This window comes from Sphingomonas swuensis (assembly GCF_039538045.1).
Taxonomy (GTDB): Bacteria; Pseudomonadota; Alphaproteobacteria; order Sphingomonadales; family Sphingomonadaceae; genus Sphingomicrobium; species Sphingomicrobium swuense.
The window spans coordinates 715,834-771,004 of record NZ_BAABBQ010000001.1 but is presented as its reverse complement, the minus strand read 5'-3'; the positions used below and the strand labels follow the sequence as shown (position 1 = coordinate 771,004).

Annotated in this window: 57 protein-coding genes and 1 other RNA gene (2 of these 58 running past the window's edge); 31 read left to right on the top strand and 27 right to left on the bottom strand. The window is 66.6% G+C overall.

Annotation, left to right across the window (positions count from 1 at the left end; translation table 11 throughout):
- A protein-coding gene (nadC, locus tag ABD727_RS03840; RefSeq protein WP_344706062.1) for a carboxylating nicotinate-nucleotide diphosphorylase crosses the window boundary here: on the bottom strand, positions 1-378 show its start. 462 nt of this gene lie to the left of the window's left edge; only the first 378 of its 840 coding nucleotides appear in the window; it begins with the start codon at positions 376-378; its stop codon lies off the left edge, out of view.
- 31 nt (positions 379-409) lie between these two features.
- Complete coding sequence (locus ABD727_RS03835) at positions 410-1,255, bottom strand: metallophosphoesterase family protein (RefSeq protein WP_344706061.1); 846 nt, start codon at positions 1,253-1,255, stop codon at positions 410-412.
- A gap of 112 nt (positions 1,256-1,367) precedes the next feature.
- Here ABD727_RS03835 and ABD727_RS03830 point away from each other — a divergent pair, with 112 nt between their 5' ends.
- On the top strand, positions 1,368-2,435 hold the full coding sequence (locus ABD727_RS03830) for a phosphotransferase (RefSeq protein WP_344706060.1): 1,068 nt from the start codon (positions 1,368-1,370) through the stop codon (positions 2,433-2,435).
- Between the two features lie 40 nt (positions 2,436-2,475).
- Here ABD727_RS03830 and ABD727_RS03825 read toward each other — a convergent pair whose 3' ends face one another.
- The 7 genes from ABD727_RS03825 to ssrA all read right to left on the bottom strand — a co-directional run bounded on the left by ABD727_RS03825 (position 2,476) and on the right by ssrA (position 8,455).
- Positions 2,476-4,644: a M3 family metallopeptidase gene (locus ABD727_RS03825; protein ID WP_344706059.1), complete on the bottom strand. Its 2,169-nt coding sequence runs from the start codon at positions 4,642-4,644 to the stop codon at positions 2,476-2,478.
- Positions 4,645-4,785: 141 nt separating this feature from the next.
- Complete coding sequence (locus ABD727_RS03820; protein ID WP_344706058.1) at positions 4,786-5,319, bottom strand: NUDIX hydrolase; 534 nt, start codon at positions 5,317-5,319, stop codon at positions 4,786-4,788.
- A complete protein-coding gene (locus ABD727_RS03815) occupies positions 5,316-5,996 on the bottom strand; it encodes a TPM domain-containing protein (protein WP_344706057.1) in 681 nt (226 codons plus the stop codon). Before ABD727_RS03815 ends, ABD727_RS03820 begins: the two co-directional genes overlap by 4 nt.
- Positions 5,990-6,832 (bottom strand): TPM domain-containing protein, encoded by an 843-nt coding sequence (locus ABD727_RS03810; protein WP_344706056.1) that lies wholly within the window; start codon positions 6,830-6,832, stop codon positions 5,990-5,992. Before ABD727_RS03810 ends, ABD727_RS03815 begins: the two co-directional genes overlap by 7 nt.
- The gene (locus ABD727_RS03805; RefSeq protein ID WP_344706054.1) at positions 6,829-7,359 is read right to left on the bottom strand and encodes a hypothetical protein; all 531 of its coding nucleotides are present in this window, start codon (positions 7,357-7,359) and stop codon (positions 6,829-6,831) included. The genes ABD727_RS03810 and ABD727_RS03805 overlap by 4 nt, the downstream gene beginning before the upstream one ends.
- Positions 7,360-7,386: 27 nt before the next feature.
- Positions 7,387-7,974 carry a LemA family protein gene (locus ABD727_RS03800; protein ID WP_344706053.1) on the bottom strand — a complete coding sequence of 196 codons (588 nt, stop codon included), beginning with the start codon at positions 7,972-7,974 and terminating at the stop codon, positions 7,387-7,389.
- Positions 7,975-8,106: 132 nt separating this feature from the next.
- Positions 8,107-8,455, bottom strand: a transfer-messenger RNA (tmRNA) gene (gene ssrA / locus ABD727_RS03795).
- 92 nt (positions 8,456-8,547) lie between these two features.
- Between ssrA and ABD727_RS03790 the strand changes: the two genes are divergently transcribed.
- The 3 genes from ABD727_RS03790 (at position 8,548) to ABD727_RS03780 (ending at position 10,310) form a co-directional block, all read left to right on the top strand.
- On the top strand, positions 8,548-8,838 hold the full coding sequence (locus ABD727_RS03790; protein WP_344706052.1) for a hypothetical protein: 291 nt from the start codon (positions 8,548-8,550) through the stop codon (positions 8,836-8,838).
- A gap of 95 nt (positions 8,839-8,933) precedes the next feature.
- The gene (locus ABD727_RS03785) at positions 8,934-9,575 is read left to right on the top strand and encodes an NUDIX hydrolase (protein ID WP_344706051.1); all 642 of its coding nucleotides are present in this window, start codon (positions 8,934-8,936) and stop codon (positions 9,573-9,575) included.
- Positions 9,576-9,674: 99 nt separating this feature from the next.
- The gene (locus ABD727_RS03780) at positions 9,675-10,310 is read left to right on the top strand and encodes an extensin-like domain-containing protein (protein ID WP_344706050.1); all 636 of its coding nucleotides are present in this window, start codon (positions 9,675-9,677) and stop codon (positions 10,308-10,310) included.
- 57 nt (positions 10,311-10,367) lie between these two features.
- Here ABD727_RS03780 and ABD727_RS03775 read toward each other — a convergent pair whose 3' ends face one another.
- Together ABD727_RS03775 and ABD727_RS03770 are read right to left on the bottom strand one after the other, a co-directional pair.
- The gene (locus tag ABD727_RS03775; RefSeq protein WP_344706049.1) at positions 10,368-10,811 is read right to left on the bottom strand and encodes a DUF3597 domain-containing protein; all 444 of its coding nucleotides are present in this window, start codon (positions 10,809-10,811) and stop codon (positions 10,368-10,370) included.
- 4 nt (positions 10,812-10,815) lie between these two features.
- Entirely contained in the window at positions 10,816-11,271 is a 456-nt protein-coding gene (locus ABD727_RS03770; RefSeq protein ID WP_344706048.1) for a ferritin-like domain-containing protein, read from the bottom strand.
- Positions 11,272-11,453: 182 nt separating this feature from the next.
- On the opposite strand from ABD727_RS03770, the gene ABD727_RS03765 reads away from it, so the two are divergent.
- Positions 11,454-12,752 carry a dicarboxylate/amino acid:cation symporter gene (locus tag ABD727_RS03765; protein WP_344706047.1) on the top strand — a complete coding sequence of 433 codons (1,299 nt, stop codon included), beginning with the start codon at positions 11,454-11,456 and terminating at the stop codon, positions 12,750-12,752.
- On the opposite strand, the gene ABD727_RS03760 is transcribed toward ABD727_RS03765, so the two are convergent.
- Together ABD727_RS03760 and ABD727_RS03755 are read right to left on the bottom strand one after the other, a co-directional pair.
- Positions 12,749-13,504: a LytR/AlgR family response regulator transcription factor gene (locus ABD727_RS03760; protein ID WP_344706046.1), complete on the bottom strand. Its 756-nt coding sequence runs from the start codon at positions 13,502-13,504 to the stop codon at positions 12,749-12,751. The genes ABD727_RS03765 and ABD727_RS03760 overlap by 4 nt on opposite strands.
- On the bottom strand, positions 13,497-14,741 hold the full coding sequence (locus tag ABD727_RS03755; RefSeq protein WP_344706045.1) for a sensor histidine kinase: 1,245 nt from the start codon (positions 14,739-14,741) through the stop codon (positions 13,497-13,499). Before ABD727_RS03755 ends, ABD727_RS03760 begins: the two co-directional genes overlap by 8 nt.
- A gap of 131 nt (positions 14,742-14,872) precedes the next feature.
- Between ABD727_RS03755 and ABD727_RS03750 the strand changes: the two genes are divergently transcribed.
- Together ABD727_RS03750 and ABD727_RS03745 are read left to right on the top strand one after the other, a co-directional pair.
- A complete protein-coding gene (locus ABD727_RS03750) occupies positions 14,873-15,085 on the top strand; it encodes a hypothetical protein (protein WP_344706044.1) in 213 nt (70 codons plus the stop codon).
- 199 nt (positions 15,086-15,284) lie between these two features.
- On the top strand, positions 15,285-15,836 hold the full coding sequence (locus ABD727_RS03745) for a P-loop NTPase family protein (protein ID WP_344706043.1): 552 nt from the start codon (positions 15,285-15,287) through the stop codon (positions 15,834-15,836).
- Here ABD727_RS03745 and ABD727_RS03740 read toward each other — a convergent pair.
- From ABD727_RS03740 to ABD727_RS03730, 3 genes are read right to left on the bottom strand one after another with little or no spacing between them, the layout of a single operon-like run.
- Positions 15,833-16,321, bottom strand: a complete 489-nt coding sequence (locus ABD727_RS03740; protein WP_344706042.1) for a 5' nucleotidase, NT5C type — start codon at positions 16,319-16,321, stop codon at positions 15,833-15,835. The genes ABD727_RS03745 and ABD727_RS03740 overlap by 4 nt on opposite strands.
- Positions 16,318-16,668: a hypothetical protein gene (locus tag ABD727_RS03735; protein ID WP_344706041.1), complete on the bottom strand. Its 351-nt coding sequence runs from the start codon at positions 16,666-16,668 to the stop codon at positions 16,318-16,320. The genes ABD727_RS03740 and ABD727_RS03735 overlap by 4 nt, the downstream gene beginning before the upstream one ends.
- 29 nt (positions 16,669-16,697) lie before the next feature.
- Positions 16,698-18,089, bottom strand: coding sequence for a Mur ligase family protein (locus tag ABD727_RS03730; protein ID WP_344706040.1), 1,392 nt, complete (start codon positions 18,087-18,089; stop codon positions 16,698-16,700).
- 47 nt (positions 18,090-18,136) lie between these two features.
- Between ABD727_RS03730 and ABD727_RS03725 the strand changes: the two genes are divergently transcribed.
- From ABD727_RS03725 to ABD727_RS03715, 3 genes are all read left to right on the top strand, one after another.
- Positions 18,137-18,958, top strand: a complete 822-nt coding sequence (locus tag ABD727_RS03725; RefSeq protein WP_344706039.1) for an LD-carboxypeptidase — start codon at positions 18,137-18,139, stop codon at positions 18,956-18,958.
- A 62-nt stretch (positions 18,959-19,020) separates the two neighbouring features.
- The gene (locus ABD727_RS03720) at positions 19,021-19,296 is read left to right on the top strand and encodes an SWIB/MDM2 domain-containing protein (protein ID WP_344706038.1); all 276 of its coding nucleotides are present in this window, start codon (positions 19,021-19,023) and stop codon (positions 19,294-19,296) included.
- Positions 19,297-20,344: 1,048 nt separating this feature from the next.
- On the top strand, positions 20,345-22,663 hold the full coding sequence (locus ABD727_RS03715) for an ATP-dependent helicase (RefSeq protein ID WP_344706037.1): 2,319 nt from the start codon (positions 20,345-20,347) through the stop codon (positions 22,661-22,663).
- Positions 22,664-22,666: 3 nt separating this feature from the next.
- Here ABD727_RS03715 and ABD727_RS03710 read toward each other — a convergent pair whose 3' ends face one another.
- Positions 22,667-24,328, bottom strand: coding sequence for a DEAD/DEAH box helicase (locus tag ABD727_RS03710; protein WP_344706036.1), 1,662 nt, complete (start codon positions 24,326-24,328; stop codon positions 22,667-22,669).
- A 100-nt stretch (positions 24,329-24,428) separates the two neighbouring features.
- Between ABD727_RS03710 and ABD727_RS03705 the strand changes: the two genes are divergently transcribed.
- On the top strand, positions 24,429-24,671 hold the full coding sequence (locus tag ABD727_RS03705) for a glutaredoxin domain-containing protein (protein WP_344706035.1): 243 nt from the start codon (positions 24,429-24,431) through the stop codon (positions 24,669-24,671).
- Positions 24,672-24,709: 38 nt separating this feature from the next.
- On the opposite strand, the gene ABD727_RS03700 is transcribed toward ABD727_RS03705, so the two are convergent.
- Entirely contained in the window at positions 24,710-25,225 is a 516-nt protein-coding gene (locus ABD727_RS03700; RefSeq protein WP_344706034.1) for a hemerythrin domain-containing protein, read from the bottom strand.
- 67 nt (positions 25,226-25,292) lie between these two features.
- A complete protein-coding gene (locus tag ABD727_RS03695; RefSeq protein WP_344706033.1) occupies positions 25,293-26,654 on the bottom strand; it encodes a serine hydrolase domain-containing protein in 1,362 nt (453 codons plus the stop codon).
- A gap of 98 nt (positions 26,655-26,752) precedes the next feature.
- Here ABD727_RS03695 and ABD727_RS03690 point away from each other — a divergent pair, with 98 nt between their 5' ends.
- From ABD727_RS03690 to ABD727_RS03675, 4 genes are read left to right on the top strand one after another with little or no spacing between them, the layout of a single operon-like run.
- A complete protein-coding gene (locus tag ABD727_RS03690) occupies positions 26,753-27,034 on the top strand; it encodes a hypothetical protein (RefSeq protein WP_344706032.1) in 282 nt (93 codons plus the stop codon).
- The gene (pyrF, locus tag ABD727_RS03685) at positions 27,031-27,735 is read left to right on the top strand and encodes an orotidine-5'-phosphate decarboxylase (RefSeq protein ID WP_344706031.1); all 705 of its coding nucleotides are present in this window, start codon (positions 27,031-27,033) and stop codon (positions 27,733-27,735) included. The genes ABD727_RS03690 and pyrF overlap by 4 nt, the downstream gene beginning before the upstream one ends.
- Positions 27,736-27,754: 19 nt before the next feature.
- Complete coding sequence (gene accD, locus ABD727_RS03680) at positions 27,755-28,612, top strand: acetyl-CoA carboxylase, carboxyltransferase subunit beta (protein ID WP_344706030.1); 858 nt, start codon at positions 27,755-27,757, stop codon at positions 28,610-28,612.
- Positions 28,612-29,907, top strand: a complete 1,296-nt coding sequence (locus ABD727_RS03675) for a bifunctional folylpolyglutamate synthase/dihydrofolate synthase (protein ID WP_344706029.1) — start codon at positions 28,612-28,614, stop codon at positions 29,905-29,907. The genes accD and ABD727_RS03675 overlap by 1 nt, the downstream gene beginning before the upstream one ends.
- Here ABD727_RS03675 and ABD727_RS03670 read toward each other — a convergent pair.
- Positions 29,904-31,640: an AmpG family muropeptide MFS transporter gene (locus tag ABD727_RS03670; protein ID WP_425566755.1), complete on the bottom strand. Its 1,737-nt coding sequence runs from the start codon at positions 31,638-31,640 to the stop codon at positions 29,904-29,906. The genes ABD727_RS03675 and ABD727_RS03670 overlap by 4 nt on opposite strands.
- Before the next feature lie 126 nt (positions 31,641-31,766).
- Here ABD727_RS03670 and ABD727_RS03665 point away from each other — a divergent pair, with 126 nt between their 5' ends.
- Complete coding sequence (locus tag ABD727_RS03665) at positions 31,767-32,912, top strand: aromatic ring-hydroxylating oxygenase subunit alpha (RefSeq protein WP_344706027.1); 1,146 nt, start codon at positions 31,767-31,769, stop codon at positions 32,910-32,912.
- Positions 32,913-32,916: 4 nt separating this feature from the next.
- Here the strand turns inward: ABD727_RS03665 and ABD727_RS03660 are convergent, their stop codons facing one another.
- Positions 32,917-33,378 carry a response regulator gene (locus ABD727_RS03660; RefSeq protein ID WP_344706026.1) on the bottom strand — a complete coding sequence of 154 codons (462 nt, stop codon included), beginning with the start codon at positions 33,376-33,378 and terminating at the stop codon, positions 32,917-32,919.
- Between the two features lie 15 nt (positions 33,379-33,393).
- Here ABD727_RS03660 and ABD727_RS03655 point away from each other — a divergent pair, with 15 nt between their 5' ends.
- From ABD727_RS03655 to ABD727_RS03580, 15 genes are all read left to right on the top strand, one after another.
- Positions 33,394-34,305: a pseudouridine synthase gene (locus ABD727_RS03655; protein ID WP_425566799.1), complete on the top strand. Its 912-nt coding sequence runs from the start codon at positions 33,394-33,396 to the stop codon at positions 34,303-34,305.
- Between the two features lie 189 nt (positions 34,306-34,494).
- Complete coding sequence (locus ABD727_RS03650; protein WP_344706025.1) at positions 34,495-35,124, top strand: 50S ribosomal protein L25/general stress protein Ctc; 630 nt, start codon at positions 34,495-34,497, stop codon at positions 35,122-35,124.
- Positions 35,125-35,168: 44 nt separating this feature from the next.
- Positions 35,169-35,741 carry an aminoacyl-tRNA hydrolase gene (gene pth / locus ABD727_RS03645; protein ID WP_344706024.1) on the top strand — a complete coding sequence of 191 codons (573 nt, stop codon included), beginning with the start codon at positions 35,169-35,171 and terminating at the stop codon, positions 35,739-35,741.
- Complete coding sequence (locus ABD727_RS03640; protein WP_344706023.1) at positions 35,741-36,322, top strand: TIGR02466 family protein; 582 nt, start codon at positions 35,741-35,743, stop codon at positions 36,320-36,322. The genes pth and ABD727_RS03640 overlap by 1 nt, the downstream gene beginning before the upstream one ends.
- Positions 36,323-36,367: 45 nt before the next feature.
- Entirely contained in the window at positions 36,368-37,468 is a 1,101-nt protein-coding gene (ychF, locus tag ABD727_RS03635) for a redox-regulated ATPase YchF (RefSeq protein WP_344706022.1), read from the top strand.
- 445 nt (positions 37,469-37,913) lie between these two features.
- On the top strand, positions 37,914-38,213 hold the full coding sequence (locus ABD727_RS03630; RefSeq protein WP_344706021.1) for an STAS domain-containing protein: 300 nt from the start codon (positions 37,914-37,916) through the stop codon (positions 38,211-38,213).
- Positions 38,210-38,578 (top strand): response regulator, encoded by a 369-nt coding sequence (locus ABD727_RS03625; protein WP_344706020.1) that lies wholly within the window; start codon positions 38,210-38,212, stop codon positions 38,576-38,578. Before ABD727_RS03630 ends, ABD727_RS03625 begins: the two co-directional genes overlap by 4 nt.
- Positions 38,575-40,551: a chemotaxis protein CheA gene (locus ABD727_RS03620; RefSeq protein WP_344706019.1), complete on the top strand. Its 1,977-nt coding sequence runs from the start codon at positions 38,575-38,577 to the stop codon at positions 40,549-40,551. The genes ABD727_RS03625 and ABD727_RS03620 overlap by 4 nt, the downstream gene beginning before the upstream one ends.
- Before the next feature lie 2 nt (positions 40,552-40,553).
- On the top strand, positions 40,554-41,063 hold the full coding sequence (locus ABD727_RS03615; RefSeq protein ID WP_344708017.1) for a chemotaxis protein CheW: 510 nt from the start codon (positions 40,554-40,556) through the stop codon (positions 41,061-41,063).
- 102 nt (positions 41,064-41,165) lie between these two features.
- Complete coding sequence (locus ABD727_RS03610) at positions 41,166-43,088, top strand: methyl-accepting chemotaxis protein (protein WP_344706018.1); 1,923 nt, start codon at positions 41,166-41,168, stop codon at positions 43,086-43,088.
- A 47-nt stretch (positions 43,089-43,135) separates the two neighbouring features.
- Complete coding sequence (locus ABD727_RS03600; RefSeq protein ID WP_425566754.1) at positions 43,136-45,499, top strand: methyl-accepting chemotaxis protein; 2,364 nt, start codon at positions 43,136-43,138, stop codon at positions 45,497-45,499.
- The gene (locus ABD727_RS03595) at positions 45,496-45,978 is read left to right on the top strand and encodes a chemotaxis protein CheW (protein WP_344706017.1); all 483 of its coding nucleotides are present in this window, start codon (positions 45,496-45,498) and stop codon (positions 45,976-45,978) included. Before ABD727_RS03600 ends, ABD727_RS03595 begins: the two co-directional genes overlap by 4 nt.
- A gap of 10 nt (positions 45,979-45,988) precedes the next feature.
- On the top strand, positions 45,989-46,846 hold the full coding sequence (locus ABD727_RS03590; RefSeq protein WP_344706016.1) for a CheR family methyltransferase: 858 nt from the start codon (positions 45,989-45,991) through the stop codon (positions 46,844-46,846).
- 3 nt (positions 46,847-46,849) lie between these two features.
- Positions 46,850-47,938 (top strand): protein-glutamate methylesterase/protein-glutamine glutaminase, encoded by a 1,089-nt coding sequence (locus ABD727_RS03585; RefSeq protein ID WP_344706015.1) that lies wholly within the window; start codon positions 46,850-46,852, stop codon positions 47,936-47,938.
- A 47-nt stretch (positions 47,939-47,985) separates the two neighbouring features.
- Positions 47,986-49,692 carry a hypothetical protein gene (locus ABD727_RS03580; protein WP_344706014.1) on the top strand — a complete coding sequence of 569 codons (1,707 nt, stop codon included), beginning with the start codon at positions 47,986-47,988 and terminating at the stop codon, positions 49,690-49,692.
- Positions 49,693-49,701: 9 nt separating this feature from the next.
- Here the strand turns inward: ABD727_RS03580 and ABD727_RS03575 are convergent, their stop codons facing one another.
- From ABD727_RS03575 to ABD727_RS03550, 6 genes are all read right to left on the bottom strand, one after another.
- Positions 49,702-50,196, bottom strand: a complete 495-nt coding sequence (locus ABD727_RS03575; RefSeq protein WP_344706013.1) for a Csu type fimbrial protein — start codon at positions 50,194-50,196, stop codon at positions 49,702-49,704.
- Positions 50,193-52,454 (bottom strand): fimbria/pilus outer membrane usher protein, encoded by a 2,262-nt coding sequence (locus ABD727_RS03570; protein WP_344706012.1) that lies wholly within the window; start codon positions 52,452-52,454, stop codon positions 50,193-50,195. The genes ABD727_RS03575 and ABD727_RS03570 overlap by 4 nt, the downstream gene beginning before the upstream one ends.
- A gap of 119 nt (positions 52,455-52,573) precedes the next feature.
- Entirely contained in the window at positions 52,574-53,278 is a 705-nt protein-coding gene (locus ABD727_RS03565; protein ID WP_344706011.1) for a fimbrial biogenesis chaperone, read from the bottom strand.
- Positions 53,279-53,776 carry a Csu type fimbrial protein gene (locus ABD727_RS03560; RefSeq protein ID WP_344706010.1) on the bottom strand — a complete coding sequence of 166 codons (498 nt, stop codon included), beginning with the start codon at positions 53,774-53,776 and terminating at the stop codon, positions 53,279-53,281. It abuts the gene before it with no gap.
- A 98-nt stretch (positions 53,777-53,874) separates the two neighbouring features.
- Positions 53,875-54,408, bottom strand: a complete 534-nt coding sequence (locus ABD727_RS03555) for an adenine phosphoribosyltransferase (protein ID WP_344706009.1) — start codon at positions 54,406-54,408, stop codon at positions 53,875-53,877.
- 200 nt (positions 54,409-54,608) lie between these two features.
- A protein-coding gene (locus ABD727_RS03550) for a cytochrome c1 (protein WP_344706008.1) crosses the window boundary here: on the bottom strand, positions 54,609-55,171 show its 3' portion. 373 nt of this gene lie beyond the right edge of the window; 563 of the gene's 936 nt are visible here — the last part of the coding sequence; the start codon falls outside the window, past its right edge — the gene reads right to left on this strand; its stop codon occupies positions 54,609-54,611.

The window sequence follows — 55,171 nt, the reverse complement described above, 5'->3', positions numbered from 1 at the left end:
CCCGGTTCCCTTGATCGCGTCGACGTAACGATCGGTGAGAGTCGCGATACCAGATAGATGCTGAAGCGTATTGAGCGCCGAGCGCTCCGCCGTCAGCATTGCCCGCGCCTTCCCTTCAAGCCGCATCAGGACTGTTCCCGTAGCCGCTTTCGCTCCATCTTCAATTTCAAGGCTGATGGTGACCTCGGGATCGATCCGACGAAAGAACGCCTTTGCCAAGTCGATGCCCGCGACGACGATCTCCTCGCGGCAGTTCATCGTTGCCGTGAAGCGCGCATCGGCGGGTATTGTCGCGGCGGAAGTAACGTCCCCGCCGACGCCCAAGTCTTCGGCCAGCGTGCGGGTGACGAAGTCGTCGAGGTCGAAACCGTTGATCATCGCACCCCCATGGATTGCGTCGGCCTTCGGCTCAAGCCTCCGCAGGGTCGGCGAGCACGTCCGCCCGCGTCCAGCTTCCCTCGTGCTCGACATAGCGGCTGGGTTCAGCGGTCTCGAACGCCTCGCCTGCCCAGCGCTTAAGTCCCAGCGTCACCTCGTGCGGGGTGACCTCGAGGATATTGAAGCTCTGCACTTCTTCCCGGGTTCGGACCGAGGTTGCCGTACCTGCCTGCACCACCAGCGCCCCGCCTGCCCGGGTGACCAGGTCACGGGCATAATGCGTTGATGCGCGGTGGTTGTGTCCGGCAAGGAGGACGTCGACGCCAAGGTCGTTGACCGCGTCGAGCGCCAGTTCCTGTCGACCAATCGCCTTCCCGAGCAATCCGGCATCGTCGACCGGCAGCGCGAACAACGGGTGATGGGTAACGAGCAGCTTGAGGTCGCCCTTGGGCGCTTCGTCGAAATGCCGACGGACGAAGTCGACCTGCTCGCGGTTGATGCGCCCGTCCTTGATGGTCAGGGAGCGGGCCGTGTTGAGCCCCAGCACCGACACGCCCTCCAGCTGGTGCCAGGGGCACAGCGTCTCGTCGACGAAGCGCTTGTAGCGGGCAAGTGGCGAAAGGAAGCGTCGAAGCACGTCGTAGAGCGGCACGTCATGGTTGCCGGGGACCGCCAGCACCTCATGTCCGCTGTCGCGCAGCCGCGCGAGGAACCGGCCCGCCTGCTGGAACTGCTCGGTCTTGGCGCGCTGGGTGAAGTCGCCGCTGATGATGACGAGATCGGGCCGGGCGGAGTCGACCTCTTCAGCGACGGCATTGACGATCTGCTCGTCGTGAGCGCCGAAATGAAGGTCGGAAAGATGAACAATACGGGGCATGCGGCCCCAACCAGCGTCATGCTGAACTTGTTTCCCCATCCATTGCTTTGGCTGGGAGGTTGGGACCGGCTACGGCATGGATGCAACAACCTGCCGAGGATGACGAGAGCGCATGGACCGCACGACTGCCAACACAGGCACCCGCGACGTTTCCGAACGACTGCGCTTCGACGAAGAGGCACTCGCCCGGTGGATGGATAGCCATGTCGCCGGCTTTGCAGGGCCGCTCCGCGTGAGCCAGTTCAAGGGCGGGCAGTCGAACCCAACCTACCGGCTCGATACTCCAACTGCGTCCTACGTGCTGCGCCGCAAGCCTCCTGGGAAGACGCTTCCAGGTGCCCATGCCGTCGACCGCGAATATCGTGTGATCGCGGCACTTGGGCAGCAAGGCTTTCCCGTGCCGCATGTGCATGCCCTTTGCGAGGACGAGGGCGTCATCGGCACCGCCTTCTACGTCATGGACATGATCGAAGGACGAGTCGTCTGGGAAGCGAGCTTCCCGGGCCTCACTCCACCTGCCCGCGCTGCCCACTTCGACGCGATGAACGCCACCATCGCCAGGCTCCACTCCTTCGATCCGGCAACGATTGGCCTTGGCGACTATGGCAAGGCGGGCGGCTTCGTCGAGCGCCAGGTCGCGCGATGGTCGAAGCAGTATCTCTCCGACTCCGATGCCGGCCGGGTCGCCGACATGGACCGTTTGGTCGATTGGCTCGGCAAGCACCTGCCCCCCGACAAGGGCGAAAGCCGCATCGTCCATGGCGATTTTCGATGCGATAACATGATCTTCGACGCCGAAGCGCCCAGCGTGCGGGCAGTGCTCGACTGGGAGTTGTCGACGCTCGGCGATCCCGAGAGTGACTTCGTCTACCATTGCATGATGTACCGGATGCCGGCCGGACTCTTCACCGGTCTGGCCGGGCTCGATCTCTCCGCGCTCGGCATTCCCGCCGAAGAGGAATATGTCGCGGCATACTGCCGCCGTAACGGCCGCGATGGCATTCCGTCGTTCGACTATCTGATGGTCTTCAACCTGTTCCGGCTGGCGGCGATCATCCACGGCATCAAGGGGCGCCTCGCCCGCGGCAATGCCTCAAGCGCGCATGCCGAGGAAAGTGCGAAGGTGCTCGAGCCACTCGCGGCAATGGCCTGGCGCGAGGCCCAGCAAGCCCGCCTCTGAGCGCTCCTCCCCGCCGCCTGGCAGCGGGGAGGAAGCTTCATCAGTTCACCGGGAAACCGCGCCGCTTGAGCAGCGCCGTCACGTCGGGGTCGCGGCCGCGGAACTGGCGATAGGCCTCGGCCCGGTCGGTCTCGTTCCCGGTCTGCAGAAGGATGGTGCGGAAGCGATCAGCGATCGTCTTGTTGAACGGATCGCCCGTCTCCTCGAACGCCGCCCAGGTGTCCGCGTCCATCGTCTCGGACCACAGATAGCTGTAGTAGCCGGCCGAATAGGCGTCCGAGCTGAACAGGTGCCCGAATTGCGGAAGCCGGTGGCGCATGACCATCTCGCGCGGCATGCCGAGTTCCGCAAGCGCCTGCCGCTCGAAGGCGTCCGGATCCACCTCGCCGCCGGGCTGCAGGTGCAGCTTCATGTCGACCAGCGCCGAGCTGAGATACTCGACCGTCGCGAAGCCCTGCCCGAAGGTCGAGGCTTTCTCGATCTTGGCGACGAGACTCTGCGGCATCGGCTGACCGGTCTTGTAGTGCTTGGCGAAGCGATCGAGCACCGGCCGTGTCAGCAGCCAATTCTCGTTCACCTGGCTCGGATATTCGACGAAGTCGCGCTGCGCACCGCCGAGGCTCGGATACTTCACGTCGACGTTGAGATAGTGGATGGCGTGGCCGAACTCGTGGAATAACGTCGACGCGTCGTCGAGGCTGATCAGCACCGGCTGCCCCGCCTCGGGCTTGTTGAAATTGTTGTTGTTGCTGGCAAGCACGATGTCGTCGCCGAGCAGCCGCGAGCGCGACCGGTAGGTCGTCATCCACGCCCCAGAGCGCTTGCCCTCGCGACCATAGGTGTCGAGGTAGAACAGGCCGATCGGCTTGCCCGCGCGGCTGACCTCGAAGGTCCGGACATCGGGATGGAAGACCGGGACCGAGCCCGTATTCTCCTTGAATTCCATGCCGTAGAGCTGGCCCGCGCTCCAGAACATGCCCTGCACGAGGTTGTCGAGCTGGAAGTAGGGTTTGATCTCTTCTTCCGACAGGTCGTACTTGGCCTTGCGCACCTTCTCGTTGAAGTAGCGATAGTCCCACGCCTCGACGGTGCGAACGCCCTCGCGGCGCGCGAACGGCGCCATATCGGCGACCTCCTGCTTTACCCGCCCGACCGCTGCAGGCCAGACCCGCATCATGAGGTCCATGCCGCGATCCGGCGACTTGGCCATCGTGTCCTGCATCCGCCAATGCGCATGGGTCGGATAGCCGAGCAGCCGGGCACGGTCCGACCGAAGCTTCACGATCTGCCGGATGAGTGCGTTGGTGTCATTGGCATTGCCGTTGTCGCCGCGGTTGACGAAGGCCTCGAAGACCTTCTGGCGAAGCGCCCGGTTGGTGCCGAAGGTCAGAACCGGCTCGACCGCCGAGCGGGTGTTGCGGATGGCATAGCTGCCTGAGGGAAGCCCCTTCTCCTTGGCGACGCTCGCCGCGACCGCCTTTACGTCGGCGGGCACGCCCTTCATCTCGGCTTCGCTCGCCTGGAGGAAGGTCCCCTCGTCTGCGAGCAGCTTGGCATTGAACTCGCTGAAGAGCGAGGCGAGCTGCTGATTGTAGCCCGACAGTTGCTGCTTCTGCGCGCCATCCAGCTTTGCGCCATTACGCACGAAATATTCGTAGCTGCGGGTCAGCAGCCGTGTCTGCACCGCATCGAGGCCGAGGCTCGCGCGATTGTTGTAGAGGGTTTCGACCCGCTGGAAGAGCTTGGGGTCGAGCGTGATCTCGTCTCCGGCCGCCGAGAGCTTCGGGCTCCACTCCTTATCGAGCGCTTGGATCTCGGGGGTGGAGAGGTTGTCGGTATAGACTCCGAAGATCGACTGGACCCGACCGAGCCGCTGCCCGGCACGCTCCATCGCCTCCATCGTGTTGGCGAAAGTCGGTGCCTCGGTGTTGTCGGCGATCGCGCGATACTCGCGGCGCTGCTCGTCGATGGCAAAGGTGAATGCTTCGGAGAAGTCTCCCGGCTTGACCCGGTCCCACGGCGGCACGCCTTCGAACCCGCCGCTCCAGTCCGCCAACAGCACATTATCCGGGACGGCCGGAGCAGTGGCCTGCTCGCTTGCAGCCGGAACGACCGTCGTCTGGGTCATTGGTGAGCCCGGAACCGCCGTGGTCGTGCAACCGGCAAGCGCGATGAGCGCCGATCCGGACAGGAGTGCATGCTTGAGCATCGTTGCGGAACCCTCATGATTGTTTCGTGATCGTCACTGCCGTCCGCCTGCTGCAAAGCCAAGGCGGCGTTCGACAAGTGGATGATGGACATGACCGTGCTTCGCCTTGGGCGGCTGAACCCGCGATTGCCAACCCGCTGTTTAGGCAAGCAAAACTGATGCAAGCGGAAGCAGCAGCTTGACGTCGAGGGCGACGCCGGCTTTCCGACGCCGCTCGACGAAAGCAGCAAGATCAGCCTTGTCGACCAGGTGGACGGTGATCTGCTCCTCTCCCGCGACGCCTCCGCCCTCGCCGACCTTCCGCACGCCGTGGGCTCTGACGAGGGTGAAGCTTTCGCTGAGCATGCCCGGGGACGCATGGAAGTCACCGAGGCGTTCGATCCGTTCTGCTGTGAAGCCGGCTTCCTCCTCAAGTTCGCGAACTGCGGTCTCTTCGATCGAAGCCCCGTCGCCATGGTCACCGACGAGCCCCGCCGGCAATTCCAGGCACAGTCCTCCTACCGCGGCGCGGGGCTGCTCGACCAGGATCCACCGCCCGTCATGCTCGGCGAGGACGACCACGGCGCGGATCCCGCCGACCCTTCCCGCATATTCCCACCTGCCCTTGCGCTGGGCGATGACGAAGCGTCCCTCCCACATCGTCTCGGGCGGGATGTCGAGATCGGGGTCGCTCACAGGACGATCAGCTTGTCGGGAATCTCGTTGGTGTCGGTACTTGTCTTGGGGAAGTGGCGTGTCAGCACCTCGCCGACTTCCTCCACGGCGAGCGCAAGGCCCTCGCCCGGCCGACCCGCGCGAAGCTCGCCGACCAGTTCGGCCATCGCGTCGCCCCAGCATTCGGGAGTCGTCACGCTGGTAACGGCCTCGTCGGCGACAATCTCGGCCCGGTGTTCGGCCAGCGAGAGATAGATGAGCACTCCGGTGCGTCCCGTGGTGCGCCGTTCCGCCGCCGCCCTGAACAACGCGATCGCCCGCCGCCGCACACGCCGGGTCTTGGTCGCGCCGGGGGTGAGCGCCAAACGGAGGGGCCGCCAGCGGAGCAGCAGCAATACTCCGAGGAACTTGAGCGTGACGAGAACAAGGACGAGGAACAGGATCTGGCCGGTGGTCGCCGCCTGGCCCCAATCCCCTAACCAGCGCTCCCACCAGCCGGACAGCATCGGGGCCTGCCAGGATGCGAAGGCGAGAACGCCCAGCATCGCCAGCACCGCCCAGTGCAGCGCAACATCGTGGTAGCTGTCGCTATCCGCGCTGACGATGGTCAGGATTTCGCCGTCGCTGCTCGACTCGGCTGCGGCGATTGCCTCGCTTACGCGGCGGTGATCCTCGTCGCGCAGTGCCAGCGTCACCATGATCCCGACGCTCCCCCGCCGCCAAACGATCCGCCGCCGCCGGAGAAACCGCCGCCGCCCGAGAAGCCACCACCTCCCCCGCCACTCCAACCACCACCACCGCCGCCACCGCTACGAGCGGCATGGCTGAGGACATCGAGGCCCCAGAGCACGACCATCGGGTCGACACCGCCACTGCCGCGCCGGCGCTTGCCTCGGTAGCGCCGACCGCCGCCGCGCCGTGCGAAGCTCATCAGCACCATGAGGATGACGAAGCCCCAGAAGATGAGACCGAAGACCGACGTGCCCGAAGACCGCTCCCGCCCCGGCGGAGCGGCATTCGCCTCCGCTTTCTGGATGCGCTTGGCGGCCTCTGCGGGCGGCAACTGCATCTGCGTAGCGAGTTCGTTCACGCCGGCCTCGATCCCACCCGGGAAATCTCCGGCCTTGAAGCGCGGCAGGATCGCATTGTTGACGATGATGCTGCTGACCGCGTCGGTCAGGAAGACGCGGGCCCCGTAGCCGGTTTCGACCCGCACCTTCTTTTCGTTGGGAGCGACGATCAGCAGGACACCGTCGTCCTTCTGCGCATCACCGATCTTCCACTCGCGGCCGAGCCGGTAGCCATAATCCTCGACCGTCCTCCCCTCGAGGCTGGACAGGGTGGCAACGACAAGTTGCCGACCGGTCTGCTTCTCGAGCGTCTCCAGTCGCGACGAGAGCACTGCCTCTCTCGTAGGATCGAGCAGATCGGCCTGGTCGACGACGCGACCGGTCAGCTTGGGGAAGGTCTGCGCAGCCGCTGGCATGGCGATCGACAGCGCCAGCCACAGGGCGAGAAGCATACGTCCGATCATGAAGCCAGCCGCTCGATCCCGAGTGCAATCGCTTGCTCTAATCGTCCCGCCGCAAGGTCGGGCTGCATCGCCCGCGTGACTGCGGCTTTCTGCTCGACCGGCATGTCGCCCATGATCCGCACCTGCTTGGACGTGGTGTCGATCAGCAGTGTGCGGCTACCGGACGTGGGGTTCCTGACGGCCCAGCCGAGGCGTTCCAGCGATTCACCCTCCGCGACCGGCACGGCCGCAACGAAGATGGGAGGCCCTCCCGCCGACCGGATCGCGTCGATGCGCTTCGCGAGGCGAGCCCCCGCAGGTGGAGGCAAACCGCCGTCGAGGATGACAATTCGTCCCTTTGTCGCCTGGGCCATGTCACGGGCTTGTTGCGGAGAGTCCTCGGACGGGCGAACACCTATTCCCATTCGCAGGCCCTCGCCACCCTTGGTCGCCTCGACCACGCCATTGCCGTGATAGGTGATCGAGTCCTGTTCGTCCGTGTCGATGTAGCAGGCAGACAGCGACGGCTGCGTCGCCGCGATCGCCACCGCCAGGAAGGCCCGCTTCACCCCGCCCTACTGAACGTTGAAGTTGACCGGCGGTGCGGCCTGCGCCCCGGCGGCGGCTTCGAACGGCACCTTGGGCTTGGCGCCGTAGAAGATCTTGGCGCCGACCGCGTCGGGGAAGGTCCGAATACGCGTGTTGTAGCCCTGAACCGACTCATTGTAGTCGCGGCGCGCGACCAGAATGCTGTTCTCCGTGCCCTCGATCTGGGCTTGAAGCGTCAGGAAGTTCTGGTTGGTCTTGAGCTCGGGATAGGCTTCCTGGAGGCGCTGCAGGCTCAGCGTCAGCTGGTTCTGCGCATTGTTGAAGGCACTCACCCGCGCCGGATCGGACAGGTCGTCGGTGCTAAGCTGGATACGGCTCGCGTTTGCGCGAGCCTGGGTCACCTCGACCAGCACGCTCTTTTCCTGCTGAGCCGCGCCCTTAACCGTGTTGACGAGATTGGGGATGAGGTCCGAGCGACGCTGATACTCGCTCTGCAGGTTGCCCCACTTGGCGTTGACGTCTTCTTCGGCAGTCGGGACCGAGTTGAGACCGCATCCGGCGAGGGAAACGGCAGCGAGCGGTGCCAACAGGCCAAGTCGGCGAAGGACAGTCATCGGCGTAGATTCCCCTGAAATCATGGTCGTGGTGCCTTAGGTAGTTGGCACACCTCGGCCTTGCAATGTCGCTTTGCAGGTCGGTCAGGGGAAAGTGGGGAGCTTCTGTTGCCCGGTGCTCCCCGTACCGCTGGAATCCGATTCTGTTGCCCGGTTCGGTCCAACCGCGCTTAAGCTTTGTAACTTCTGACCGTTAGGCCGTCAGTTACGCAGCAATCGCGAGCGCCTCGTTATCGTTGGCACTTGTGAGAATGACGGTTTTAGGGCCTGTCCAAGCCCGCTGGCAGCAAGCACTTTACCACACTCGTCGATCCTGTTTCGCCCCCATCAGCAACGGCGCTGGCTCTTTGCGCCGCTGATGGTGGAGGCGCCGGGGTACTGCCCCCCGGGTCCGAAATGCTTATTTCTACCTACACTCTACCAGCATAGCCGGTTGCCCGGCCCGACCTATTTAGGGCATGAGGTCAAACATTCCAAGGTGAGCGTAACGGAACCGCAAGGAACCGGCTCGCGTTGGGCGCCCTCAAGCGGGTACGAAAACCCGCGAGAACGAACCATAAGGGGAGTGAAACTATGAAGAAGATTTCTTTCGCGCTCGTTGGCGCTGCTGCGCTGGCTCTTGCTGCTTGCGGTGGCAAGGGTGACGATTCGCTCGGCGACAACGTGAACGACAACTACGAAGCCGCTGCCGACAACCTCGAGGCCGCCGCCGCCAACACCGGCAACGCCGCCGAAGCCGCCAGCCTGGAGAACCAGGCCGACGCGCTCGAGGCCGAAGGCGACCGCAAGGAAGAGGCGATCGACGACGCCGACGTCAATGCCGCCAATTCGGCTCAGGCGAACGCTGCCGTCAACGCCATGTAAGCATGGCCATGGCCTCCGGGCCGTGGACGATGGAAGGCCGGTCTCCTGCGGGAGGCCGGCCTTTTCTTTTGCGCGCTCCACCCTAGGTCCGAGGAATGAGCGACAGCGACAGCCAGGCCATTCCCGCCGCGACCCTGGTGGTGATGCGCGACTCGCCTCTGGGGAGCCCCGAACTGCTGATGGTGGAGCGTCCAAGGACGATGGCCTTCGCTGCGGGCGCGATGGTCTTTCCCGGAGGCCGGATTGACGAGGCCGACTGGTCTGACGAAGCGGGGCTCGAAGACGCAGCTCGAAGGGCCGCGATCCGAGAGACAAAGGAGGAGACCGGGCTTGCCGTCGGCAACGACAGTCTCGTTCCATTTGCCCGCTGGCGGCCCGACAATGTTCGTCACCGGCGCTTCGACACCTTCTTCTTCCTCGCTGCAGCGCCCCTTGCCCATCCTCCGCTTCGGCCGCAGCCAAGCGAGTGCGAGCGGCTGCTGTGGGTCACCGCGCAAGCCATGCTGGACATGGTCGGCGAAGGCTCGGCCAGCGCGATCTTTCCCACCATCCGCAATCTCGAGCGGTTGGCGCAGTTCGCCAGCTTTGCCGAGGCCCGCGAACATGCCCTCGCCACCCCGATCGAGATCATCTCGCCCTGGATCGAGGAAGTGGACGGCGAGCGCTGGCTGACCATTCCTTCCCATCTCGGCTATCCCGTCACCCGTGAGCGCCTCGACACCGCGCTCCGAGCCTGATCGTCGGTCGAGCGCGTTCAGCCCGCCATGCGCTTTGCTCTTCGTCTGCTCGTGATTGGCTCACTGCTCGCCGTCCTGATTATTGAGGCTGCGGCGTGGATGAAACGCCACCGCTCCGACCTGCCCTGGACGGAGCTCGACCTCACCGCCGAGCCGGGCCGCTTCACTCCAGCCAAGATCGCCGAGCTCGGATCCGATCCGCCGCGATGCCGCGCACTTCTCACCGAAGCGGCAAGCCTCAGCACGCCTGCCCCCGACCGGATCGTCAGTGAAAGCTGTGGCTATCGCGATGGTACCCGGATCAAGGGCACGCCCGAGCCATCACCTGCAGGTTTAGTTACCAGCTGCCCGGTGGCCGCCGCCATGCTGGTGTGGGAGCGAGAGCTCCAGGTCGCGGCCAATCGCCATCTTGGTACGTCGGTCCGCCGCCTGCTCCACGCTGGCAGCTTCTCTTGTCGCCGCCTCTACGGTCGCGAAAGCGGCGCCTGGAGCGAGCATGCCACCGCCGATGCGGTCGATATTCTCGGCTTCACCATGGCGGACGGCCGGACCGTCTCCGTCCTCAGGGACTGGAGGGATGACGGTCCCACTGCCGCATTTCTCCGCTCGGCTCGTGATGCCGCCTGCCGAAGCTTCAGCACCGTCCTCTCGCCCGACTACAACGAAGCGCACCGCGATCATCTTCATCTCGACACCGCCGATCGCGGCGCAAGCGGGTGGCGCGCCTGCCGCTAAGAAAAAGGGGCCTGCTCCTTCGAGCAGACCCCCAATCCTTTTCGCGTCGGATGAGATCTAGGACAGCATGCTTGCGGGCACCCTGCCACCATTGTCGGCAAGCCCCTTCATCACGGCCTTGTGCAGCCAGATGTTCATCTCCGCCGAGCCATCGCGCTCACCCGTGTAGCCGAGCTCCTGCGCGAGTTCCTTGCGGTTCTCGAGGCTGGAATCGATGCCGAGCAGCTTCATCAGGTCGACGATCGACGTTTTGTAGTTGAGGTCGGGGTTGCCGCGCTGAGTGCTGATATCGGCCAGCACCTGCTCGACGTCCACGTTCTGCGCCGCAGGTGCCGGTGCGGGCTGCACCTGCGACTGAGCTTGCCCGAGAGGCTGGCCACCCGTCGGCTGCGCTTGGGCAGGCGGACCACCGGCCATGCCGGCCGGGATGGTCGGGCGGTTGCCCGGTCCCGGATCCTTGTGGCCGAAGATCGCACCTTTGATCTTGTCGAAAATACCCATCGGCTTACGCCTCCATGCCGTGCTTCAGCGCGCTCATCTGGTCGTGGCCCGCGCGGACCGACTGATAGGCACGCTCGATGACCGTGCGGGTCTCGGGAGCGATGTCGGCGCCCAGCGCTGCCTCGAACTTCTCCTTGAGATAGTCCTCGCCACGCTCGACCTCGTTGATGATCGCCTTGTCGTCGCGACCGGTCACCGCAGCCTTGAGGTCGAGGAAACGCTGATGCGTCGAGCCGAGGAAGCTGCCGTCATCGGGAGCATTGCCGCCGAGGCGGCTGATTTCCGAACGAAGCTCTTCGGCAACGCGGCTGCGCTCGTCGGCGTTGCGGCGGAAGATCTCCTGGAACTTGCTCCCCTCGGCGTTCTGCGCCGCGTCGCGGTAGCCGTTGACGCTGTCGATAAGCGTGGTGGTGAGGGTCTCGAGGGTGCCGACGCTGGCGTTGTTGTCGCTTCCGATCATGATGATCTCCTGAAGTGCTGAGTGGATATGGTCGTCCCAACGCCGAGTGGACCGCTCTTGTTCGGCGGAATGCAGAAAAATGGGTCGAACAGCTCGGGATCGCGGTTCAAGCGGAGGGCTTGGCGCGGCGAGCCTGGCTGAGTACGCAGCTCAGGCGTGCTCGCGCCTCTGGAGTTTTCTCGATGACCGACCCAAGCGCCGCAGCCGCGGCCCCCGCTCCGGCACCCAAGGGTAGCCGAGGCGCGCTGCTCCTGCTCGGCGCGCTGATCCTTGGACTCGTACTCGGCATCCTCGCCCCGCGGCTCGGCGACGGGATCAAGGAGCCGCTGGTTCAGGCCGCCTCGCTTATCGGAGGCCTGTGGCTCGACGCGCTGCGGATGACCGTCATTCCGCTAATCGTCTCGCTCCTGGTGGTCGGAGTTGTCGGCGGGGCCGATGCCGCACGGGCGGGCGGCCTCGCGGCCAAAGCCGTCGTCTGGTTCGTCGCCTTCTACATCTTCTCGGCGCTATTCGGCGCCTTCATGACGCCGGCGCTGCTGGCGCTGTGGCCGCTCCCGCCCGAAGCTGCGCAGGCGCTCCAGGCAGGCCTCGCCGGGGTCGACCAGAGCGTCACCAAGGGCGCGGTCCCGACCGTCGCCGACTTCTTCAAGTCGATCATCCCGCCCAATCCGATCGCGGCCGCGGCCAACGACCAGATCCTTCCACTGGTCTTCTTCACCGCCATCTTCGCCTTCGCGCTCGCCAAGGTTCGCAGCGACAAGCGGGTCGCGACGCTTGGCTTCTTCGAAGGCGTGGCGGAGGCGATGCTGACGGTCATCGGCTGGGTGCTTGCACTTGCCCCACTCGGCATTCTCGCGCTCGCCTTTGCGGTCGGTGCGGGAGCCGGAGGGTCGGCGCTCGGCGCGGTGGTGCACTATGTCATCATCCTCTCCACGCTCGGGGTCATTCTGACCATCGTCGGCTTCGGCATCGCCGTGCTCGTCGCGCGCTTCACGCCTGGCGAGGTGTTCCGGGCGATGGCGGGCCCGGCAGCGGTCGCGCTGTCGACCCGTTCGTCGCTTGCTTCCCTCCCGGCCATGCTGCAGTCGGCCGCCGACCTCCGCATTCGGGCGCGGGACGCCGACGTCGTGCTGCCGCTCGCCGTCGCGCTGTTCCGGGCGACCGGCCCCGCGATGAACATTGGCGTCGCCCTCTATGTCGCGCACTGGTACGGGATCGACATCAGCACTACCGGCTACATCGCCGGCATCGCGGTGGCCGCCATGGCTTCGATCGGGGCCGTCAGCCTGCCGGGACAGATCAGCTTCGTGACCTCGATCGCACCGATCAGCATCGCGCTAGGCGTGCCAATCGAGCCGCTGGCCTTGCTGCTGGCGCTAGAGACGATCCCAGACACCTTCCGGACCCTCGGGAACGTCGTGTGCGACGTCGCCGTAACCGGCGCGGTATCGGATCGCGAGGGCTCAGCGGAGGCCGCCTAGCGGCCGGCGATTGCCCGCACGCTGTCGGCGTAGAGCCGGCCGACCGGCTGCTCGGTCCCGTCGGCAAGTCGCGCGATCCACCGGCCCGAGGCATTGCGCTGAAAGCCGTGGATGAAATCGCGGCGGACGATGGCCGAGCGGTGCAGGCGGACGAACAGCGCCGGATCGAGGCCATCCTCGAGTGCGGCCATGCTGTGGTGGATGAGCCAGCTGCGCTGCCCGACATGCAGCCGCATGTAGTCGCGCTCGGCAGACACCCGGTCGATGTCAGAAGAGCGGATTCGAACGAGGCCGGTCAGGTCCGAAGCCCAGAATTCCTGAAGGTGACCGTCGCCCGCACCGACTTCGACCGCGGACACGGTGCCCCGCCGGGCAAGATGCGCGCGCGCACGGTCGAGGGCGCGCTCGAGCCGCGCCGGATCGACCGGCTTGACCAGATAGTCGACCGCCTCGACTTCGAACGCGGCAACCGCGAACTGATCGAAGGCAGTGACGAATACCACCGCCGGACCGCCATCGTGGCTGCGGACCGCACGGGCAACGTCGATGCCGTCGAGGCCGGGCATGGCAATGTCGAGCAGAAGCAGGTCGGGCTCCAGCACCTCGGCCATCCGGCACGCCGCTTCCCCGTCGCTCGCGGTTCCAACGAGATCGACCCCGCCGATCCGGGCCAGCAGCAACTGCAACCGCTCGGTCGCGAGCGGCTCGTCGTCGACCACCAGGGTCCGCAAGGGTGCCAGATCATCAGTCATGGCGGGTGATCGGAAGGGTCAGCGCCGCCTTGTAGCCGCCGCCTTCAAGCGGACCATGCTCGATCTTGGCATCGTTCCCGAATCGGGCGTTCAGCCGCTCCGACACGTTGGCGAGGCCGACCTTGGTGCCTTCGAGCGATCCGGATTGACGCGGCGACTTGAGCGCGGTCCCGCCGAAATTGCTGATCTCGATGCGAAGCCTCCCCGGCAGCGGCTCTTCGGCCGTGATCCGCAGGCTGACCTTGTCGCGCGTATTGCTGAGGCCATACTTTATCGCATTCTCGACGATCGGCTGCAAAATAAGTGCGGGCAGGCGCGCTCCGGCAAGCCGGTCGGGCACGTCGATCTCGACCTTCAGGCGGCGTGGGAAACGCACCTTCTCGATCTCGAGATAAAGCCGCTGGAGCTCGATTTCCTCGCCGAGGCTGACGTCGGCGGTGGGATCGAGTGACAGGCTGCTTCGGAAGAAGGTGGAAAGTTTGAGGATCATCGACTCGGCTTCCTCGGGCCGGCCGCTCATCACCAGACTCGAGAGGCTGTTCAGTGTGTTGAACAGAAAGTGCGGATTGACCTGGTACCGCAACGCCCGGACCTGAGCCACCTGCGCGGCGTTCTCGGCGGCCGCGGCCCGGCGCTGCAGGTCGAGCGCCTGCCCTTGGCTGACAAGGGCCAGATACACCGCCGACCATGCCGCGAAGAAGAACAGCCAGACCACCGTTGCATCGGCCGCGACCCGGAACTGGTCGTGCTGCCCCAGTTCCTTCAGCTTCGGCATGGTGACCACGACCGGATCGGCCGCCCCGCGCTCGATCCTTACCTGCTCGCCCTTGGCAATGACGACGAAGCCCTCGCGCGCCTGGAAGCGGAACTCCTCCTTGCTGCTGCGCATGTTGCCGTCGGTCAGGATCAGCACCGTCGACAAGGCGCCGGCGGCGATCACCGCCCCGAAGCCCGCCACGAGCCCCTTGCGCCGGATCGACGAGCCGGGCGCCAGCGAGGCGATGGCAAAGTACAGCAGGCCGGTGATGAGGATGCCGGCGGCGAAGGTGACGAGCTTGTTCTCGAGCACGGTCAGCGGATCGCTGCCGAGGAAGGCACGGGCGATCACGGTCACCGCATAGATCGCCCAGAAGCCCAGGATAGAGACTGCTGCGACCTTCCAGTCGGCAAACCTCCCGGTGGCTGCCTTCCGGCGATCTGGCAACAGCAACTGCTCGGCGGCGACAGGCATGTTCATGGGAGGACGGTGACTCGATCGAACCCGTTGCGCAATGGTCGGGGTGCCGCTTGGCCGATGGACGAACGCCATTGGTCGAAGGGAACGGTGCGCCGGGGCAAACCGTTTAGGCTGCGAAAGGAACTCACTTCATGCAGGAACATAATTCGGCCGATGCACCGCCGTCGGTCATCTCCGCCGATCCCGAGAAGGAACTGGAACACAAGTTGCGCCGCAATCCCGACGACGAGGACGCCAAGGTCGACGTCGGAAGTGACGAGAGCATGGACGCCTCCGATCCGTTGTCGTCCTCGCAGCCTGGCTGTGGCGGCGAGCCGGTGCCCTCCTCGGGCTTTCCCGCCTGACCCTTAAACGACCGCGGTAACCCGAATATCGCGTTGCACGATTGCGACAGCCCCGCGACAAGTTCGCGGGGCTGAAGAAAGACATGGCAATCCGCGCCGAACCCGGTTTCAATATGAACCGGGGTTGGGGCGGTGGTTAAGCCAACGGAAACGCTTCGAGGCGCAACACTCGCTCCTGGTACATGAGGAGTCAGAGACAATGACGACGCGTACGGGTCAGCCTGCTGGTGGCGCTCTGCTACTGAGCGAGATGAAGGAGTTCGCCTCCTTTCCGAAGGCGACACAGCGCTACATTCGTCGCAGCCTCGACATTGCCTTCGGTCGCCGTGACGCGCTCACCTGCTGGGCCCGCGACGAGGGCGAAGCCGCCTCGATCCGGGCGCAGACCCGCCTCTACAAGCAGCTCGACGCGCTTCGCCTGCAAGTGCCCGACGACAGCGGTCTCGACACGATCGACCCGTTCATGGGCCTTCTGATCACCCTCACCGCTTTCGACCTCGGCCAGGATCGTATCCCCAATTTTGCCGCCTACCGCTTCCTCTACGAGCGGCTGCTCGGAGCGGGCGCGCGCTCGTGGCTCCCTGCCGCTTTCTGTGCCGCTTCGGCCCTCCCCCATCTCCACCCGGACCGTCGCCGCGTGCTGCTCCAGTCGATCAGCGAAAGCGCCGCCACGGCGCCGGGCTGGTCAAACCGCGAACCGGTGTTCTGGCCCGAATGGGTCGAGAAGGTCGACGTCGCGGCCGCGGCCTAGGCCGTCGTCTTCACCGACGGGTAGATCTCGGCAAGAGCGCGGATCGTCGTTCGCGCGTCGTGGTGCAAGACATAGATTCCGCCCGCGTCCTGCCACGCGGCCATGTGTCGCTCACTGTCGTCCACCAGCACGTCCGCACCCGACATGTGGCGGTGCTTGTCGCGCGCCATGCAGGTGATGATCTCGACGCCCGGGAAGTGCTCGGCCGCCCAGCGCACCTTTTGCGGCGCGGCCCACTTGCCGACCGGAAGTCCGGTGAGGATGGTCGGCTTGAGATGGCGGACGGCATCGAACAACTCGTCCGCGTCCGCCATTTTCGGAAGGGTGGCGTAGAAGTCGCCATGACGCGTCAGCCGTCGCCAGAACTCGCCCTTGCCATGCCGCGCCTCGAAAGTGGCGACATCGGTACCGAGCAGCTTCTCCGCCCCGGCATTGAAGTCGGCGAGAACCCCGTCGCAGTCCAGGAACAGCCTGGGAGAGGTCACGGAAACCTTGCCGGCGAGACCGTCACGGGAACCGGATGGTCGAGTTCCTGCCAGCCACGCTCCTTGAGCACGTCGTTGCTTTCCACCGCGCGGCGGCCTTCGCCGAGCGACCAGGTGATGTGGTATGTCGAGCCGTCAGGACGATCCACGGTCCCGTCGACGGTGACGACCATCGCCTCGACGCCGCTATCGTCGTCGGTCCGCCCGACGATGACGATCTTGGCAGCTGCTGGCAGGTCTTCGGCATCGGGCTTCTGCGTGACGTGGTCGGCCACCGCCTTGGCATACTTCGGCGGAAATTTCGCCAGCAGCTGGTCGCGCTCGCCTCTGTCGAGCGTCCAGCCCATCGATCTTCCTCGTGCCATGCCGGCTTCAATCAGCCGCGCGCGGCGAGGTTCCGGACCAGCTCTGCGGCAAAGTCGCTCAGCGTGTCGTCGCGGGCTCCGAGGATGGCGATCGTGTCGCCCTCACGCGCAAGGTCGAGAAGGCGCTGGCCGATCGCGGTGCGCTCGGGAATGTGCTCCGCCCGCCCGCCCGCGCTTTCGACGGCAGCGGCAAGCCATTCGGAACCGCGCGAGCGATCGACCGTGCCGCCCTGGTAAACCGGGTCGGACAGGATCAGCCGGTCGCCTGCTCGCATGCCCTTGGCGAAAGTCGCGGCGAGTTCATCGCCCATCTTCGCCAGCGGTCCGTAACCATGCGGCTGGAAGAAGATCAGCAGCCCTCCCCGACGAGCGGTGAGGGTAGCGAGCGTGGCAGCGATCTTGTCAGGATTGTGGGCGAAATCGTCGACCACGCTCACGCCATGCGCTTCGCCCACGGTCTCGAGGCGGCGCTTGAGGCCCGCGAACTCGGTCAGGGCCGCCGCAGCATCGATCAGCGACACGCCAAGGGCATGCACCGCGGCGATCGCGCCCAGGGCGTTCAGCGCATTGTGCCGGCCGGGCAGCGGGAGCTCGACATGGGCGTGCTCGTCCGAGCTCCGCACCGAGAATTGCGATGCACCGGACTGGAGAACAAGGTCGCCTCCGACAATTCGGGCGTCGTCGCTCTGGAATCCGTAGCCGACGACGTCACCGATTTCGCGGGCGATCTGCCGGCTTTCGGCATCATCGAGATTGACGACTGCTGTCTGGGCGGACCCTAGGAAGCCGCCGAAGAGGCTTCGAAGCTCGTCCATCTCCTTGTGGTCGAGGCTGACATTGTTGAGCAGCGCCACCGTTGGACGGTAGAGCGCGATCGAGCCGTCGCTTTCGTCCACTTCGCTGACAAACAGCTCGGGTTCGCCGATAAGGGCGCTGGCAAAGGGCGCGTCGGCGCTAACGAAGTTCTTCATCACCGCGCCATTCATCACCGTCGGCTTGTGGCCGAGACTATGGAGAATCCAGCCGATCATGCCGGTGACCGTCGACTTGCCCGAGGTGCCGCCGACTGCCACGCTGCGCTCCGCCGCGTTGAGAAGCTCGCTGAGCAGTTGTGGCCTGGTCAGGTGCGGAAGGTCGAGGGCCCGGGCCCGGGCGACGTCGGGAATCGTCTCCTCGACCGCGGCCGAGGTCACCAGCACCATGCCCGGCTTCAGCCCGCTGCCGTCCTGGGGATGAAGCCCGATGCCCTGCGCCTCGAGATAACCGAACTTGGAGCCGAGGCGCCCGGCGTCGAGCGCACGGTCGGAGCCTGCGACCGCAGCGCCTGCGGCCTTCACGATGCAGGCCAGGGGAAGCATGCCGCTCCCGCCGATGCCGCAGAAGAAGTAACTGGAACCCGTCATGAGGCTCGCCCTATGAGAGGCGACGCCCAAGGGCAATTGGAGGAACGATGAGGATAGCGGTCGTCGCGCCAAGCTGCCCGCTGAAGCAAGAGGCGGCGGAGCGGGTGAGATCCCTCGCCGCCGGTGGCGGCGTCGAACTCGTCGTCCATCCTCAGTCCTTCCTCGAGGCAGGCCACTTCGCCGGGTCGGACGAAGACCGGCTCGACGCCCTGCGCGAGGTCATGGCCGATCCCGCGATCGACGCGGTCTGGTTCGCAAGGGGCGGCTACGGTTCCAATCGGATCGCCGAAGCCGTCGCCCGGGACCTCCCCGCCGCCGCATTGTCCAAGACCTTCCTCGGCTATAGCGACGGCGGCTTCCTGCTGGCGGCGCTGCACAGGGCAGGTGCCCGTGTCGCACATGGGCCGATGGTGCAGGACGTCCTTCGCACCGGTGGCGAAACCGCGGTCCTGCGCGCTCTCGACTGGCTGGCGACACGCGATCCAGCCGCGGTCGAGCCCGGGATCAAGGATAGCGCCTTCGCCTTCAACCTGGTGGTCCTCTCCAGCCTGATGGGGACACCCCTCGAACCCGACTTCAGCGGATCCGAGCTCCTCATCGAGGAAGTCGACGAGGAGCTATACCGGATCGACCGCTTTCTCTTTCATGTGACCAGCCAACCGGGCTTCGCAAGGGTGGAGCGACTGCGCCTCGGGCGCTGCCACCTGCGCGCCAATGACCGCCCCTTCGGAGCCGAACTCGAGGCCGTTGCGCAGCATTGGTGCGCCCGTGCTGGCGTGTCCTATGGCGGCCGGGCGGACATTGGTCATGACGCCGAGAACCGGATCGTTCCGTTTCCCGCGCGCAACGCTTGCCCTCCTCCCTCTTGACTCCCTCTTGCAGAGAGGGTCGCTTTGCGCTCTACCACCTCTCGGAACAACAGGAGGGCCTAATGGCAAAAGCATCGAGCGGGACTGGGCGTAAGGCAGGGGGCGGTCTCGCGCGTCCGGTGACTCCTTCGCCCGACCTCGCAGAAATCGTCGGCAAGGATCCGCTGCCCCGCAGCGAGGTGGTCTCGAAGGTCTGGGATCACATCCGCAAGAACAACCTGCAGAACCCGCAGAACAAGCGCGAAATCGTCGCTGACGACAAGCTCAAGAAGGTGTTCGGCACCGACCGTTGCACCATGTTCGAGATGAACAAGCACCTCTCGAAGCACCTGTCCTAAGCCATCGGCCCAAGGCACTCAGGAGGGGATCCGCTCAGGGCGGGTCCCCTTCTTTGTATCTGGCGAGTTGATTACGGTTGCGGAGAGGCGCGGAGCCCAGCGCGTCCCTTCCCTGTAGATACGGCGCAACCTGGCTGGCTGCTCGCCCGTCGTTCCCGGCCTTCGGCCATGGGGCGAAACAAGAAATGGGGCCCGGCATTGCTGCCGAGCCCCACTGCGCCGAGCTTGAGTATACCGGTGTTCGGCGTCTTCCTGCTTCGAGCGGCTCCTTTCGGAGCTGCCGTCCACGGGATCTTCCGATCCTGGCGTGCCCGCTCAGGCGTCGCGTCGGTCTCATTCGGCCACCCGGTCGCCCGGGCAATTCCTCGACCCTTGTCTGGAACGATCCTGAGATCCTTCCTCGCGCCGATCGACTGTGCCTCCGTCTGCCTGGCGGTTCGTCCGGATCCGAAGATCCTCGCTCCCCGCCCGCTCGCGTCGGCGGTCCCGTTCCTTCCCGTTGACGCCTGGCTGCTTCCTTGCGGAAACCGCCGTTCGTCGTCGATCAGGTCCGGCACCCGGCCTGGCGATCCTCATTCTGGCAAGCCAGACTTCCGATCACTCAGGCCACCGCCTGTCCGTTCGCGGCCCTTCTTGGGATGGCCCTCCTTCGCGCTGCCCTGGCACTCCCTTGCGGGTTGCCCGGCCTGCGGCGGCAGGAGAAATCATCTCTTCCGGCGCCTCTTGCCGGCGATGCTCCGAAGATCCTCCGCTCCTGCTCTGTCGGGCTTCCTGGGGAAGGCCCGTCGTCGCCTGAACGAATTCCACTCCATCGCCTTGCCAGCGGAGATCGGGATCCTCGTCCCTACCCTGTTCGGCACCTTTCGGAGCCTCCCCGGAGAGGGCCGCTGCCCCGATCACTCGATGAGAATGACTCCTTTTCCGAGTCGCACAAAGCATAATCGGCAAGTCCTAGCCTGTGGATAACGGGGAAATCGGGAGCAATCCCGGGTGCTCGATCAAACGCTCCGCTGTTGCCGTTCCGTTCTCCTCACCCTACGTCGGGCGCGTGTCCGAATCCGTCGCCCTCGCACCCGAACCGTCCTATCTTCAGGGCCTCAACGAGCCGCAGCGCGAGGCCGTGCTGACCACCGAGGGACCGGTGCTGGTCCTGGCCGGCGCAGGGACCGGCAAGACGGCCGCGCTGACCGCAAGGCTTGCCCACCTTATCGCGACTCGCCGGGCATGGCCGAGCGAAATCCTGTCCGTGACTTTCACCAACAAGGCCGCGCGCGAGATGCGTGAGCGAGTCAGCCGAATCAGCGGCGGCGCGATCGAGGGCATGCCGTGGCTCGGCACCTTCCACTCGATCGCCGCCAAGATGCTGCGGATTCATGCAGAGCTTGCCGGCCTTCAAAGCAACTTCACCATCCTCGACACCGACGACCAGTTGCGGCTGCTCAAGCAGTTGATCGTCGCCGCCGAGATCGACGACAAGCGCTGGCCCGCACGGCAGCTGGCGAGTTGCATCGACCGATGGAAGAACAAGGGGCTGACCCCGGACCAGGTCGATGCCGGTGAGGCCGAGGCCTATGCCAATGGCCGTGGGGCCGACCTCTACGCGCAATATCAGGCGCGCCTGCTGGCCCTCAACGCCTGCGACTTCGGCGACCTCCTGCTCCACATGCTGGTGATCTTCCGCACCCAGCCGGAGGTGCTCGAACGCTATCGCAACCGCTTCAAATATCTGCTGGTCGACGAATATCAGGACACCAACGCTGTCCAGTATGAGTGGCTGAAGCTGCTTGCCGAGCCGCGCCGGAACATCTGCTGCGTCGGCGATGACGATCAGTCCATTTATTCGTGGCGCGGGGCCGAGGTCGCCAACATCCTTCGCTTCGAGCGCGAGTTTGCGGGTGCGGCGGTCATCCGTCTCGAACAAAACTACCGGTCGACACCGCACATCCTCGGCGCTGCCTCGGGCCTGATCGCGAACAACTCGGGGCGGCTCGGCAAGGAATTGTGGACCGAGATCGACGCCGGCGAGAAGGTCAAGGTGATCGGGGTGTGGGATGGCCCCGAGGAGGCCCGCCGGATTGGCGAGGAACTGGAATCGCATCAGAGCCGGGGCGGCAAGCTGTCGGACGCGGCGATCCTCGTCCGCGCCCAGTTCCAGACCCGCGAGCTTGAAGACCGCTTTATCGCGATCGGGCTGCCCTACCAGATCGTTGGCGGCTTCCGCTTCTACGAGCGCGCGGAAATCCGCGACGCCCTCGCCTATCTGCGGCTGGTGCAGAGTCCGTCCGACGACCTCGCGTTTGAGCGGATCGTCAACACGCCCAAGCGCGGCCTCGGCGACAAGGCGGTTGCAAACATCCATCGCTATGCCCGCGCTTCGAGCCAGCCGCTGCTGCTCGCCGCCGCCCAGATGCTCGACTCGGACGAGCTCACGGGCGCTGCCAAGCGCAGCCTTGGCCGCTTCGTCGGCGATTTCGCGCGCTGGAGGCAGATGCACCTCGCGTCGGTGGACCAGCCGGCCACGCCGCACGCTCCGCCCGCCCATGCCGAACTCGCCCGGCAGCTCTTGGACGAGAGCGGCTACACCGGCGCGCTCCAGGCCGAGCGCACCGCCGAGGCCTCCGGTCGGCTGGAAAACCTCGCCGAGCTGACTCGCGCGATGGAGGAATATGAGACGCTCGGCGCCTTCCTCGAGCATGTCAGCCTCGTGATGGACAACGACTCGGATCGGGGCGGCGACAAGGTCACGATCATGACCATTCACGCCGCCAAGGGGCTCGAATTTCCGATCGTCTACCTGGCTGGCTGGGAAGAAGGCGTGTTTCCGTCGCAGCGCGCGATCGACGAGGGCGGCACCGCGAGCCTCGAGGAGGAACGCCGCCTCGCCTACGTTGCGATCACTCGTGCCCGCGAAAAGGCGACAATCATCCACGCCGCCAACCGCCGCATCTATGGTCAGTGGACCAGCAGCATTCCGTCCCGTTTCGTTGGCGAACTGCCGTCAGAGCATATTAACGAAGAGACGACCATGAGTGGCGGCGAGTCGCTGTGGCGAGCACAATGGAGCGAGCGCGGCGATCCCTTCGCCCATGTCGCGGCGCAACGCCCCGACCGCATCTCGACCCGCGGCCCGGGCTGGGGCCGTGCCACCCAGACCTTCTCCCCCGAGCCGCAGCGAATCGTCGAGGCTCGCGCCTCGGCGGTCAGCCTCGGCAACAAGGGTCGCGATGATCTCGCCAAGGGTCAGCGCGTGTTCCACGGCAAGTTCGGCTACGGCACCATCGCCGAGATCGAAGGCAACAAGCTCGAGATCGATTTCGAGCACAGCGGCCGCAAGCGCGTCCTCGACAGCTTCGTCAGCCTCGGCTGAGCTTCAGCGGCGGGGCCCGCCGCCCCTCGGCCCTTGCCGCGGGCGCGGCGGGCCGCCGCCGGCCGCATGATGGTCGTCCGGGCTGGTCGACGGCTCGACCAGGATCCCGTCCTGCGCCATGGCGGGACTGTTCTTGCGCAACGCCTTGAGGAAGTTCGGGAGCGCTCGCGGACTCACCTCGAAATAGCTGTCGGTCGCCGCGACCTTGATTGCACCGATCTCGCTGCGGCTGACATGACCGATCCGGCAGATCAGCGGAAGGAGCCACTTGGGGTCGCCTCCCTGACGCCGGCCGGCATTGATCCGGAACCATCCAGCACCGTCGAACCCACCATGCTGAGGGCGCTCCTCGGCCGGACCGTCGAGCAGGTCTTCCGGAGCCGGAAGGTCGGCAGCGAGCGCCCGCACGAGCGCAGCGGCCACACCGTCGGGACCAAGCTCTCGGAGCAGTTCGGCGGCGAACGCCTGGTCGGCCTCGTCGCTTTCGACCGGCGTCCGCAGCTTCTCCATGAGCCGCTCGCGATCCTTGACCCTGATCTCGTCCGCCGTCGGCACCGCAGTCCACTCGACCGGAATTCGGGCGAGCCGGAGCATGCCCTCTACCCGGCGCCGGCGCATTCCCGGCACCACCAGTACGGCGACGCCCTTCCGGCCGGCTCGCCCGGTCCGGCCCGAGCGGTGCTGCAGCGCCTCCGCATCGCGCGGCAATTCCACGTGGATGACGAGGCTGACCCCCGGAAGGTCGATCCCGCGCGCTGCGACGTCGGTCGCGACGAGCACGCGTGCCCTCCCATCGCGAAGCGCCTGGAGCGCGCGGTTGCGGTCGGCCTGGCTGTGCTCGCCTGACAGTGCGACAGCCTCGAACCCTCGTTCGGAAAGGCTTCCGTGGAGCCGCCGAACGGCCTCGCGCGTGGCGCAGAACAGGATGGCGGTCTCGGCATCGTGGAAGCGGAGCAGGTTGACGACTGCATGCTCGATGTCGGTCGGGCGGACGGCGACGGCCTGGTAGGCGATATCGCCGTGGCCGGCGGCATTGCCCAGCGCCTCGATCCTCAGCGCGTCCTTCTGGTAGCGCTTGGCCAGCGCTACGATTGGCCGGGGCATGGTCGCCGAGAAGAGCAGCGTCCGCCGCTCGCCTGGAGTCGCGTCGAGAATTTCCTCGAGCTCCTCGCGGAAGCCCATGTCGAGCATCTCGTCGGCCTCGTCGAGCACCACGACACGCAGCGCCGACAGGTCGAGCGCGCCGCGCTCGAGGTGATCACGGAGCCGGCCCGGGGTACCAACGACGATATGAGTTCCGCTCTGTAGCGCACGCCGCTCCTTTAGCGGGTCCATACCGCCGACGCAGGTCATGACCCGCGCTTGGGCGTCGGCGTAGAGCCACGTCAGCTCGGTCGACACCTGCAGCGCTAGCTCGCGAGTCGGAGCGATCACCAGCGCCAGCGGAGCGACCGCGAACGGCAGCTTCTCGGCCTCCCCCAGCAGTTCACCTGCCATCGCAAGTCCGAAGGCGACGGTCTTGCCCGAACCCGTTCGCGCCGAGACGATCAGATCGCGTCCGGCCACCTCGGGCGTCGAAACGGAAGACTGGACTTCGGTCAGCTGGTCGTAACCACGTGCGTCGAGGGCCCGCGCGAGCGGGGTGGGGAGTTGTTCGTGAGGCATGGGCAGCCCCTTAGTCGCTAATGCGGCAAAGCGCCAATCCGCTCGGAACCGGCACCTCGGCTGGCGCGTCCATCGGCCCGAACCCTAGGAGAAACGACCCATGCCCACCGCTGTCATCCACCGAATGGTCCTGCCCGAGCACGAGTGCCCGTTCGGTCGCCGCGCCCTCGAGCTGCTCAAGGAGAACAATTTCGACGTCGAGGAGCATCAGCTCACCAGCCGCGAGGAAGTGGACGCCTTCAAGGCCGAGCACGGCCTGTCGACCACTCCCCTGATTACCGTCGACGGCAAGACCATCGGCGGCTGCAGCGATCTCGAGAAGTTCCTGAGCGCCCACGCCTGAACGCGGATATGCCCCGGCCGCTGGCCGGGGCATATCTCTCAAGCCGTTGCGACCTTGGTCTTCTTCAGCGCCGCGAGATGCACCTCGGGGCCGTCCTTGGCGATTTCCTGCTCGATCCGCGCCTTGGCATCGGCCAGCGTCGCACCGAGCGCATCCATGTCGACGCCGTGACGCTTGGCCTGGCTGAAGATGCCGGTCAGCCAGCGCTCTTCCTCCTTGACGTGGTGCTCGATCTCCTCCTTGAGCACCTTCACCTTGGCTTCATAGAAATCGTCGTCCTTCCCCGCCTCGAGGATCTCGGCGATCAGCAGGTTGGCGGCGTCATGCTCGACGTAGGCCTCCTTGAGGTCCGCCTCGTCGACCTTGCCCTCGCACGCCGGATAGAAGTGCTCGTTCTCGATCCGGGTGTGGATGATCAGCTCGGCCGAGATCTTCTCGGCGATCTTGCGCTTGGCGGCGGTGCCGCTCGCCTCTTCGAACTGCTTGAACAAGCTTTCCACTTCGCGGTGGTCGTTCTTGAGCAGGGTGATTGCGTCGGGAGCGGTGTCGGCCAAGGAGAGTCTCCGGTTTCAGAGGGGTTCGTTACGCCCTCAACCCGGACCGCCATGCGGCGGTTCCTCGTCAGCGGCGATCGCCGCTCCCGGTCGCCGCGACATCGTCCGCAAGCGGCTCGGTCGCGGGGGCACCCTTCTTGTCGAGCTCCATCCAGTCGCGGAATTCGAGCCCGTAGAGCATGTCCATGACCTCGAACTCGAGCCCGCCCGGCTGGCTGGTATTGCTGTTCCACAGCGCGACCACCCCGCTCTTAAGCTTGGGGTCGAACAGGATCAGCGAGCGATAGCCCGCCACCCCGCCGCGATGTCCGACGATGCGGTGCCCGGCATAGTCGTAGGAGCGCCAGCCCAGCCCATACCAGGCATCCCCCAGCCGCTCGAGGAACTTGCGCAGCCGGCCACGCTCACCCGGCGTCTTGACCAACGGCGCATGGATCGTCTCGAGCAATTGCGGCGAGAGCACGTTCGGCATGCCGCCCGTCTGGGCAATCAGCCACAGCGACATGTCCTTGATGTTGCTGTTGACGCCGCCCGCGGCCGGTACCTGATAGTAAGGCTCGAGCACCTCGAGTGGCCGCCGACCGACGCTGTGCGGCCGGGCCCAGCTTGCCGAGGAGACAAGCCCCTCTCGAGTCAGGCTCGCGCTACTCATCCCGATCGGCGAGAAGAGCCGCTCCATCACGGTATGCTGGTAGGTCTGGCCAGTCGACCGCGCGACCATCTCGCTTGCGCTGTCGAATGCGATGTTCTGGTAGGACCAGCAGGTGTCGGGCGGACAGATGGCATTGAGGGTCGCCAGCTGCGCTCGCAGCATCGTGGGCGACTGGCCCTCCTCCAGCTTGTTGTCGAGCGCGTTGCGATAGAGCCCCAGCCGATGGCTGAGAACGTCGGTCACGCTCGCCCGATATTCGTTGCCGGCGGGAAGCTTCAGCCCGGGCGCATAGTTCACGACCGGTGCGGCCAGCTTGATCTTGCCCTCTTCCGCTAGCTTGCCGACCATCGTCCCGGCAACGCCCTTGCTGACCGAGGCCCAGCGGAAGACGGTGGAAGGCGTCACCCTCTCCCCCGACCCGGCGAGCGTCTCGCCGTAGCCCGCGAGGAAGGTAATCCGGCCGTTCTCGACCACGCCGACTGAAAGGCCAACCATGTTGGGCTCGTCGGCCATGCGCTTCAGCCGCGCGTCGAGCCTGGCATAGTCGATGCGCTGCCGCGCCTTCGGCTGTACTTCGGCAAGCCTGAGGTTGGCCGCGCGCGCAGCCGCAAGCGCATCGGGCGCTCGCGCGCCCTCGCTCGGTTCCGGTTCCATGACCCGGATGCTCGCCAGCGCGCCGCCCATGAGCAGCACTGCGACAGCACCCGCGATGACGCGAGTCTTCAGTGACTTGTCCTCCCCGGAATTGCGCTTGAAGCGGGTCGCCGCGACGCTCAACCGGCTCCCTTCAACACTGCGGCGAAACGAAGCCCTTCAGCGATGAGAAGCACGGCCACTGGCCTTCGCGCCGTCATCCGACTAAGGACGCCTCCAAGATGCAGTTCCTCAAGACGCTCTTCTGGGTCGTGCTGTCGGTCTTTCTGGCGATCATCGCCCGCAACAACTGGCAGGATGTGACGATCAACCTCTGGGGCAGCCTGCAGGCGGACATCAAACTTCCGCTCCTGGTGCTCTTCGCTGCATTCCTCGGCTTCCTTCCGACCTTCCTGTGGCTGAAGGGTCGGCTGTGGTCGGTCCAGCGGCGGCTTGCGGTCAGCAATCCGCCGGCGCCGAGCACGTCGTCCCCGCCGATCACCGCCGAGGAGCCTGACGCGTGACCTTGCCGCTGTTCGTTGCCATCGACACGCCCGATCTCGATGGCGCCGCGAGCCTTGCTGACGCGGTTCGCTCGCATGTTGGCGGACTGAAGCTCGGCCTCGAATTCTTCGCCGCCAACGGGCCGGAGGGTGTCCGCCGCCTCGCGCAGGGCGGCCTTCCGGTCTTCCTCGACCTCAAGCTGCACGACATTCCCAATACCGTCGGCAAGGCCGTCGCCGCGCTTGCTCCGCTCGCGCCCGCGGTGCTGACAGTGCATGCGACCGGCGGCAGGGCAATGCTCGAAGCGGCGAAGGCCGCGGCACCGCCCAATTGCAAGGTCGTCGCCGTTACCGTCCTCACCAGCCTCGACGAGGCCGACCTCGCCGAGGCTGGCGTCGCCTCGACCCCGGCCGAGCAGGTGGCCCGCCTCGCCCGGTTGACCCGCTCGGCTGGGTGCGACGGAATCGTCTGCTCGGGATCCGAGGTTGCGGCCGCGCGCGAAGCATGGCCTGACGGCTATTTCGTTGTCCCGGGTCTCCGCCCCGCCGGCTCCGACGTCGGCGACCAGAAGAGGGTCCTGACACCCGCCGAAGCGCTCGACCGCGGCGCCTCGCTGCTGGTCGTCGGCCGGCCGATCACCGCTGCCCCGGATCCGGTCGAGGCCGCTCGGGCAATCGCTTCTTCCTTACGCCAGGCTCCGGCGCTAACCGCCTCCGCCTGATCTTCACGGGACATTCCTCATGAGCTGGCTCACCCGAGTCCGTAACAGCATCTCCTTCCTGCCCAAGCGGCAGACCACCGACACGCTCTGGCACAAGTGCAAGAAGTGTGACGCGATGGTCTTCACCAAGGAATGGGAGGACAATCTCCAGGTCTGCCCACGCTGCGACCATCACGATCGAATCCGCGCCGAGACCCGGTTCGACCAGCTCTTCGACGACGGCAAATATGAGCTTCTGCCCTCGCCCGACGTGCGCGAGGACCCGCTCAAGTTCCGCGATACCAAGCGCTACGTCGATCGGATCAAGGCCGCCCGAACCGCCACCGAGCAGAAGGACGCGCTGCTGAATGCCCGCGGCACCATCGAGGGCCGGAACGTCATCGTAGGGGTGCAGGACTTTGCCTTCATGGGCGGTTCGATGGGTGTTGCGGTCGGGTCCGCGTTCGTCGCCGGCGTCCGCGCCGCGATCGAGGCGCGCGCGCCGTTCATCATGTTCACCGCCGCCGGCGGCGCCCGCATGCAGGAAGGCATCCTCAGCCTGATGCAGATGCCGCGCTCGACCGTCGCGCTCGAACTGCTGCGCGAGGCGGGGCTCCCCTACATCGTCGTCCTGACTGACCCCACGACCGGCGGCGTAACGGCCAGCTACGCGATGCTCGGCGACATCCAAATTGCAGAGCCTGGCGCCCTGATCGGCTTCGCCGGCCAGCGCGTGATCGAGCAGACCATCCGCGAAAAGCTCCCGGACGGCTTCCAGCGGGCTGAATATCTCCTCGAGCATGGGATGATCGACATGGTCGTCCATCGCCGCGAGCTGCGCGAGACCCTCGGCCGCCTCGTTGACTATCTGGTGCCGACGGAGAAGGCAGCCGCCTGATGGCCGACGGCGCCCGCTCGGATCACCCGGGCGTGCAGGGGCAACTCGACCGGCTCGCGGCGCTAAGCCTTGGCGGCGATCGTCTCGGGCTCGAGCGGATCACCGAACTGCTCGAGCGTCTTGGCCGGCCACAGGATCGGCTGCCGCCGGTGTTCCATGTCGCGGGCACCAACGGCAAGGGCTCGACCTGTGCCTTCCTTCGCTCCGCGATGGAGGCGGCCGGGCTTCGAGCTCACGTCTTCACCTCGCCGCACCTCGTCCGCTTCAACGAACGCATCCGGCTCGCGGGCCGGCTGATCGATGACGACCATCTCGCCGCACTGCTGGAAACGGTGCTCGACTCCGCGCACGGCATCGGACCTAGCTTCTTCGAGGCGACGGCGGCCGCCGCCTTTCTCGCCTTCGCCCGGATGCCCGGCGATGTGCTGGTCCTCGAAGTCGGGATGGGCGGGCGACTCGACGCGACCAATGTGGTCGCCCATCCGGCGGTGACCGGCATCACGGCGCTCGGGCTGGACCACCAGCAGTGGCTCGGCGCCGGCCTCGGCGAGATCGCGGGCGAAAAGGCGGGCATCGCCAAGGCCGGCATTCCTCTGGTCGTCCTTGCCCATCCTCCCGAAGCGGCGGCTGCCATCGCCGACGTCGCGACACGGGTCGGCGCTCCCCTTTTCGTGCAGGATCGCGACTGGAGTAGCCGGGCCGAGGGCGATCGGCTTGTCTATGAGGATCCCAAGGGCACACTCCTGCTCCCTCTTCCCGCGCTCCTTGGCCCGCATCAGGCCGACAATGCCGGGCTCGCAATCGCGATGCTCCGCCATCAGCAGGCCGTCAGCGTTCCGGACGAGGCGCTCGGGAGGGCGATGATCGATGTCCGCTGGCCGGCGCGCCTGCAGCGGCTTCGGCCGGGCCCGCTCATTGGCACCCGCGAGGTGTGGCTGGATGGCGGGCACAACGCACAGGCTGCCGAGGCCCTCGCCGAAGCGATCACCACCCTGCTGGGCAATCGCCCCTTTCATCTCGTCGTGGGCGCGCTCTCGACCAAGGATCCCCAAGGACTGCTGTCTCCCTTCCGCGGTCGCGCCGAGCAGGTGCACACCATCGGCTTCGATCATCCGCTGGCGCTCTCCGCCGATTCCATTGCCGCGACGGCACGCGATCTCGGCCTTCCGGTGCAACCCCGACCAAGCCTCAGCGGAGCGCTTGCGCAGGTTCCCGAAGGCACGCCCGTCCTCATCGCGGGTTCGCTCTATCTCGCCGGCGAAGTCCTCGCCGCCAACGACGAGCAGCCCGACTAGGCGGTGTCGCCTTCGGTGGCTCGAACCGCATCGCTTGCCGGGACGTCGCCGGCGCCGCTGCGTCGGCCGTTCCAAGCCTGCCGGGCCCATTCGAGCGCGACGAAGACGATTGCGACCACGCCGATCTTGGCCGTGAGGAAGAAGACCGGCGCATAGCCGACCTGGTCGATCATCTCGCCGAGCGCAGCCCGGCCAAGCGAGCCGATCAAGAAGGTCAGCGAGGACAGCAACGCATATTGGACGGCGCTGAACTCGCGCGAGGTGATCGAGGAGAGATAGGCCACGAAGGCCGCGCCAGCGAGCCCGCCTGCGATATTCTCGCCGGAGATGGCGATCAGAAGGCGGACCATGCGCAGGTCATGCCCGAAGGTGTCGAGCCCGAAGGTCCGCGCGAACGCATCGATCCCCACCGCACCCGACGCAAGATCGGCATAGAGGAGGTTGCTCGCCGCCGCGACGATCGCGCCGATCATCAGCGTGGGCATGCGCCCAAGCGTCGCGAACATGATCCCGCCGATCGCGATCCCCGCCATGGTCATGAACACACCAAAGATCTTGGACGCGAACGCCACTTCGTCGCCGGTGTACTGCAGCTCTGTGAGGTAGAAGGGGAAGGCGAAGCTGCCCCAGATGTTGTCGGTGATGCGGTAGCTGAGGATCAATCCAAGGACGATGATCACACCCCATCCAAGCCTCCTTACCAGCTCGGCGAGCGGAAGGATCAGCGCCGCATAGGCGTGGTCGGCGGTTCGCTCCAGCCCACTCTCGGCGGGGCGATCGCTCTCGAGCACATAGCCGGGCCGGGCGGCGAGCCAGTTGAAGATCGCCGCGACGATCGCCGGGACGAGCACCGTCGCGGCGACGATCAGCGGACCGTAGTCGCGAGTGAAGTCGCCAACCGATGGCGGCTTGCCTGTCACCGCGTCGATCTCTCCGCCGAGCATCCGGGCCATGAAGGCACCAACCGACCAGATTGCCCAGGCCCAGCCGAACCCGACGACGGCGAGGCCGAAGTTGCGCAGCTTGGGCGAGATCGCTCCAGCCCGGCGAAGTGCGCTCTGCTCCGCTTCCGAAGCAGCGCGCGGCGTGTCCGGGGCGAGAAGGGTGGCGATAAGGGTCAGGGCCATGAAGCCGCCCATGATCGCGTAGACCGTCGGCCAGCTCATCCGAACCGACAGCACCAGTGCCAGCGCGCCGCCGATCAGCGCCGCGATGCGGTAGCCGAACTGGTAGATCGAGGAGAGGATCTCGACCGGCGCCGCCTCGTCGGCGACGTCGATCCGCCAGGCATCGATCACCACGTCCTGCGTCGCCGATGCAAAGGCTCCGATCACCGCGATCAGCGCGAAGGTGCCAAGGGCCATTCGGGGGTCGGACAGCGACAGGCCGAAGAAGGTCAGCGTGAGGATCACCTGGCACAGGAGCAGCCAGCCGCGTCGGCGTCCAAGACGCTCGAGCCCGGGAAGGCGAACCCGGTCGACCAGTGGCGACCACAGGAACTTGAAGGCGTAGGCAAGCCCGATCCACGACAGCACGCCGATCGTCGCGAGGTCGATCTTCCACTCGCCAAGCCAAGCATTGAGGGTGCCAATCAGCAGCGTGTAGGGAAGTCCCGCCCCGAAGCCGAAGGCCAGCATCACCGCTGTCTTGCGGTTCGACAGAGCCGAGGTCAGCAGTCGCCAGCCTTTGGGGGGCGCACCTGCCGTTTCATTGCCTGCCGCTGCTGCGCTCACCAAAAGTCCGACCCCCTTGAAATTGCTCAGAGGACCCTAGCAGCCGCAATTGCGCTGAACAGGGGGTGAGCACGCTGTGGTCGAGCCTTCTTGCGCTCAGGACGCAGCAGGCGCACTCCTTGCCGCATGGATGCGCTATCCGGCTCCGCACGGCCTACCGCCGGCCAGCTGGCGCTCGTCGAGCGGCTGGCTGGCGGTGAGCAGGCGCTCGGCCGCGAGACGGTGCGGCTCGCCGCCGACCGCTATACCGACCCGGTTCGCTTTTCCGCCGAGCAGGAACGCGTGTTCGCCGCCATGCCACTGCTGCTTGGTCCCTCCGCGATGCTCGCCAACCCGCGCGAAGCAATCGCCCATGACGCTTATGGTGTGCCGCTGATCGTCAGCCGCGACGACGACGGTCAGGCGCATGTCCTCGCCAACGTCTGCCGTCACCGCGGCACGCGCCTGATTGAAGAGGGTGGAGTGGTTCCGGCAAAACGGATCGTCTGCCCCTATCATGCCTGGGCCTACAGGCGCGATGGCTCGCTGAGCGGGCTACCTCGCGCCGACTGCTTCCCTGGGCTCGACAAGGCCGATTACGGCCTCCGGCGCTTCGCCGCGCACGAGAGCGGTGGCCTTCTCTGGTTCTCGCGCGATCCTGATGCCGATTTTACCCCCGTGTCAGCGCTCGACGGCGACCTCGATGCCTTCGGGGTTCGCGACCTCCACCCTTATCGCCGCCGTACTCACGAGGTCGCCGCCAACTGGAAGCTGGTGATCGACGCCTTCCTCGAGAGCTATCACGTCAAGCGCCTTCACGCGGCGACCATCGCCCCCTTCTTCGCCGACGGGATCACCGCCGCAGACCGGATCGGGCCGCATCAGCGCGCTGCGGTCGGGCGCACCGACTATCTCGCGGGTGTCGACCGCGACGATTGGCGCCAACTGCGCAAGGCGATCACCTATACCTATCACCTCTTCCCCAACTCCGTGGTGATCGTCTCACCCGACTACATCAACCTCCTCATCTGCTACCCGCAGGAGGTCGGCCGCACTCTGGTCGAGGACATCATGCTCATCGCGGAAAGCCCCGCCACGCCTGAGGCGGCGGCGCACTGGCAGAGAAGCTGGGACCTGCTCGACGGTGTGACCTTCGCGGCCGAGGACTTCCGCGCCGCCGCCCTCTCCCACCGGGGGCTCGCAAGCGGGCTCCTCGAGCATGTCACACTGGGTACGCTCGAGCATGGCATCGCCGACTTCCACGCCATGCTGGACGAGGTCCTCGCCCTTTAGTGCTTCAGGCGGCGAGCGACCCCGGGTAGAGGATCATCCCCTCGGGCTGGCGCACCTTGGACTTGCCGCTCAGCACCTGCTCCACTGCCTTGAGGGCGGCCTTAAGGCGGCGCTCGTTGTAGGGCTTCATCAGGACTCCGACGGCAAGCTCCTCCGCCTGCTCAGGTGGCGTGGCGGTGGCAAACAGCACCGGAAGGCCGAGCTTGCGACACTCGACGGCCAGATCGCGCCCGGAGCGGTGGCCGGTAAGCGTGATGTCGGTCAGCACGAGGTCGATGCCGCCCTCGCCATCCGCCGACTTCTGTTCGCGGGCAATCACTGCCAGCGCATCACCGACGTTGTCGGTGGTCGCGACGACCTTGTAACCGGCGCCCTCGACCATGACCTCATTGTCGAACGCCACCAGCGGCTCGTCCTCCACGATCAGGATGCGCTTGACGTGCCGTGATTGTCTGCCGAACAGCATGTCTTGCCCTTGAGGATAAACCTTTTGCCCCCGCAACGAACAACAGGCGCTCGTGGTCCGCAAGACCGGTCGCAGAAAAACAACAATGCGGCGCGCCGTGGCCCGCCTGCCACAATCCGGGCCGGCACCGACGGCGCGGCTCGCAAGCTGCCGGCCGGCAAGGCACCGTCGCCGAAGCGTGCCGGCGGAGCGCCGGCCGAGCGGAGCGAAGGTCCGCAGCGCATCGCGAAGCTCCTCGCGCGCGCCGGCGTGGCATCCCGCCGCGACATCGAACGGATGATTGCCGATGGGCGGATCGCGCTTGACGGCGATGTCCTGACCACGCCTGCGACCCTGCTCGACAATCTTCGGGGGGTTACCGTCGACGGCAAGCCGGTGGCGCCGCCTGAGGCCGCCCGGCTCTGGCGCTTCTACAAGCCGGCCGGCTGCCTGACCGCCGCCTTCGATCCGAAGGGCCGGCCGACCATCTATGACCGGCTCCCGCCAGGCCTTCCGCGGGTCATGCCGGTCGGCCGACTCGACTTCATGACCGAGGGGCTGTTGCTCCTCACCAACGACGGCGAGCTGAAGCGCAAGCTCGAGCTTCCCTCGAGTGCGGTCGTCCGCCGCTATCGCGCCCGCGCGTTCGGCGACGTCAGCCAGGCGCAACTCGAGGAGTTGTCCGAGGGAATCGAGATCGACGGCATCCGCTACGGGTCGATCGACGCCAACCTCGAGCGGCGGACCGGTCGCAATTGCTGGATCGAGCTTGCGCTGACCGAAGGAAAGAATCGCGAGGTCCGCAATGTCCTCGCGCATCTCGGGATGCAGGTCAGCCGCCTCATCCGGACCAGCTACGGCCCCTTCTCGATGGAGGAACTCGACCCCGGTCAGGTCGGCGAGGTCCAGCGCGAGGAACTCTTCCGCTTCCGCCAGACGCTCAAGTGACCTTCTCCCCTGCGCGAGCAGGGGCAGTGACCTGACTTGCGCAATCGGACGCGGGGCTCGCACTGGCGCCGTAAGACGGCAACCTGATTTGCCATCTCGCCCCGCCCGCGCTATGCGCCCGCCCGCTCCTGCATGGTCATCCCTGGAGGCGTGGGGAGCGGTAACTTACTCTTTTAAAGGAATGCACGCATGAGCGAACAGCTGTCGCTGACCGCCGAGACGCGCGACCGGGCTGGCAAGGGAGCCTCCCGTGAGCTGCGTAATCAAGGCCGGGTCCCCGCCGTTGTCTACGGCGCCAATCAGGAGCCACTGAGCATCCACGTCGAAGAGAAGCTCCTCGCCAAGATGCTGTCGACCGGTCACTTCATGAACTCGGTCGTGATGATCGATGCCGGTGGCAAGACGACCCGCACCCTGCCCAAGGACGTGCAGTTCCATCCGGTCACCAGCCGTCCGGTCCATGTCGACTTCCTGCGCATCGGTGAGCACAGCAAGGTCACCGTCGCGGTGCCGGTGCGCTTCACCGACGAAGAGGAAAGCCCGGGCATCAAGCGCGGCGCGGTTCTCAACATCGTCAAGCACGAGATCGAACTCTCCTGCGACGCGTCCGAGATCGCGGACGACATCGAGATCAGCCTCAAGGGCCTCGACGTCGGCGATTCGATCCACATCTCGAACGTCACCCTGCCGAAGGGCGCGACTCCGACCATCACCGATCGCGACTTCACCATTGCCACCATCGTCGCCCCGTCGTCGATGAAGAGCGATGCCGGCGATGCCGAAGAAGACGCAGCGGAAGCTGGAACTGAAGCCGAGTAATTGGCTCTCCCCTCCCGCGCTTCGCGGGAGGGGAGTTTCCCACCATGCAGATCTGGACCGGCCTCGGTAACCCCGGCGCGCAATATGCGCTGCACCGGCACAATGTCGGCTTCATGGCCGCCGACGTCATCGCCGAAGTCCATCGTTTCGGCCCCTGGACCAAAAAATTCCGTGGCCTCGTATCCGAGGGACGGATCGGCCCATCCAAGGTGCTGCTGCTCAAGCCGCAGACCTTCATGAACGACAGCGGCGACTCGGTTCAGCAGGCGCTGCGCTTCTACAAGCTCGACGAGACCGCCCTCACCGTTTTCCACGACGAGCTCGACCTTGCCCCAATGAAGGTCAAGGTGCGCGTCGGTGGGGGTCTTGCCGGGCACAATGGCCTGCGCTCGATCAATGCCGCGCTCGGGCCCGACTTCCGCCGTGTCCGCATCGGCATCGGCCATCCCGGCTCCAAGGAGCGGGTGACGCCGCACGTGCTGGGCAACTATCACAAGAGCGAGATGGAGCCTTTGTCCGACCTTCTCGCCGCCATCGCCGCCGAGGCCGAGTGGCTGGCGTCGGGGGACGACACCCGCTTCATGAACGATGTCGCGATGCGGCTGCAGGACAGCTGATGCGCCAGCTTTTCGCCACTCCGCTCTATGAAGCCGAACTGAGCCTCGACCTCGGCGAACTCGCTCATTCGATCCGCAGCCTTGCAACCGACGACCGCGCCGGCGTCGTTTGGGCGAAGGAGCATGGCTACCGCGGCTATACCAGCTATGCCTCGCTGAACGACTTGCCCCGCCGCGATCCGGTCTTCGCCGACCTCGCGCGGCTTCTGACCCGCCAGGCAGCGACCTTTGCAAAGGCGCTGGCCTGGGACTGCAGGCCGAAGCTTAACAGCCTGTGGGTCAACCTGCTCAAGCCGGGCGGGCATCACAGCGCGCACATCCACCCCCACTCGATCCTCAGCGGCACCCTCTACGTCGAGGTACCCGAGGGCGGCGGGGCGATCCGCTTCGAGGACCCGCGCCTGCCGATGATGATGGCTGCCCCGACCCGTCGGTCCGACGCGCCCGAGCCGCTCCTGCCCTTCGTCACCGTGCATCCCCGCCCCGGCCAGCTCCTGCTTTGGGAAAGCTGGCTTCGGCACGAGGTGCTTGCCGGGAGCGCCAAGGGCGAACGACTGAGCGTCAGCTTCAATTTCGCCTGATCCCTCGCTAGAGGGCGGGCAAACCCGAAAACACAAGGATTACCCATGGGCTTCCGCTGCGGCATCGTCGGCTTGCCGAACGTCGGCAAATCGACCCTCTTCAATGCGCTGACCGAGACTCAGGCGGCGCAGGCGGCGAACTATCCCTTCTGTACGATCGAGCCCAATGTCGGGCAGGTCGCGGTTCCAGACCCGCGCCTCGACAAGCTCGCTTCGATTGCGGGCTCGGCCAAGATCATCGCGACCCAGCTCGGCTTCGTCGACATCGCGGGCCTGGTGAAGGGCGCGAGCCAGGGCGAGGGCCTCGGCAACCAGTTCCTCGGCAACATCCGCGAGGTGGACGCGATCGTCCACGTGCTGCGCTGCTTCGAGAATGACGACATCCAGCATGTCGCCAACAAGGTCGATCCGCTGGCCGATGCCGAGGTCGTAGAGACCGAGCTCCTCCTCGCCGACCTCGAGAGCCTCGAGAAGCGCGTCCCCAACCTCGTCAAGAAGGGTCAGCAGGGCGACAAGGAGAGCAAGATCGCGGCCTCGGTCCTGTCGCAGGCACTCGAGCTGCTGCGCGAAGGCAAGCCGGCACGGCTGACCCAGCCCAAGGACGAGGAGGAAGCGCGCGTCTTCTCCCAGGCCCAGCTGATCACCGCCAAGCCGATCCTCTACGTCTGTAACGTCAACGAGGAAGATGCCGCGAATGGCAACGATCTCTCCGAACAGGTGTTCGCTAAGGCCAAGGCCGAGGGCGCCAACGCGGTGGTCGTCTCGGCCGCGATCGAGTCCGAGCTAATCGGCATGGAGATGGACGAGCGGCTCGCCTTCCTCGAGGAGATGGGCCTCAAGGAAACCGGCCTCGCCCGGGTCATCCGCTCAGGATACGATCTTCTCCACCTCATCACCTTCTTCACCGTCGGGCCCAAGGAAGCGCGGGCGTGGACGGTCGAGAAGGGCGCCAAGGCTCCGCAGGCGGCAGGTGCCATCCACTCCGACTTCGAGCGCGGCTTCATCCGCGCCGAGACCATCGCCTATGACGACTATGTCGCGCTCAATGGCGAAAGCGGCGCCCGCGACGCGGGCAAGCTTCGCCAGGAGGGCAAGGAATATGTGGTGCACGACGGTGACGTCCTGCACTTCAAGTTCAACGTCTGAAGGTCACAGGGGTTCTGCATTCTTGCCGAACCCCTCGGGATCCCTGAGTATCCTATTGTGACGATATCCCAATCCACTGCGCTCATGCGTTCGCAGTAGATCTCAGAAGCAAAGTTCTCGAAGTTCCCAGGGTGCGGGTGTCTCGCGCGACATACCCCGTGACCTTGGCGAAACGCTGCACAAGCCTCCATCTCAACGAACCGTTCGGGTGAGTAGACCCGACGAAATCCTACTAGGCAAGTGGGCGTCGGGCTGCCGCATCCGCTAAGGCCCCGCTCCTTTCCTTGCCGAGGCGCAGCGCACCCCCCATCAATATTTCGCCGTCCTCGCCCGGCCTTCCGCCACGGCCTCCTAAAACTCGCAAGAGAATGTCGCCGGTTCCTGCGCCAGCCAGCGCAGCCGGCCCCGGCGACAAACCGGCTTGTGAGGCGCTGTGGCTGAGGTCTTGAAGGCACCCCGATCGATTACGGTTTCATCGTCGCCGGCCTTCGCCGAGGCGGTCGCGGCGGAGCTTGCGCGACACGAAGCCGTCGTCCTCGATCTTGCCGAGCTGGAGGAAGTGGACCTCAGCTTCGTGCAGATCGTCTGCGCCGCCCGCGAGCTTGCCGCCCGACAGGCCAAGTCGCTCGGAATCGCCGGCTCCTTCCCGCCCGCGGTCGAGCAACTGCTGCGCCGCGGCGGCTTCCTCGACAAGCCTGCGGCCGAGGATATCGGCTTCTGGTTCAACGGAGCAGCGCCCCGATGAGTGCGTCGATCCTTACCGTCGATGACAGCCCGAGCCTGCGCATGGCGATCCGCATTGCGCTGACCGGCGCGGGCTATGTCGTCACGGAAGCGAGCGACGGCCTCGAAGGGTTGAACAAGTCGCGCGGCACCCGGTTCGACCTGATCATCACCGATCAGAACATGCCGAACATGGACGGACTGACGATGATCCGGGAGCTGCGTCGGGACCCGGCCCAGTGCGGCACCCCGATCATCTTCCTCACCACCGAATCCGAGGAAAGCATGAAGCAGCAGGCCAAGGCCGCCGGCGCAACCGGTTGGCTCGTCAAACCCTTCGTTCCCGACCAGCTGATCCGGGTCGCCCGGAAGGTACTCGGACGATGAGCGCGAACGATCCTGCTGCCGCCTTCCTGACCGAGGCCAACGAGCTGCTCGACCAGGTCGAGCAGGCGCTGCTCGATCTCGATTTCGCGCTCGACGACCGCGACCTCATCGACGCGGTGTTCCGCGGCCTCCACACGCTCAAGGGCTCGGGCGCGATGTTCGGCTTCGACCAGCTGGCGGGCTTCACCCACCATTGCGAGAGCGCGTTCGACAGGGTCCGCAAGCAACTGTCGCCCGCAACCCGCGAACTGGTCGCGGTTGTGCTGGCGGCGCAGGACCACATGCGTCGACTGCTTGGCGACACGAGCGCCGAGACGGTCGCGGCCGGCGACGCGATCCTAGAGCGGCTGCGCGCGGCCATGGAGACGTCGGGCACGTGCGAACCCGCGCTTCCGTCAAGCCGCGGCTGGCAGCTGACCTTCCGGCTGCCACCCGAAGCGATGGCCAACGGGACCAACCCGCTGGTCCTCCTCGACGAGCTTCGCGCCCTCGGCGAAGCGCAGGTCGTCGCCCTCACCGACCAGGTCCCGCCGCTCGGCGAACTGGTACCGACCGAATGCCACATCGGCTGGTCGGTCGAGCTTCGCGGCGACATCGGCCGCGACGCGATCGAGGATGTCTTCATCTTCGTCATGGACGACATGGAACTGACGCTCGAGGAACTTGGCGCGCTGCCCACCGAGGACCCGCCCGGCACCGACGATGAGGCACCTGACCGCGCGCCGCCTGCGAGTGATCCGGGCAGCGCTCGCGGGCGACCCGCCAACGACGGCGGCGTGCCCGGCAAGGCCAGCGATACGGTCCGTGTCCCGGCCGAGCGCCTCGATCTCCTGATGGATCGGGTCGGTGAGCTGGTGATCGTGCAGAGCCGCCTGTCGCAGCTGGCGCAGGCCGGCGCCGGCGCGGCGAACCAGACCCTGCACGCCATTTCCGAGGACATCGAGCGACTGGCCGGCGAGCTTCGCGACACGATGATGGTGCTCCGCATGGTGCCCGTCGCAACGCTGTTCGGCCGCTTCCGCCGACTGGTCCACGACCTCGCCCGAGATACCGGCAAGACGATCGAGCTCAGCACCGAGGGCGAAACCACCGAGGTCGACAAGACGGTGATGGAGCGGCTCGCCGATCCGCTGATCCACCTCATCCGCAACTCGTGCGACCATGGCCTCGAGACTCCCGCCGAGCGAAGCGCCGCCGGCAAGCCTCCCGCGGGGCAGGTCCGGCTGTCGGCGCGGCAGGCTGGCGGCGAGGTCATCATCGAGATCCGCGACGACGGACGCGGGATCGCGCTCGAGCGGGTTCGTGCCCGGGCCGAGGCGCAGGGGCTGCTTCAGCCCGGCCAGGCGGCAAGCGAGCACGAGCTGCTCCAGCTGATCTTCCACCCCGGCTTCTCGACCGCCCAGCAGGTGACCAGCCTGTCGGGGCGCGGGGTCGGGATGGACGTCGTCAAGCGCACCATCGAGAGCCTTCGGGGGACGATCGATGTCGCCAGCACGCCCGGGCTCGGCTCGACCATCTCGCTCCGCATCCCGCTGACGCTGGCGATCATCGACGGTCTGCTCGTCCGGGTCGGCACCGCGCGCTACGTCATCCCGCTCTCCGCGGTCGAAGAGTGCATCGAGCTCAGCACCGAGGAGGACCAGCGGTCGCGCGGGCGAAGCCTGATTACGCTGCGCGACCAACTGGTGCCCTTCATGCGGCTGCGGGAGCTGTTCAGCAGCGACATCAATCCCGACACCCACCAGAAGATCGTGATCATCTCGACCGGGTCGGACCGGGTCGGCCTGGTGGTCGACCAGATCATCGGCAGCCACCAGACGGTGATCAAGCCGATGTCGCCGGTTCATTGCGACGTCGCGATCTTCGCCGGAGCGACGATCCTCGGAGACGGCAACGTCGCGTTGATCCTCGACGTCGCCCAGCTGCTTTCCCTTGGCCAACAACAGGAGGAGCGGCTGCGCGCCGTCGCTTGAGCATGGATCAGCTGACCGACATCGACTGGGGACCGGGCGGCGAGCTCGAGGTCCTGACCTTCGACCTCCATTCCGAGATCATCGCGGTCGAGGCCGTGCTGGTGCGCGAGATCCTCGACCTACTGCCCGAGACGGTGGTGCCCGGTGCCAACGCGCTGGTCGGAAGCGTCGTCAACTTCCGCGGCAAGATCATCCCGATCGCCGACCTTCGCCCGGCCTTCGGCTTTCCGCCCGCCGAGGCGACGGTCGACAGCCGGATCGTGGTCATCGAGCTGGCGACCCCCAACGGTGCATTCCAGGTCGGGATCCGGACCGACAAGGTGCACGAAGTGGCTACGCTCCGGCGCGAGACGAGTGAGCCGCCACCCGCGGTCGGCCTTCGCTGGCGGCGCCACTACATCCGCGGCCTCGTCCGCCGCGACGAAAGCGTGATCGTCCTCCCGAATCTCGGCGCGATCTTCAATCCCCTGCTCGGCGGCCAGGCCTCGCCCGAGCTCGCGTCGGCGGCCTGAGGATAACGGCAACGCATTCACCACCTTAAACACACCCAAGAACCCGGTGCCGTGAACGGCGCCACCCGCCCGCAGCGGGCATCCGATGAAAGGCGACAGGCGATGTCATTCCAATGGTTCGGCGGCATCAACAAGACGAGCATTCACGCCGAACTGGCGCGGGTCGATGCGGCGTTGGCGCGCGGCGACCTTGCCGAACGCGCCGACCTTGGCGGCGCCAGCGGCGACACCGCCGAGCTGCTCGCCGCAATCAACCGCCTGCTTGACCGGGCGGTGCAGCCGATCGAGGCGCTCGACGCTGCGCTTGGTCATGTCTGCGCCGAGCACGCGCGCGGCGACATCGACGTGGTCGTCCCGGTCGAGCGTTTCGCCGGGACCCCGGCCGAGGTCGCGCGCCAGATTAACGCGCTGGTGGCAAGCCACATCGCGGTGAAGAAGCTGGCGATGGCCTGCATCAAGGAATTCAGCGAAGGCAACTTCGAAGCGCCGATGGAGCAATTGCCCGGCAAGAAGGCCTTCATCAACGACACGATCGAGAACCTGCGCGGGAACCTCAAGGGCATCATCGCCGAGATGCGCCACATGGCCGCCGAGCATGACAAGGGCGACATCGACGTCTTCGTGCCGGCCGAGAAGTTCAAGGGTGACTTCGGGATCGTCGCGCGCGGCGTCAACGAGATGGTCGAAGCGCACATCGCGGTGAAGAAGAAGGCGATGGCCTGCATCAAGCAGTTCGGCGAGGGCAATTTCGACGCGCCGCTCGAGCAGTTCCCGGGCAAAAAGGCGTTCATCAACGACACCATCGAGACGCTTCGCGGCAACCTTCGCGACATCACCGCCGAGATCGGCCGGCTGATCAAGGCGGCGAGCGCGGGCAACCTCAACGACCGCGGCGAGGATCAGCGCTTCGTCGGCGACTTCGCCAAGCTGGTGACCGGGATCAACTCGATGCTCGACACCACGCTGCTTCCGATCGTCGAGGGCAATAGGGTGCTCGACCTCGTCAGCACCGGCAATCTGACCGAGCGGGTCGAGATCGAGTGTCACGGCGATCACCGGCGGATGAAGGATTCGATCAACGCGCTGGTCGACAGCCTGCGCGCGGTGGTCGGTGAGGTCAGCGGGGCGGCGAACAACGTCTCGGCCGGCAGCCAGGAGCTGTCGACCAGCTCGGAGCAGGTCTCGCAGGGCGCGACCGAGCAAGCGGCGGCAACCGAGCAGGCCTCGGCCTCGATGGAGGAGATGGCCGCCAACATCCGGCAGAATGCCGACAATGCCGCGCAGACCGAGAAGATGGCGCGCCAGTCGGCCCGCGACGCCGAGGCGAGCGGGGTCGCGGTCGAGAAGGCGGTGCACGCGATGCGGACGATCGCCGAGAAGATCGGGATCGTCCAGGAAATCGCGCGCCAGACCGACCTCCTCGCGCTGAACGCCGCGGTCGAGGCGGCGCGCGCGGGCGAGCATGGCCGCGGATTTGCCGTGGTCGCGTCCGAAGTGCGCAAGCTCGCGGAGCGCAGCCAGAGCGCGGCGGCCGAGATCAGCACCGTCTCGACCGAGACCGTCAAGGCGGCGGTCGACGCCGGCGACATGCTCGCCAAGCTGGTCCCGGACATCCGGCGCACCGCCGAGCTGGTGCTCGAGATCAGCTCGGCCTGCCGGGAGCAGGACATCGGGACCGCGCAGATCAACGAGGCGATCCAGCAGCTCGACCAGGTGACGCAGCAGAATGCGAACGCCTCCGAGCAGATCGCGACCACCTCGGAATCGCTCGCCGGCCAGGCCGCCGAGCTGCAGACGAGCATCGGCTACTTCCGGATGGACAGCGCGGCTGCGGCGCCCGTCGCCGCGCCCACCCGGCGCACGCCCGCGGCGGCCAAGAAGTCCTTCGTCAAGGCGAAACCCAAGGCTCGGGCAAGGGTCAACAGCGTCGCCGACCAGCAGGCGCGGGCGAGCGGCTTCGCGCTCGACCTCAGCCAGGGCGGGCCCGACGCCGAAGACGCCAACTTCGACTGCAAGGCGGCCTGACTGCCCACCTCCCTCTCCCTTCGATTGCATCCGCAGGAGTCCTCCGCATGTCCCTCGCCTTCCTCGACCCCGTCGCGCACGACCTCGTCACGGCCGAACTGTCCCGGGTTGGCCGCCAGCTTGCCGGGGGACAGCTGGGCGAACGGGCCGACCTGTCGCTGGCCAAGGGGCGGACCCGCTCGATTCTCGAAGCGGTCAACGACCTCCTCGACCAGGCGCTGAGCCCGGTGGTCGCGCTCGACGCGGAGGTGGCGAGGGTCTGCGCCGAACATGAGCGCGGCGACATCGACGTGGAGCTGCCGGTGGCACGCTTCGAGGGCCAGTGTGCGGTTCTCGCGGGGCGGATCAACGCGCTCGTCGCCAGCCATATCGCGGTGAAGAAGCTGGCGATGGAGTGCGTGCGCGAGTTCGGCGAGGGGAATTTCGAGGCCCCGATGCCCCCGCTCCCGGGCAAGAAGGCCTTCATCAACGAGACGATCGAGACGCTCCGCGGCAACCTCAAGGGCATCATCGCCGAAATGCGGCACATGGCGGCCGAGCATGAGAAGGGCGACATCGACGTGTTCGTCGCGGCCGAGAAGTTCAGCGGCGACTTCGGGATCGTCGCGCGCGGCGTCAACGAGATGGTCGCGGCGCACATCGCGGTGAAGAAGCTGGCGATGGCCTGCATCAAGGAGTTCGGCGAGGGCAACTTCGAAGCGCCGATGGAGCAGCTGCCCGGCAAGAAGGCCTTCATCAACGACACGATCGAGACTCTGCGCGGGAACCTCAAGGGCATCATCGCCGAGATGCGCCACATGGCGGCCGAGCATGACAAGGGCGACATCGACGTCTTCGTGCCGGCCGAGAAGTTCAAGGGCGATTTCGGGATCGTCGCGCGCGGCGTCAACGAGATGGTCGCCGCGCACATCGCGGTGAAGAAGAAGGCGATGGCCTGCATCAAGGAATTCGGCGAGGGCAATTTCGACGCGCCGCTCGAGCAGTTCCCGGGCAAGAAGGCGTTCATCAACGACACGGTCGAGACGCTTCGCGGCAATCTACGCAACATCACCCACGAAATCGGCCGGCTGATCGATGCCGCCACTGCCGGTCACCTGGGCGAACGCGGCGAGGACCGGAATTTCGTTGGAGACTTCGCCAAGCTGGTGGCGGGCATCAACGGAATGCTCGATGCGATCCTGCTCCCGATCCTCGAGGGCAATCGCGTGCTCGAACGAGTCAGCACCGGCAACCTCACCGAGCGGGTCGAAATCCCCTGCGAGGGCGATCACCAGAAGATGCGCAACGCCATCAACGCACTGGTCGACAGCCTCCGAGTGAGCGCCGACCTTGCCGACAAGATCGCCGACGGCGACCTCACCGTCGATCACCATCCACTGTCCGCTGACGACACCCTCGGCCATGCGCTCGAGCGGATGGTCGATCGGCTGAGGGACGTGGTCGGCAATGCCAATGCCGCGGCGGACAATGTCTCGTCAGGCAGCCAGGAACTGTCGGCGAGCTCGGAGCAGGTCTCGCAGGGCGCGACCGAGCAGGCGGCGGCGACCGAACAGGCCTCGGCCTCGATGGAGGAGATGGCCGCCAACATCCGCCAGAATGCCGACAATGCCGCCCAGACCGAGAAGATGGCGCGCCAGTCGGCCCGCGATGCCGAAGCGAGCGGGGTCGCGGTCGAGAAAGCGGTGCTGGCGATGCGCACCATCACCGAGAAGATCGGAATCGTCCAGGAAATCGCGCGCCAGACCGACCTCCTTGCGCTGAACGCCGCGGTCGAGGCGGCGCGCGCGGGCGAGCATGGCCGCGGCTTTGCCGTGGTCGCGTCCGAAGTGCGCAAGCTCGCCGAACGCAGCCAGAGTGCGGCGGCCGAGATCAGTTCGGTGTCGAGCGAGACCCTGAAGGCCGCCGCCGACGCGGGCGACATGCTCGGCAAGCTGGTCCCGGATATCCGCCGCACCGCCGAACTGGTGCTCGAGATCAGCTCGGCCTGCCGCGAACAGGATATCGGCGCGGCTCAGATCAACGAGGCGATCCAGCAGCTCGACCAGGTGACCCAGCAGAATGCCGGGGCGTCCGAGCAGATCTCGACCACCTCGGAGCTCCTCGCAAGCCAGGCCGAGCAGCTGCAGGGCAGCATCGCCTATTTCCGGCTTGCGAACGGGTCGTCGGGCGCATCCGCGGCTGCCGCCCCGGCGACCGCCCGCCGCCGGAGCGAGGTCGCGTCCACTGCCGCCGCCAAGTCGAAAGCCAAGGCTCCGCGCGCAGCGCGACCGACCGCGACGGCCAAGCCCAAGCGACCCGGCGCGCCCGGCTCGATCGCCGACCAGCAGGCTCGCGCCAGCGGCTTCGCGCTCGACCTCACCCAGGGCGGGCCCGATGCGCAGGATGCCGAATTCGAAAGCAAGGCGGCATGAGCGGGGGCAGCGAAGTGCAGGTCGTCACCTTCGGACTTGCCGCGGAAACCTTCGCCATACCCGTCGCCCTCGTCCGCGAGATACTCGACTATCGCGAGCCCTTCCGAATTCCCAACGGTCCGGGCTTCCTTCTTGGCCTGACCGATCTTCGCGGCGAAGGGGTGACGACCGTCGACCTCCGTTTGCGGCTGGGAATGACGAGCGCCGAACCGAGCCTAAGCACCCGGATCCTGGTGGTCGACGTGCCCCTCGAGGGGCGCGTGCTGACGCTCGGCCTCGTGGTCGACAGGGTGCTTGACGTCAGCACGGTGGACCGGTCCCAGATCGGCCCCGCGCCCGACGTCGGAATGCATTGGGAGTCCGACTATATCGCCGGGGTCGCCAAGCGCGCCGACGGCTTCGTCGTCTTCATCGACATGGAGCGGATCTTCTCCGCCACCGACGTCGACTCCTTGTCCTCGCTCGCGACCGCCGCGTGACCGCATGAACATGATGGCGTCCCCGCCCAATGCTGCGGGCATCCTCACCGACCGGATCGGCAAACGCAACTTCGAGGCGCTCGCCAACTACATCTATGCCTATGCCGGGATCCGGATGCCGCCGAGCAAGCAGACCATGCTCGAAGGGCGGCTGCGCCGCCGCCAGCGAGCGATCGGAGCACCGACGCTCGACGACTATTGCGACTACCTCTTCCAGGACAACAACCTCGAGGAGGAGGCCGAATATCTCATCAACGCGGTGACGACCAACAAGACCGACTTCTTCCGCGAGCCCTATCACTTCGACTATCTGCGGAGCACCGCGCTTCCGGCGCTGATCGAGGCCGGGACGACCAGCATCCGGGTGTGGAGCGTCGCCTGCTCGAGCGGAGCCGAACCCTATACCATCGCGATGGTCATCGACGACGTGATGACCGGACGCTTCGCCGCCAGCTACCGCATCCTTGCCACCGACCTCGATACGCAGGTGCTCGAGATCGCCCGGGCCGGGATCTACCCGACCGATTTCGTCGAGCCGGTGCCCGCACTGCTCCGCCAGCGCTACCTGATGCCCTCGTGCGATCCCGACCGCCACGAAGTGCGGGTGGTCCCGGCGCTTCGCCGAAGCATCTCCTTCGCCCGGCTCAACCTGATGGACGAGAAGTATCCGGTCGGCGAGCCGATGCACCTCGTCTTTTGCCGCAATGTGCTCATCTATTTCGACAAGGAGGCGCAGCTCCGGGTAGTGTCACAGATCGTCGACAGAATGGCGCCGGGCGGACTGCTGTTCCTCGGCCATTCGGAAACCATCGCCGGGCACGAGCTGCCGCTCGTCCAGGTCGCCAACACCATCTTCAGACGGAGCTGACTCATGGCGCTGCTGCGACAGAAGGTCCGAGTCCTGATCATCGACGACAGCTCGGTGGTCCGCCAGGTGATGAGCAAGGTGCTGTCCGAGGATCCGGAGATCGAGGTAATCGGCACCGCGCCCGATCCGTTCGTCGCGGCCAAGCGGATCAGCGAAGAGACGCCCGACGTCATCACGCTCGACGTCGAGATGCCGCGGATGGACGGCATCACTTTCCTGCGCAAGCTGATGTCGCAGCATCCCGTACCGGTCGTCATGTGCTCATCGCTGACTGAGAGTGGGTCGGAGACGCTTCTGCAGGCGCTCGAAGCGGGCGCGGTCGACGTCATCCTCAAGCCCAAGGTCGGTGTCGCCGAGCATCTCGCCGAGCATAATCTGCAAATCCGCGATACGGTGAAGGCTGCCGCCAAGGCGCGGATCCGGGGTCGCGCCGATACTGGACCGCGCCCTGTCGTGCCGCAGCAGAAGCTGACCGCCGACGCCATGCTTCCGCCGCCGACAGGCCGGGCGATGAGCCGGACCACCGAGATGGTGGTCTGCCTGGGCGCCTCGACGGGCGGGACCGAGGCCCTCCGACAGGTCCTCGAGGCCCTGCCCGCCAACTCGCCGGGGATCGTGGTCGTGCAGCACATGCCCGAGCATTTCACCCGAGCCTTCGCCACCCGCCTCAACAGCCTGTGCGAGGTCGACGTGCGGGAAGCGGTCGACGGCGATCCGGTGCTCCGCGGCCAGGTGCTGATCGCGCCGGGCGGGCGTCACATGATCCTCGAACGCCGCGGTGCGCGCTACCATGTCTCGGTGCGCAACGGTCCGCTGGTGTCCCGCCACCGGCCCTCGGTCGACGTCCTGTTCCGCTCGGTCGCGCAGGCGGCAGGTTCGAACGCGGTCGGCGTGATCATGACCGGGATGGGTGACGACGGCGCGCGCGGCATGCTCGAGATGCGCAATGCCGGCGCACGCACCGTCGCGCAGGACGAGGCGACGTCGATCGTGTTCGGAATGCCGAAGGAAGCGATCGCGCACGGCGGTGTCGAAAAGGTCGTCCCGCTCGGACAGATCGCCCGGGAATTGCTCCAGGCGGCCAGCCGGTGATTGCGATGCCGCCTCACCCATCCCGTTCAGCGGGCTGATCTCCGACCGTGCCCGCGGTAGCGATTTCCGAGGATGCGCCGGCGCCAGCCGCGATCGATATTGCGGTCGAGAGTCTGGCGAGCGGACTTGATGCCGCCTTCCTCGAGGCCGGGAACACGCTGTCCGATGCCTACCGGCTCGTCGAGGAACTGATCGCCAATCTCGCCGACTTAGCCGGCGCGCTTGACCGCGACGCGGCATCCCGCGCGGTCGCCAACATGCAGGAGATGGCAGAACGGATCGAGGCGCTGCCGGAGCGGATCTCGGCACGGGCTCAAGCGCTGGCTGCGATCGGCGCGGCGAGCCGGAGCGTCCACCAGCAATTGTTCGGGGTCGGCCGGACCATCGAGTTCCTCCGGATCTGCGGGCTCAACATCAAGGTGGCGTCGGGCGGCCTCCACGGCTTTTCCGAGTTTGCCGACCAGATGCTGGCGAAGCTCGACCAAAGCGAGGACGAGATACGCGAGGTCAGGAGCGAGGTACGCGAACTGTCGGCAATGGTCCCGCGGGTGCTTGCGAGCGACGCCGAGCTGGCGGGGGAATGCGCGGCGGTGGTGGGCGACGTTCCGCGTCGGCTGACACAGAACGCGCTCGCGCTGCGCGACTATCTGGAGGGTGCCGAGGCGCAATCGGAAGGGGTCGCGGAGGTTGCCTGCCGGCTACGCTCGCAGCTCGCCGAGGCGCTCGGGGCGATGCAGATCGGCGACATCACGCGCCAGCGGCTCGAGCATGTCGCGACCGGGTTCCGGATGGTCGAGGCCGAGCTCGCTGCAGGGGCGCAGGGCGATGATGAAGCAGCGGCGGCGCGGCACGTGCTGGCGCTGCTCGAGGCGCAGTGCCGGGAGGCAGTGGCGGACTTCCAGCGCGAGAGTGGCCGACTGTACGAAAGCCAGCAGCAGATCGGCGCCGAGGTCGAGGCGATGCTCGCGCTGCAGCGCCACGGCGACGATGATGGGCCGAGCGGCGACCTCCTCGCCGCGCTCGAGCAAGGGGTCGCGGGAGCCGGTGCGCTGACCGGGCGGCTGCGCGAGGCCGACGGCCATTCGCAGGCGCTCGGCACGGAGACAGGCAGCACCGTGGCGCGGGTCGGCCAGCGGCTCGCCCTTATCCACCGGATCACCGCCGAGGTCGGCAACATGGCATGGAACACCGACCTGCGCTGCTACAGGCTCGGCCAGCAAGGCGTCGGCATCGCCCGGATCGCGGTCGAGATCAGGGCGCTGGTGAGCACGCTGGAGGCGATCTGCATCGATGTCGACGCGGCGGTGGCGAGGCTCAACGATGCAGCCGGCCAGCTCGCGCAAGGGTCGGCGGCGGAAGAGGGTAGCGGCGGGCAGACGCTCGAGCAGTCGCTGGAGGTCATCCGCGAGGGCGCGAGGCGCACCGGCGAGAGCGCCATGCGGCTCGACCAGCAGGCGAGCTCGGCCGCGGCGGTGCTCGGGACCGCGGCCGAGGCGGTGGCGGCGATCGACACCTTCTCCGCGCCGCTCGACAGGATCGCCGAGGATCTGCGCGACGCCGCCGGAACCTACCCCGAGGTGGCGGGCGAGAATAATGCGCAGGCGCAGGCGCTGCTGGAGCAGATCGCGCGGCTCTACACGATGGCGAGCGAGCGGCAGCTGCACCGCCTCTTCGCGCCGGACGAAGCCGGGAGCGCGGAGGGTGCCGCTTGTCCGGAGGTCGCCACGGAAGACGACGACGACGGGCTGTTCTAGCCGCAGCGCTCAGTAGATTACGGTGATCACCACCGTGTCGCTGTAGGTGCCGCTCTGCACCCACTGCTGCGCCGGGATCCGGCCGTAGACGGGAACGGCGGTGCTGAAGAAGAGCAGGCCGTTAAGCGAGGAGGTCAGCGTCGTCGTCCCGCTGCTTCCATCACCCAGAATCAGGGACCGCGCCGAGTTGGCGTAGATGTTGTAGCGAAGCGTGCTTCCGCTGCGCGCCATGGTCCGGTCCAGCGCGCTTCCCGAGCCCCCGGCACTTGCCCGCACCTCGACCACCCCGAATAGCGAAACGATCCCGGTGCAGTCGATCGAGACCAGGGCGCTCGCGTCGGTAGGCGAGGCAGTCACCGGGCTGTAGGCGCCAAAGGCCAGCGACGAGGTGGAGGTTGTGCAGCTGCAAAGGGTGCAGGCCTCGGCACGCGCGGGCAGCATGACCACGATCAAGGCCAGCAGCAGCAGCAGCGCGCCGCGCACCATGGAGGTCTGGGAGATCATCGGGCAGCGCCTACAGCGCCGATCGCAAGGCAGCGCAGCGGGCGGGCTTCGGCAGTTGCGAGGTCTACAGGTAGATTCGCGCGGCAGGAGCCGGCGGGCAGGCGCACCGTCAGCGCCGCCCCTCCCCTCGCGTCGGCAAGGAAGACGAGCCCGTCGTGCCCGGCAACCCCGAGCCGAACGCCGTCGACGTCGACCTCGAGGCCGGGGGGCAATGGCGTACCCTGTTCGTCGACGATCGCGAGGGTCAGAGGAGTCACGGCGTCGTCGCGGCCGAAGCGGATGGCGGCAGCCTGGCGGAAGCCCGGGACCGCCAGCTGCTCCGCCTCGTCGAGCGCGACTTCGAGCGGGAGGTCATCAAGCCGGATGGAGACGCGGTTGCCGGCATAAGGCTGGAGCCCGGTGAGCAGGACAGGCCGCCCCCGCCGCGCCCTGCGCGCGACCGGCCGACCTTCCTGGAAGATCTGGACGTCCTGGTCGCTGGCGACGTCGACCAGCGCGAGCCCGTCGTGGAGCCGAGCGGTGGGCAGCAGCCGGTCGCCGATCACGACCAGTGCGCCGCGGACGCTGGCCCGCGCGGCGACGCTGCCGGCGGACCGGTGCGCCGTGACCTCGACCTCGCCGATATCATTGCTCGCAAGGGCATAGCCGTCGACCCGTACGCCCGCAGGACCACGGCCAGAGGCGAGGCCGAAGCTCAGCCCCCGTCCGCCGAGTGCGCTCTGCTGGAAGCTGCTCGTCCACTGCCCTTTCTCGACCGTAAGCGCGGCGCTTGCCCGCCGGCCGAGGGGGCGGCTGAGCGACAGGAGGAATCCGCTGTCGGCATCCTCACCGACACGCGACACGCGGACGCTCGCGCTCAGAAAGAGGTCGCCGAACGTGGCGGTGAAACCGATGGTGCCGAGGCGGTAGGGCACACCATCGGCGAGGCGGGCATCGATGAAGCCGAGCGCAAGCTCACCGATCGGCAGGGTCAGGCCGAGGCTCGCGCCAAGCTCATGGCGGGGCTGCCGGTCGGCAAAGGCGCGGATGTCACCGACCTGCGCGTAATCGGCGCTGCGGCGGGCGTAGCTGGCGGTGAAGGAGAGGTCGGGGCCGAGCCGCTGAACCTGCGCGCGCCACCAGAAGCCCGTCCCGCCCTTCCCCTGCGACACCGCGCCGGCGAGGCCAAATTCACCGAGGCTGGCGATCACCGCCTCGAGCGAGATCCCGACCCGCCGGGTCGAGCGGCTCGCTTCCACCCGTCCACCGACCGTGAGGTGCCCGCTCATTCCGCGCCGACCGGCGACTGCCGCGAATGCGTCGCCGTAGGAGGCGCTGCGCAGGCCGTAGCGGTCACGGATGAAGCCAGCCTCAAGCGAGAATTCGGAAAGACCTGGGCGGAGCAGGCGGGGGCTTGAGTAGAAGCTCTGGCGAATTTGGCGGGTGGTGCCGGTCGCGTCCGCGATGGTCATCACGACCTCGCCCGCCCCGCTGATCGTCGGTGGCGCCTCGATCAGGAAACGTCCAGGCTGGACGAGGTGGGCCTGCCGCCCGCTCGCCGCGAGCAGCTCGACTGTCGAAGGCACCAGCGCCGAGCCCGACACAAGCGGCAGCGGATAGTTGATCGCATCCGGAGCGAGCGAGAAGTCGGTGCCGATGCGCAAGCCGCCGAAGCGGAACGGGCTGGAGAGGTCGCCGTCACGGCTGATGGTGTCGCCGAGGACGAGGCGAAGGCGGCGTTCGGGCAGGTCGCGCTGGAGGCTGCTGTCGAGGCGAACAAGCGCCCCGCCCCCTGGTCGCAGCAGGGCGGTAGTGCCGGCCACGCCCCAGCGTCCAGAAACGCCGAGGTCGAAATATCCGCTGGTCAGCAGTCTTCCTCCGCTTCGCGCCAGCGACAGGTCGTAGCCGAGGAAGACGAACGGAACCGGCTCGCTCACGGGCATGCCCGAAGTGGCGAGAAATTGCGGCTGCCGCGCGGGAGCGAAGGCATCGGCAGCGGCCACCAAGGAGAGTGTCGTCGCTTCTTCGTCGAGGGTGGCAGTCACTCCACGAAGCGCGGCCAGCGGCATGTATTGCTTGCCGTCGATCCATATGCCGCTGTCATCGCCGGGGAGCAGGCCGAGACGGGTGAGGTCCTCCCGCGCGAGCAGCAGCGTGCCGCCACGAACCGCGATCAGCCCGGGACGCTCCTGCGCAATCCCATTGAGGATCAGTCCGATCGGGCTAGTCGGCTGATGACCGAGCGGCGGACCAGCGTCGACGCTGGTAGCAAGCGGCACGGCCGCAAGCGCCGGTGCTGGCACGAGCGCCGCTGTCAGAAGGTAGCATGCGGCGAGCCGGCGCCGTGACGACAGCCGGGCTGGAGCGGACCCAATGTGCGGACCGACCTCGCACACGGTCAGCGTTGGAGCTTCGCCACGGCCTGCGGCTGGCCCGGTCCGGTCACCACCTCCACCCCGGTGATCGCGCTTCCGGCTGTGAGCGGAAGCGAACGGACGCTGCCCGCCAGCAGGTAGAAGCCGCGGTCGATCGTGTCAGGCTCCTGCCCGGCCCGGCGCACGACGACCCTGCCCACGGTCGCGTGCGCCCGTCCGACGTTGAGGAGTTCGAGCCATCCGAGCGGTCCTTCCCTCCAGCGAAGCGCGGGCGCCGCCCCCTTGGGGCTGCGGAACAGCGGAATGCTCAGCCGCAGCACGGCCTGAACGGTGCCGGGCTGCGCCTGACCCGGCGGGAGCTCGTCTACGATCAATCGGAAGCTGCTTTCCGACGCCCCGACGTGGGGCGGAAGGGCGCAACGCACCAGTTTCTTCTGTCCGGACGGAATCTCCATCACCGACGGGTTCAGCCGGATACCGGCAGGCTCGAGACGGTCGCTTCCGTCTGCCATCTGGCTCCAGCCGAAGCCGCGCACCTGGACCGCCACCGGTTCCTTGCCGAGGTTGCTGACATGCAGCGCGCAGAATGTCGCTGCGGGATCGAGTTCGATCCTGATCGGGACGACCGCGATCGTCCCGGCATGGAGCGAGGGAGCCGGGGACAGGAAGGCGGCGACGGCGAGGAATGTCCGAAGCAGCCCGCGCCCGCAGGAGGCCGGGCTGCTCATCTAGTAGGTGACCGTGATCGTCACGACGTCGGCATAGGCGCCTGCGGGGACGTTCTGCTCGGCGGCAATGCGACCGTAGACGGTGAGGACGCTGGGGGTCGTGGTGGCGGTGATCGCCGCGGGGACGTCGACCCCGGCGGTATTGCCCCAATTGGTGGTCCGGCCTGAGTCGCTGAAGAGGGCGTAGGCAAGCCGCTGCGACGCATTGGACATCTGCCGGGTGGCTACCGTCGCCCCGCTTGCGGTGCCGGCATTGAGGCCGACGACGAAGCTGGTTCCCGTGGTGCAGGTGACGGTGATCGAGCTGGTCGCGGTGGCCGCGGTGGTGCTGACGGGGTCGTAGCTGCCGAATGCCATCGCGGTGGCACTGACGAGGCACGAGCTCTGCACGGTGGCGGACACGTTCATGCTGGTCTGTGCCGTCCCAGCCTGGGCGGACTCGGCCCAGGTCAGCAATGTGGCGGCGAGCAGCAGTATCTTGGCGCGGTGTGCGAGCATCGATCAACCCCTTGGTTGAGCGCCAAGTATATGGATTGGTTCAACGTTACCTTGCCGCTTAGCCCATTACGAACCAATCCCGGGCGGCCGCCGGGCGATCAGTGTCCGGCGTAGGACAGCAGGCTGTGGGTGTGGATGTCGGCGGCCTCCAGCCTCGTCGCGCCGCCAAGGTCGGGAAGGTCGATCAGGAAGCGCGCGCCGGTGACCTGCGCGCCTGCCCGCCTGACAAGGCGCGCTGCGGCGAGCGCGGTGCCGCCGGTGGCCAGGAGGTCGTCGGCGAGAAGCACCGTTGCGCCGGGCGCGCAGGCGTCGACATGCATGGTCAGCCGGTCGGTGCCATATTCGAGCGCATAGTCTTCGGCGATGGTCGCGCCGGGAAGCTTGCCGTCCTTGCGGATGAGGAGCAGCCCGGCGCCGAGCTTCAGCGCGAGCGCGGTAGCCACCACGAAACCGCGCGCCTCCATCCCGGCAACGAGATCAGGCCGCCCGGAGACGCTGTCCGCCAGATGGTCGATCGCCGCTGCGAAGCCCTCGGCATGGAGCAGCAATGTGGTGACGTCGCGGAACAGGATCCCGGGCTTGGGATGGTCGGGGATGGTCCGGACGAGCGTGCGCAGTTGGTCGGGGGTCATGCTGTTCCTTGAACGCCATCCCGGGCCCAACCCGGGATCCGTATGCCGTCATTCGGCCTCCCACAGGAAATGGAATGCCGACGCCTGGTCAAGCCCGGGGCGGTAACGAACGGACGAAGGGGTCCTCGCTTGTGGCGAGAACCCCTTCTTCATCCGCGTTGCGGATTCCACCTCCCTCGGGAGAGAGGAGCGATATGCGCTTAGCCGGCGATGCCGCGGTCGGCCTTCTGCTCGTCCATCCGCTCGCGGAAGGCGGGCTCGAGGGGGCCGCGGATCGAGACCTCGCGCTTGGCATTCGCCCAGATGTTGCGATAGGCCATGTAGGCGAGGATGGTGGCGATGAGCAGGAAGATCATCACCGTCCAGCCGGTGCGGTGACGCGCCTCGAGGTTGGGCTCGGCGGTCCAAACGAGGAAGGCCGCAACGTCACGGCTCATCTGTTCGACCGTCGGCTTGGTACCGTCGGCGAAGGTCACCTGCCCATCCGACACCAGCGGCGCCGGCATGGCGATGTTGAGGTTGGCGAACCACGGGTTGAAGTGAAGCCCCGTGCCCGGCTGGTTGGCGGCCGGAAGCGCTTCGCCCTTCTCGTTGCGATAGGTCTTCGGATCGCGATAACCCGTCAGCAGCGAGTGGACATAGTTGGCGCCACCGTCACGCGCTTCGGTGATCAGCGAGAGGTCGGGCGGAAGCGCATTGTTGTTGGCGGCGCGCGCCGCGGTCTCGTTGGCATAAGGGCTCGGGAAGCGGTCGCTGACCAGCG

What these genes read in the sequence shown, in the direction of transcription:
- ABD727_RS03835 (WP_344706061.1), bottom strand. Translation starts at nt 1,255, where the DNA reads ATGCCCCGTATTGTTCATCTTTCCGACCTTCATTTCGGCGCTCACGAC.
- ABD727_RS03830 (WP_344706060.1), top strand. Translation starts at nt 1,368, where the DNA reads ATGGACCGCACGACTGCCAACACAGGCACCCGCGACGTTTCCGAACGA.
- ABD727_RS03825 (WP_344706059.1), bottom strand. Translation starts at nt 4,644, where the DNA reads ATGCTCAAGCATGCACTCCTGTCCGGATCGGCGCTCATCGCGCTTGCC.
- ABD727_RS03815 (WP_344706057.1), bottom strand. Translation starts at nt 5,996, where the DNA reads ATGGTGACGCTGGCACTGCGCGACGAGGATCACCGCCGCGTAAGCGAG.
- ABD727_RS03810 (WP_344706056.1), bottom strand. Translation starts at nt 6,832, where the DNA reads ATGATCGGACGTATGCTTCTCGCCCTGTGGCTGGCGCTGTCGATCGCC.
- ABD727_RS03800 (WP_344706053.1), bottom strand. Translation starts at nt 7,974, where the DNA reads ATGACTGTCCTTCGCCGACTTGGCCTGTTGGCACCGCTCGCTGCCGTT.
- ABD727_RS03790 (WP_344706052.1), top strand. Translation starts at nt 8,548, where the DNA reads ATGAAGAAGATTTCTTTCGCGCTCGTTGGCGCTGCTGCGCTGGCTCTT.
- ABD727_RS03785 (WP_344706051.1), top strand. Translation starts at nt 8,934, where the DNA reads ATGAGCGACAGCGACAGCCAGGCCATTCCCGCCGCGACCCTGGTGGTG.
- ABD727_RS03780 (WP_344706050.1), top strand. Translation starts at nt 9,675, where the DNA reads ATGAAACGCCACCGCTCCGACCTGCCCTGGACGGAGCTCGACCTCACC.
- ABD727_RS03775 (WP_344706049.1), bottom strand. Translation starts at nt 10,811, where the DNA reads ATGGGTATTTTCGACAAGATCAAAGGTGCGATCTTCGGCCACAAGGAT.
- ABD727_RS03770 (WP_344706048.1), bottom strand. Translation starts at nt 11,271, where the DNA reads ATGATCGGAAGCGACAACAACGCCAGCGTCGGCACCCTCGAGACCCTC.
- ABD727_RS03765 (WP_344706047.1), top strand. Translation starts at nt 11,454, where the DNA reads ATGACCGACCCAAGCGCCGCAGCCGCGGCCCCCGCTCCGGCACCCAAG.
- ABD727_RS03760 (WP_344706046.1), bottom strand. Translation starts at nt 13,504, where the DNA reads ATGACTGATGATCTGGCACCCTTGCGGACCCTGGTGGTCGACGACGAG.
- ABD727_RS03755 (WP_344706045.1), bottom strand. Translation starts at nt 14,741, where the DNA reads ATGAACATGCCTGTCGCCGCCGAGCAGTTGCTGTTGCCAGATCGCCGG.
- ABD727_RS03750 (WP_344706044.1), top strand. Translation starts at nt 14,873, where the DNA reads ATGCAGGAACATAATTCGGCCGATGCACCGCCGTCGGTCATCTCCGCC.
- ABD727_RS03745 (WP_344706043.1), top strand. Translation starts at nt 15,285, where the DNA reads ATGACGACGCGTACGGGTCAGCCTGCTGGTGGCGCTCTGCTACTGAGC.
- ABD727_RS03735 (WP_344706041.1), bottom strand. Translation starts at nt 16,668, where the DNA reads ATGGGCTGGACGCTCGACAGAGGCGAGCGCGACCAGCTGCTGGCGAAA.
- ABD727_RS03730 (WP_344706040.1), bottom strand. Translation starts at nt 18,089, where the DNA reads ATGACGGGTTCCAGTTACTTCTTCTGCGGCATCGGCGGGAGCGGCATG.
- ABD727_RS03725 (WP_344706039.1), top strand. Translation starts at nt 18,137, where the DNA reads ATGAGGATAGCGGTCGTCGCGCCAAGCTGCCCGCTGAAGCAAGAGGCG.
- ABD727_RS03720 (WP_344706038.1), top strand. Translation starts at nt 19,021, where the DNA reads ATGGCAAAAGCATCGAGCGGGACTGGGCGTAAGGCAGGGGGCGGTCTC.
- ABD727_RS03710 (WP_344706036.1), bottom strand. Translation starts at nt 24,328, where the DNA reads ATGCCTCACGAACAACTCCCCACCCCGCTCGCGCGGGCCCTCGACGCA.
- ABD727_RS03705 (WP_344706035.1), top strand. Translation starts at nt 24,429, where the DNA reads ATGCCCACCGCTGTCATCCACCGAATGGTCCTGCCCGAGCACGAGTGC.
- ABD727_RS03690 (WP_344706032.1), top strand. Translation starts at nt 26,753, where the DNA reads ATGCAGTTCCTCAAGACGCTCTTCTGGGTCGTGCTGTCGGTCTTTCTG.
- accD (WP_344706030.1), top strand. Translation starts at nt 27,755, where the DNA reads ATGAGCTGGCTCACCCGAGTCCGTAACAGCATCTCCTTCCTGCCCAAG.
- ABD727_RS03675 (WP_344706029.1), top strand. Translation starts at nt 28,612, where the DNA reads ATGGCCGACGGCGCCCGCTCGGATCACCCGGGCGTGCAGGGGCAACTC.
- ABD727_RS03665 (WP_344706027.1), top strand. Translation starts at nt 31,767, where the DNA reads ATGGATGCGCTATCCGGCTCCGCACGGCCTACCGCCGGCCAGCTGGCG.
- ABD727_RS03660 (WP_344706026.1), bottom strand. Translation starts at nt 33,378, where the DNA reads ATGCTGTTCGGCAGACAATCACGGCACGTCAAGCGCATCCTGATCGTG.
- ABD727_RS03650 (WP_344706025.1), top strand. Translation starts at nt 34,495, where the DNA reads ATGAGCGAACAGCTGTCGCTGACCGCCGAGACGCGCGACCGGGCTGGC.
- pth (WP_344706024.1), top strand. Translation starts at nt 35,169, where the DNA reads ATGCAGATCTGGACCGGCCTCGGTAACCCCGGCGCGCAATATGCGCTG.
- ABD727_RS03640 (WP_344706023.1), top strand. Translation starts at nt 35,741, where the DNA reads ATGCGCCAGCTTTTCGCCACTCCGCTCTATGAAGCCGAACTGAGCCTC.
- ychF (WP_344706022.1), top strand. Translation starts at nt 36,368, where the DNA reads ATGGGCTTCCGCTGCGGCATCGTCGGCTTGCCGAACGTCGGCAAATCG.
- ABD727_RS03625 (WP_344706020.1), top strand. Translation starts at nt 38,210, where the DNA reads ATGAGTGCGTCGATCCTTACCGTCGATGACAGCCCGAGCCTGCGCATG.
- ABD727_RS03620 (WP_344706019.1), top strand. Translation starts at nt 38,575, where the DNA reads ATGAGCGCGAACGATCCTGCTGCCGCCTTCCTGACCGAGGCCAACGAG.
- ABD727_RS03615 (WP_344708017.1), top strand. Translation starts at nt 40,554, where the DNA reads ATGGATCAGCTGACCGACATCGACTGGGGACCGGGCGGCGAGCTCGAG.
- ABD727_RS03610 (WP_344706018.1), top strand. Translation starts at nt 41,166, where the DNA reads ATGTCATTCCAATGGTTCGGCGGCATCAACAAGACGAGCATTCACGCC.
- ABD727_RS03600 (WP_425566754.1), top strand. Translation starts at nt 43,136, where the DNA reads ATGTCCCTCGCCTTCCTCGACCCCGTCGCGCACGACCTCGTCACGGCC.
- ABD727_RS03595 (WP_344706017.1), top strand. Translation starts at nt 45,496, where the DNA reads ATGAGCGGGGGCAGCGAAGTGCAGGTCGTCACCTTCGGACTTGCCGCG.
- ABD727_RS03590 (WP_344706016.1), top strand. Translation starts at nt 45,989, where the DNA reads ATGATGGCGTCCCCGCCCAATGCTGCGGGCATCCTCACCGACCGGATC.
- ABD727_RS03585 (WP_344706015.1), top strand. Translation starts at nt 46,850, where the DNA reads ATGGCGCTGCTGCGACAGAAGGTCCGAGTCCTGATCATCGACGACAGC.
- ABD727_RS03575 (WP_344706013.1), bottom strand. Translation starts at nt 50,196, where the DNA reads ATGATCTCCCAGACCTCCATGGTGCGCGGCGCGCTGCTGCTGCTGCTG.
- ABD727_RS03565 (WP_344706011.1), bottom strand. Translation starts at nt 53,278, where the DNA reads ATGAGCAGCCCGGCCTCCTGCGGGCGCGGGCTGCTTCGGACATTCCTC.
- ABD727_RS03560 (WP_344706010.1), bottom strand. Translation starts at nt 53,776, where the DNA reads ATGCTCGCACACCGCGCCAAGATACTGCTGCTCGCCGCCACATTGCTG.
- ABD727_RS03555 (WP_344706009.1), bottom strand. Translation starts at nt 54,408, where the DNA reads ATGACCCCCGACCAACTGCGCACGCTCGTCCGGACCATCCCCGACCAT.